This is a genomic window from Neiella marina (genome assembly GCF_002165625.1).
In the GTDB taxonomy this organism is placed as follows: domain Bacteria; phylum Pseudomonadota; class Gammaproteobacteria; order Enterobacterales; family Neiellaceae; genus Neiella; species Neiella marina.
In genome coordinates this window covers 1-57,671 of the sequence record NZ_NGNS01000019.1, presented here as the reverse complement: position 1 = coordinate 57,671, position 57,671 = coordinate 1, and the positions used below count along the sequence as shown (strand labels likewise).

Below are 57,671 nucleotides of genomic sequence, written 5' to 3'. Positions count from 1 at the left end.
TATAATCACCTCAACTACTTCACAGTGAGTTGGTCATTATGCGTCGAAGAGCAATTCTATCTGGTGATCGCACCCCTGCTACTTTATTTAGGCCGACTTCATCGCCACTATCAAACAGCAGTATTAGTGATCTTACTATTGCTACCCTCATTATTTCGGGCCTTGGGTTGGTACACCCACTATGAGCAAACCCATGTTCGATGGGATTGCTGCCTAATTGGCGTGCTATTGGCTCAGTGCTACTTTCAGTATCCGACGCTTTGGCAAAAAGCCAAAAAATACGCAACCCCGCTACTAATCATCTCTGTCATTGCTTACATCAGCTGTTTTGTCTTTCGCTGGTTTCCGCCATCACCAAGTTATAGCGACCCAAGCTTCTTGCTACTCGGGGTGATTTTTGCCGGTATGGTGTTCTTTGCCGTGACAACGCAAGTCCATCACAAACCCATAGGCTATGGCGTGGTAATGCTTATATCGACTCGGTCATACTCGATGTATTTGCTGCACCCAGAAGCGCTAGCATTGATGCGCCGAGTTGGCGATGACTTACCGTTCGTGGTGTATTACGGTATTGCATTGGCAATTACACTGGTGATCTCAGAATTTCTCTATCGCTGGGTCGAAATCCCGTTTATCAATATGCGGTCCAACTACAGCTTTTCTCAAAAAAGGGTATCGGTATAAATGGCAAAGCGAGTTGTGCATCTAACATTCGATATGCGCATCGGTGGCACCGAAATGGTCATCAAAAGCATCATTGAAGGCACAGATCCAGACCAGTTTGAGATGTCCATTTTTTGTATCGAAGAACCCATTGGCCCCTGGGGCAAAGCCCTGCAATCGAAAGGCATTGCACTGACAAGCGTTGCGCGCCAACCTGGTTTTGATCTGGCGCTGATTAGCGCAATCCGGAACCACCTGCGCACCAACAACATCGACATTATCCATTGCCATCAATATACCCCTTGGGTCTATGGCGTGCTCGCCGCAATCGGTCTAAAAACCAAAGTGATATTTACTGAGCACGGCCGATTTTACCCCGACTCAAGCAGTTGGAAACGGCGTGTTGTTAACCCACTGTTGAACATAGTGACTGATGCGGTCACTGCGATATCAAACGCAACGAAAAGTGCCTTAGGTGAATATGAGTTCTTGCCTGAGCAACGAATCACAACCATATACAATGGTATTGCTGGGCTAAAAGTAGACGATAAAGAAGTCAATTCACTGCGCCAGCAATTGGGCATAGCCGACTCGACGAAGATTCTCGGTACTGTTGCTCGAATGGACCCCATCAAGAACCATAAAATGATGCTAGAAGCGGTCGCCAAAGTCACAGCGAATCATCCAAATACCGTCTTTCTTCTTGTCGGGGATGGTGATGAGAGAGCGAATATTGAGGGCTGGATTGAGCAACTGGAGTTACAAGATCGGGTGATCTTGCCTGGTTATCAATCAGACCCTAGTCACTATATGGCTTTAATGGACATCTTTTTGCTTTCATCTTTAAGTGAAGGCACATCGATGACCTTGCTCGAGGCCATGTCGCTCGGCAAACCCTGTGTGGTGACTGACGCCGGAGGTAATCCAGAGATCATTGCCGATCAAGTCAACGGCTTTGTTACCACCAATGATAGCGGCGATGAATTTGCCGCAGCGATTGACAAAATACTCGCTGATGAGTCGATCTTTAAACAATTTCAACAAGCGTCAAAAACAAGGTTTACATCTCGTTATCAAGCAAGCAGCATGATCGAACAGTACAACAAGTTGTATCTCACCCTGAACAAAGATGACGGCCGCGCATGTTAAAGTTAATCGCCATTTATTCCATTCTTATTGGCTCAGCGGTCTCCATTTTTCGCTATAGTTGGTTTCCTGCCGCCGCTTACTCGCTCAATGCAGTGATGCAACCAAAATATATTTGGCGCTTTGAGTGGCCGGATCTGCCGATTTCAAAGCTGTTGGCGATTTGCTCCATTCTCGCTTGGGGCGTCGCATTTGCTCAGAAGCGGATGGATTTAAATGTCTACAAAAACAAGCAGGTGATTGCTTTAGTACTGATCTGGGGGCTAATGCACCTGTCCGATATTCTGAGCCCTTATCAAAACTACTCCGCTGGCACCAGTTCTCATATTGTCTTGGGCACTCTCAATACCATAGTCATTATGTTTGTCGTTCAGATAGGTATTTTGAGCGACAAAGATCAGTATCATAATGCGACCAAGGTTATGGCTGGGGTCTATATATTTTTAGCCCTTTACTACGTTTATTGGGCAAACGACCAGTACCTCTCCTATAACTGGGCGCAATTTTTCCAAGGCCGCTTGATGGGTCCTTACCAAGGGCCTTACGATGACGCCAATAGCGCTTCCACCCTGTTAGTAATGGCGATGCCATTCATTTTGTTTGCCTACTTTTATGTCGACAACAAAATCTTTAAGTACGGCATATTAGCTACCGTACCTTTGCTGTGGCATGCGCTGTTCTTGTTTGGCTCTCGCGGCGCATTCCTAGGCCTTGGCGTATCAACGGTGGCGGCCGTATTCATGCTGCAAGGCAGCATGAAATCTTTGCCAAAGATAAAGCCATGGCAAATACGAATGTTCAAGTTCATACTCATTTTCGGTCTGGCAGCGGCGGTGATTGATCAGGGCGGTGCCATGTTGAATCGCTCAGCAACAACGGTTTCTGCCGCCCAACAAGAGGAACGCGATGAACCACTTAATCCACGCTTAGTGTCTTGGCAAGCTGCATTGGGCATCATTGCTGAATACCCAGTTTTAGGCGCCGGACCACAACGTTTTCAATGGGCGGCTAGAGACTTGGACTTAGGGACGCCACATGTTGCTCACAACACCTTGTTGAACTTCACAGCTAACACCGGGATTTTCGTCGGAGGCCTGTTTCTATTCATTCTCTGGACATCCTTCAAAAGCTACTTCCAGTGCAATAACAAAAACGTCGCTGCCGATCCCTTACTCGATTATCTCAATAAAGCCTGCACTTGCTCGCTGGTAGCATACTGTGTTTGCGGAATGTTCCTCGATCTAATTATTTACGAACCGTTCTTCTTTGTGTTGCTGTTAATCGTGTTCAAAAATCATATGGTTAACAATCTCAATTTAACGACTTCAAGCGATGTCAAAGAGCAACCGCAAGAAGATAAAAACCTATTTCGTAATCAAATAGACCCGCGGCTTTATTAATCGCCTAGCGCATTAGCTAGTTAGAACAACACGAAGGAATACTGACTTAAGGGAGCAGTTTTTTGTCCAGAGCAAATACCGTACTAAAAGGATCCTTCACGCTTATCTTGGTCGCTTTTCTCAAGCGCTCAATTGGCCTGATTAGCACGCTAATCTTGGCTCGAATTTTGGTGCCGGAAGACTTTGGTATTGTTGCTATTGCCACCATTGTGCTGAACTTCTGTCAGGTCATGGCAGAGACAGGTGGTCGGCCATACTTAATCCAACACAGTAACTTGGATAAAAGCGTCATTAGCGGTGTTTGGACCATGAACATGCTGGTCCGCAACCTGTTTGCCATAGGCATCATCGTCAGCGCCCCTTGGGTTGCCGATTTCTACGATGACCCTCGATTGGTTGATGTGCTAAGGGTGTGTTCACTCTACATGGTGTTTACAGCTATTCAGTGCCCAGCTGTGACGCTACTTATGAAGGAACAAAATTATGGCCCAATTCTAAAACTAGAGGTTGCTGAGAAAGTCATTGCTGTCTCCGTCACCCTGATTTCTGCCTACTTACTACAGTCCTATTGGGCACTGATTATTGGCCAGGTCACCTCGTCATTTATTAAGTGCGTTGGCTCTTACATTATCAAGCCAATGTCGGTGTCTATCGATTTTTCCAAAGTTCGCGAGCAACTCAAATACACCGGCTGGGTGATCCCTAAAGAAATTTTTAGTTACCTCCGTGCACAAATGGATACCCTGCTGGTGAGTTCATTCTTCGGCAAGGCTCAACTGGGATCCTACCATGTCATGAAATACATCTCTTTCATGCCCGCATCGCAATTGATCACACCAGCATGTGAGCCACTGCTTGCAGAGTTTTCCAATTCGAAGCATGACAAAAACAAGCTTCATTACCAATTCAATATCAGTTTTATGGTGCTAATGTGCATTGGCTTGCCTATTACCGCGTTCTTATACTTCTTCAGCGAGTTGTGTGTTTTCGTGCTGCTGGGCGATCAGTGGCTAGAGTATGCCGACGTGTTTGGCGCGCTGTCGTTAATCATCGTCTCACATTTATTCATGACCATGAGTAACACCATTCTATATGCGCTGGCCAAAGTGAAATATGTGTTTTATTACGAGATTATCAGCTCTGCGGCAATGTTCCTTTGCTTGTATTTCTTAGCAACTCAATCGGTCATTCAATTTGCTTATACTCGAGCTTTGTTGGAGCTAGGCATTGTCATCGCGTTTTTCACATTGTCATCAACCATGCTCAAAATCAACGTCAAGCAACTACTGAAGGTAGTCATTAACCTCGCGTTAGTACTGGCCGCAACAATTAGTAGCGCACAGTTTATCAATGCCCAGATCGACAATCTCTACATCTCATTCTTTGTCGTTGGCTTTGCTTTTGTTGCCGTGTATCTGATCGGCATCTATATCGCATTTAGAGTGTCATTTAATTCAGATAAAGAAGCGCATCACCTTGAGTACATAGTCAAGAAAACCCTAACTCAAGTTACGAGTAAATTAAGTGTGATTAAAGGGCGATAGTCGCTGTTAAGCGAACTATTTAATTGATGACAATGCGAGAGTAGTAGTTGACGGCTAAACACTGACTCTTAGCTCTCGATAAATCGAGCCATCGTCTTGGCTACTTGATCTGCACCAAGTGCTTTTTCTAACTCGAGATCAAAGTCACTTATGTTAGATAGTTCTATCTCTCGAGTTAGTTTTGCCAATTCTGATTCAGAATCAAACATGAAAACTGGAAAACCCATTTCCGCGAGTTCTTCAGAAAATGGGGAGCGTCGCGCGATTACAGCACATCCTGACGATAGCGCGTGCACAATCACGCCTGAAGCAATCATACTCGAGCTCTCGTTGCCGCAAATAACACAACGAGTGCGAGATAATAGTTCCGCCAGCTGTTCGTCCGGTACGAACTGATCAATCACTTCAACCTGTAATGCGCGTTCGGAGATGATAGAGCGTATGCTTTTGGACAACTCAGAGTTTTCAAATCGTCCTGCCAGTAAAATGCTCTTATTAATTGGCCAATGCAGTAAGACGCGATCAATCTGCTTATATCGCATAATTTTTCCATATATCAAATATGGAATATCAATGTTTTCACATTTATCATTTTTTTTATAAGTGGGGTGTGGAACATACTCCATTCCATGTTGGCTAGCGTATTTTTTGGAGTGACAAAGAGTATGTTTAGCGGTTATTCCCATAATTAAAACAAGAAACTGATAATAAAACCTAGAAATAAAATGGGAATCAGCTAACTTGTGGGGCTTGACGTTGTGGCGAATCCAGATGAGCTTTCCCTTATAGAACCAGATCCTGATGAGAACCCACAAGATATATAGAAAATGGCGGCTTGCCGCATAAACATTTGGTTTAGCAACGCCATCTTCTTGCCAAGAAAAGACAAATACAGCGCCTTTCCTTTTTAACTTTGATCCATTAAAGAAATCACTTGCATTCGCCGTGTCATATCCCGCTTTGGCAATACAGTTTAAAAGCGTCTTATAGTACGAATTAGATGTGATCTTCTTGGGGTCTGGCAATATATAAATTTTCTTATCCATAAGATAAATCTACGAGTCGCTTCCCATTGCATCAATCATTGCATTTATATTGTTGTAGACCTTAGACTTTTGATCTTGCAGCAACCTCTCTGCAGCCTCGGCATCCCAACTATCAATGATTGTATGAACGGCCGACCAATCTTCCTCATAATCGTGGCAGTCATTAACACCTAAATGCTCAGTCCATGTCTTGGCATATCTTGCCATTTTATGAACTCTTTTATTTAGTGGAACAAACTTGCAACCAAAACTTTGGGCCGTAATAAACCCATGAAGGCTTGTACCCAAATAAATTTCAGAACATGCGATGGTATACATGATGTCAAAGAGGTTTTGAGGAGCAACGTACACAAAGTCACTAGCGATTTCACATATCTTCTTTAATATTTTATGATCATCATGACCAAGAGCTAAACCTATCGGGCAACATACGATCTTGCAATTCATTTTTTCAGCAATAGAACGTATATTCTCAATAAAAAAACCTAAGTTATTCGGTTCAAATTTGGCACCTAGCTGAAGTACTATATATTTATCGGGGAGATTCTTGAATCCTACTGAAATAAGCTTATCTAGCTTATCTAGTGGATAGACATCAGACATAATTAATGCCGAGTCTGGTACAGTTTGTACATCAGGTCTAATTTCACTCAAGCTTTCTGCAGTCGCATAATCTCGCACGGATACCAATTCAGCTTTTTGAAGGTTGTTTTTTACAGAGGCATATTCTGACTCATTCTTGGAAATTCTCTTGATTCCTATACCACCAACGGAGTTGTAGAATGTCTTAGAGTTAGGTAAATCAACACAAAAAGCAGAAGTTTGACGGGTTTTCGATACGAGCTTTTTGCTTAGCCCAATTTTCTCATCTATTTTCTTAAAAATTTTATAACTAGAGTAGAAGTAACTAAACACCGGACTAATGTAGCTATACAACAACCCCCACACTGGGAAAAAAACCTCGCCACCACCAACTACTATATAGCCCCCAGTATCACTAACTTTCTTTTCTAGTTGCCTATAACTTATCGTTGGCAACGCTCCAAAATCAGACAAGTCACTTTCAACCAAACCACAATTAACAAAGCTCGATTGCGAATTTCTCTTCAATAAAACTTCTTTAAAAACTAAAGGAAAGAGAAGGTCTCCATAATTTAATCGGTCACTTGCACTCAAGAAATAAACAATAGGCGCTGATGTGTTTTTCATGTTAAAACCGCTCAGTTAAATGCGATAGTAGAGGATGAATATACGTTTAAGAAAAAATCAAATATTGAACAAGCGTTTAGAGTCAGGGCAATACTCTACAAACCGTTTTAAATCTTTATTAGATAAGTCGGTTACTTTATGTGCTCCAAAACTATTTTGATTAAATTCAATTTGAGTTGAAAACTTTTCTGCATCGCCCATGGTAGCCACGTTTCCGCCAATTAAATCAATATGGAAAGCGAAATAACCATCTTCGCCGCCGGGCCATCGGCTCGGTTCAAACCGTTCGAGACTCTCTTTCGTCTTTGACCAACTTCGAAGGCTAAAGCCACCATTGCCTCCATCAGCAATGAGTTTGATTGGTCTATTTCGATCCCACTTTGAACCAATATAGTCAAACACCAGAAAATCATTGACAGAATACGGTGAGGCAGAGCAGAGCAGCGCATCGGTCTGGAAAACTAATAGCTTTTCTCGTCCAATTACCTTGTCCCAAAAGGTATTAGACAAGAATAATGCGTTGTAAGCTGGCGCTCGCAATGCTGCAGTTTGCAACGGCGCCAAATAAAGGCGACCTTCATCAATATGGCGTTTTAGCTTTGAATCAAGTATGAATTCAATGTTTTCTGAACCATGAAATAGTTGTACAGGTATATCGAGGCGTTCGATAACCTGCTCAACAACAAAGATCAGTGAGTCTAACGGTCTTGTCTCAACGATCACACCTACTAATCCATCCTCAACTGGCTTTGTTTCCAAAAGTTGAAGGCCAAAAGTATCAACGATACTGAAATCCGCTTTATCCCTAAATGGCTTTAGATCTTGATAAAAATCATATAGATGTTCGACTTTTATTTGTTCAGCACGAATACCCTTTTTCAATAATGACGATCGTAGTCTTTTTGCCGAACTTTGCTGAGTACCAAGAAATTTTGAGAGCAACATTATGATTATCCTGCTAAGACTTATGTTGGAGCCACGGCAACGCGCGCCCAAGAAGCTCCTCGAGCTCTTGATTGCTTTCTTTAAAAAAGCGACTCAATTGATTTTTATCGTCATTGGTTAATTTGGGTACTGGGCGATGGTTCCATTCGTTTAATAAATTAATCACGGGATGCGCCGCCCACCGCAGAGAGCGTCGGTTAAGAAACAATCTAACCGCAGAACGACCAGTTAACCACCGATCCAGAGTGTGGTTAGCGGGCCAATACGGAACCTTACCTCTCTTACTAGTATCCGCTACGAACGTATCATCCACATCCAAGAACTGGTAAATGTCTCGCATCACTGATGCTGGCTGTGCAACAAAGTCATCATATAAAACTATTTTTATCTGTTCAGCAGGAAACAATTTGAGATACACCTTTAGCTGCTGTGCATACTTGCCAATGTTGGTGTAATGCCAGTCCCAGCCCCACTGCTTATCGATTCTTTGTTGCTCAGCATCGATTGCATCGCGAAGTTCTAAAGGTTCTAGGTTAAATTGTTTGTTCATGCAGTAATGAGAGTAAAGCCGACTAACAGGCTCACGCAACACAGCTATAAGTTTGGCGTTCGGCACATCAGTGGCAATGTGTTTCGCTGCGCGGGGATAATACAAGTATCGAACCGATGCATCGCCCACGGCCAATTCGTTTGTTACATGTGAAAACTGCATCTCATAAGCGCTAGAACTGGTCACGCAATTGGAATATCTCAACTTGAATAGCTTTGAACTCGATACAGGACCATTTTCAGGAAGCTGCTGCCCAGCATAAGCATAATAATTTGGCTCCTTGTTCTTTGAGAAAGCGATTTGATGATGTTGCTTTAAGTATGACTGAAGCGAGGTCGTTCCAGATTTGGCCGCTCCAATGATGAAAAAATCAGCAGTTCTCATATCAATTTCCCAAATAATAATTATTGAAATAAATAAAAATATTTATGTCTAACCAAACCCAGACACCTCAACCTTTTATGCTTCTAATTTCATTAATCATGCGATAGAGAACAGCACGACAAAAAATAAACATCAAAGCAATGTAAGTCGCCCCCCCAACAAACACCCCTAGAAACAACTGTATTATCAAGTTTAGTTCTGAAACTACATTGGTATGATACATTAACTTAACCGCAGCAAACATTAGCAGAGACGACAATGAAAAAGGCAATGTTTTAATAAAAGTAGTTTTCAATGATACATTCGTATGTTTAGCAGCAAAATAAAATCTAATTGGCAAGCTGATATAGGTCGATACAACCGTAGCGGACATCATCGCCACAATACCATATGGTATTGTGAGTACAGGAGCTAAAAGCGCAAAAGACAATGTTGTTATTTTTAGCTTCAAAGCCACTTTAGGGACTCCTGAGGCGACCATTAGGTTAGGTAAGAAATACCCCATAACAGCTGCGGGGCCACCTAGACAACAAATAGTCATTAACAGAATACTCGATTGCCATTTCTCTCCCACAAAGAACATAATAAATGGTTCTGCTACAGCCCCCAACCCCAGATAAGCTGGGACAATAGCAAAAGCAGCTATCGATACAGTTCGATAAAATGCGTCAACCCTCTCACTATCTTCAACTCTAGCAAGGGTCGCAACTAGAATTTTGTTAATAGGTTTAAATGAGAGATCAATAAATATCTGAATCCCTTTTTTCGCCATAGATAATAGCGCAAAAGCACTTGCTCCGTAAAAAGCGCCAACTACGAGATTAATGGTTTTTCCTGAAAAAAATGTGAGCATAGCCATCATAAATAAAGGAGTACCAAAACTTCTTATTTCTTCGACATGTTCAGTTTTTATTTGGTAGTTAGCTTTAAAATCAGAAATTAAACTTGTGATTACAGCAGAAAAAACACTTTGCGATATCCTTCCTATTACCAAAGACCAAGCACCAAAACCCATAAAAGCCAACACAACAGATACAGACCCACCAAAAGTGGTAGAACTAAGGCTTATAATTGCTAGTTGTCGGTTATGAAACTCTCGTTGCATTTTCGCAAGATGCGATGTTCTCAAAGATTCTAAAATCGGAATTACCGCAAGTGACGCAATAAGGTAGGCGGATGTTTCGGAGTATAAATAGTAGAAAAGTGGCGAAACGACGATGACAAGAAATAAAGATATAGCTATAGCAATCAACAATAATATGCAATGTGAGCTAGAAGCAAAACTATCTTCCCACTCCGCTCGACGAATAAGGTTTTGATTTACCCCAATTGACAGAAAAATAGACACGAACTCGACGACGAGAAAAGCAAAGCCAACCAAGCCAAACTCTTCCACGGTCATTAGACGTGCAAGCAATATAAATACTAAAAACGAGAACAACTGACTGAAACCGTTAGTAATAACATTCCATATAACGGCTGCTGCTGACTTTCTTTTTAGCGACATAAAACTGCCATTGGCGCTTGCAAATAAATGTTAGCTCCATTTGTACAATGATCCCTGCGCCCCAATATTGCTACAGGATTCGGAATGTGAATGAAGATGCACTGGTGCTTAGTCATGTAACGCCGATATGGGAACAGATCTCCATACTCGAGCATCATTCGCCTAGCTTTCCATCTCAAGCGTCCTAGCATAGAAGTTATTCCCCATTGCTGTTTGTGTTTAAACGGACCAAGTATCTAATGACAAACCGGAGAATTCCCTCAGTTTTGACGCATCCTCTGCCAAGTCTTCCTTTAGCGCAGTTAAGGTTTCATGAGAGAGCTCGACGTCGGGCTTTTTAGTCAATAATTGCCCCATCTTTTTTATCCAAATCTTCGGAACAATCGCCCGAACGGTTTGCCTGAACTTTGCGCCAGTAGCCGATTTCGACTGCAAGAAAGATAAAGGCCCGGAAACCCGAACCTTGTCGGACGTTCTATGGAACTCCGCCGCTAAATTGGCTACCGATATTGTCGAATCAACTCCAAGAAACTCAAACACCCGTTGCATCGTGGCATCGCGGTCACTTTTCAATTGCTCAACCGTTAGAACAAGTAGCTGATTCGGTTTGTAATAAGACAAAAACTGTTCAATTTGTTGGTAGTATCGGCTGGTTGAAATGTAATGCTTTCGTTCCGGTGTTTGCAGCACTTGTTCAAGAGTTTGGCTTTTGCGGCCATCGTACCATTGGTGCTGATAGTGCGATTTAATTCGCTCAATCGGATCTCGCACGACATAAATCAGCTTCGCGTCTGGCACCATAGCTGCCATTCGCTGTGGAACCCCTTCAAACGTTGGAAACATCGTGTAGTTCGGCGAACTTTCTCCAACGATTTCGATCTTGCTATCTTGGCTGAGGAGTTCATCAAATTGAGCTTCGTACCATGCCTGTCCTTTAGTCCAGTTTTTTCTATCGATAAAAAAATCGATTTCCTTTTTCTTCGTCATTGCGATGTTCGGGTGTGCATCCAGATATCGATGCAAACTCGAAGTACCACACTTCATAGCACCGATCACGATCACGTTCGGTAACATAAGCTCCGCTCCAATGGCATGTTCAAAATTTGATTCTGACGTTGCGTCAGTTATGCCGTTCTTGTTTCGTTGTTTTTATATGCTGAAAGTCTTGAACGACTGGTTAAGATCGCCAACTCCGAACGTACTCATATATTCGAGCATTCAACGTGTTGGCATCCTCAGTGTTGTTAGCAAAAGAGTCTATCTTTTGGTTGTAGGTATATTCGAGCTGCTTGTTAATCGCTGTTGCTGCGGTAGCTTCTAGCGAAGGCAACAGGTTACCAAACACTTTGGCAATGTATGGCAGCTCAAACCCAGGCGCATTGTAGCCATAACCATAGATATTAATCTCATCATGGGTGACGCCCTTCATATTGTTATAATCCATTGCTCGGTTGGCTTCTTCTTGCCAACCTAACAACTCATCAGTGACACAATATGCCAGCGCCTGTTCAAAAGCCGGTAAACCCAAGAAATCATCATTGCCACCGTACTCTTTAATCAATGCGAACGCATAAACATTAAACAGATGATAACCGTTTTCTTTGTACTGTTTGGTCTTGCCAGCTTTCTTGAGCCGATATGCCTGCATCACCGCATCAACTTTGGACTTCAGCTTCTTAACTGCTGTTGGGGTATTGATGAGATCATGCTTGATTAAGCCATTGCGGTATACCCGCAATCTCAGCGGCAAATCGCCCATAAAAGCATCACACTGTCGTCGAATTGTCTCGTTTTCGCGAACAGATAACAAAACGTATCCTGCTGCGGCAAGCCATAGTTGGTGGTTAAAGGTCATATCGAAGTCACGTAAACTGCCATCGACATTTCGAATTTTCCAAATTTTCATGCGCTCATCAAACACGTGGAGCAAAAAGGTCTCTTCAGCCAACTGCAAACATGATTCGTCACCCAATACTTGGTAACCGGACACCAATCCTTCGATGGCCCAAGCTTGGCCAATTGTGCCATTCGAAAAGTCTTTTCTTACGCTAGTCCGACAATGGAAAGCAGAATTCATAGGGCGCGCGGCTTGCGATTTCAAGTAGTTGATACAAGCGGCCACCGCCTGACGATACTTTTCATCTCCAGTTCGTTTTAAAAGAATGGCAAATGTGGTTGCCCAATGAGCAGTATTCCGGACCGGTGTTTCTGGATCAAAATATGGGCCGTTGTGTCCGCCTTTGATGAAGCCTTGATGCTCCAATTGTTGAAGCGCTTTATCCGCTAATGATATTACTATCGAATCCAACACCAAATTTTCCTTATTATCGCTTAAGCCAGCCGATCAAGTTTCCTAGTAATGTTGCCATACCGCTTAAGTAAGCAACCCAGTAGAACCTAAAGTACAGGAACCCTTTGCAATCAACTTGCTTACTTTTTGCCGCCAACTTGCGTACGTTTTCCCTTCGCGCAGGAAATACCTTTTTTAGCGCTTGTTTCATCATCGGCTTCAAATTGTCCTGCTCTTGCCACAGGCGCACTTGACCTTTACCGACTCTCACTTGCTTGGTCAACAATTCGCTAGTTGAGCGGGCATACTTGAACACTGTACAGGTTTCGCAGTAATCCAGTTGCAAGCCCTGCTCTGAGCAGTAGCCTGTCCATCGCATGTCTTCACCTGAGCGGACCCTTTCTTCAAACATTCCGACTGTGCTAAACACTGAACGACGCACCCACAGGTTTGCAGTTTTGGCCGAACGCCTTTGTTTGATAGCACTTTCCATTTGCACGTTGGTTACGGAATCGTAAACCTTGCCCGCAGTCACTTTATCCTCGAAATTGAATAACACTTGACCACCAAACAAATCACAATTTGGATGCTCATCGAGATAATCTAAGCCTGATGAGACCCAATCTTCTGCAGGAATACAGGTGGAATCTAGCAGTGCAATATAATCGCCGGCACTTGCTTCAATACCCCGATTGCGGCACGAATAGGGACTCCCTTGGTTCTCATGCTCTTTAATGAGGGTGATTTCGGGTTGCTGTGCGAGCCACTCTAACGAACCATCTGTCGAACCATTATCAACAACAACTATTTCAAATAAGCTGCTATCAATTGATTGTTTTTTTAGCTGTCCCAGAGTTTCTTGAATAGCTGATAGGTCGTTAAAAACTGGGATGATGATTGAAATTTTTGGGTAACTCAAAGAGCGGCTCCTTGCCTAGAGGCGAGCTTCACTTTAGCTTTAAGCGCACCAACCACTTCGGGGTTCGAGCTTTGCCAGTGCTGATAATATGCAGCTTGCTTTTGAAGTTCACCATTGATATTCGTTTCATTTAATAGCACACCGAATACAAACTCAGAAGGGCTCGATGAAAACATCGTATTGAGCATTAAATCCCCAAGTAGCGGTTTATAGTGCGATGATTCCCACCAATACATACTCTCTGCCGAGAACGGTTCGATCGTGTGTTTATCGAATACTTGAAAGTCAAAGATACTAGGCGCGTCGGCAGCAAACTCATCAGCTACTTCTTGATTCAAAGAAACCAGCGTAGCTTTGCTTTGCTGACCATACAGCTTCCTCCCAAAATGGGAAGACAACCAGACATATCTAACCTGCTGAGGGTTAATGAAGAAGCTTAACTTCACATTGTTCTGATGAGCTAACACCATAATTCGACGGAGGGATTCTGTTCGGCACTGTCGCGTATCATCCATTCGTTTTTGTTGCCTGAGACCTCGATTGATTCTAATGCTTTCTCTCTTTTCAACTCGCTGCAATTGCGTTGCACCAAGATTCTCATATGGGAAAAATGCTCGGCTTCCATCTTCTTGCATCAACACACGGAATGGTTTGGAGCGAACTATAACTCGGAGAGATTTCTTTAGAGTATTTAGAGAAATCAAATATCCTAGCCGACGCACTCGACTCAATGCGTATTCAGTTGGAGTGGCGCTATAGTAGTTTAGGTTTCCGTCATTCTCTCGATCACATATATAGTCAGCTGCTACCAAAACATGTTTGATTGGAGCGTGATAAAGCGCATGTTCAAATGCCCTCAACAACTCATTGATCGTAGCGCCTGGCACCGAAAAATTGTAACTATCAGGCTGATGCTGACCAATCCACAATGAATGATAATTCCGAGAATTACCGAGCAAAATAGTACTAGGTTGGCTTTCAATTACATGCCATGGCTTCGTTTCCCTCTCGTATCCGGCCACTGTTTCTAGGACAGGCTTAGGTGGAAACATCGACAAAGGATCGACCCACCAGTTAACCACAGCAACTCCAGCAAAGCCTAGCATTACGCTGATAATCCATAAATTCAGATACGCTGCCCTAATGTACACACTGTTCCCTTAGTCGATACGCTTCCCAGAAATACTGGTAATTTAGACAAACTTTAACTTAATCAAGTTTGTTAACTCCCTCAATCGCTTTTGCTCTCTTTGAGAGTTCGTTGATTACGGTAGGAGAGTTGTCTCGCCACTGATTGAACAGACTTACCTGCTCTGAAATGTGCTGATCGATATTCGACGAAGATATAACTTTTGCAAATCCATCTACTCCCAAGGACTTCTCCGGTGACAACATGAATAAAACCATCATGTCTCCAATCGCTTTCCTGTAATGAGACGATTCGAACCAATAATTAGATGGAGGATAATCTGAAAACCTTATTTCTTCTGTAGTAACTTCATTAACAAGTAAAAAATCATAAATCGGGAAAGGAGCTTCTCCGCTTTCTTTTGCTACTTGCTCATTGACAGATACAAGTATTCTCTTTCTCGTGTCGAGAATTTTTTCCGAACGTCCAAACATATGATCAATTTCTATGTAGCGCATATGGATCGGGTTGGTGAAGATTGAAAGGCGAATCCCAGATTGATGAGCTAGCCGAAGAATTTCTTTAACCGCCGAAGTATTGCAGTGTGATGAACTACGAGCTTTCAATCCATTCCTGATTTTATTGTTTTCTCGAAAGAGAAATGACTCACGCGGAGTACGATTGGAGTCAAATCGAGTTCGGCGACCTTGCAAGTCATATAATTTGTCATCAAGCAAGGGCTTACCCATAAGAAAATCGGTTAGATTTTGTGTTTGCAATAGTCTTGACGCACGATGGAAGTGAGCTCGAACATTTGTGTAAAGATCCGAAGACAAGTGAAAGTTGGGTGGCACAGCAATGTTTGAACATACATTATCGAGGTTCATGTAAACCTGTTTAACGGAGCCGGCGTAAACCGCGTGCCTGAAATTTGCTAAAAGTTCTCTAGTTGTCGCTCCAGCAATTGCAAAATTATAAGCATTTGTATTGGGCAATAAATCAACATCAAAACTAAACAATGGTCTCGAGTTACCAATCACTACGACTTCTGGTTTTTTCGCCCGCAAATGCCAAGGTTTGAAATCTCGCTCAAACCCCTTGTTTTGGCTGGATACTTCGCTGTAATGGAATAGGAAATTGGGGTCAACAAAAAAGTTCCACCCTCCCAAACAAACCAAGCCAGTTATTGCCGAAATCAAAAAACAAAGCAGATAATGACGAGCCCTTGAAAACACCAGCTTATCCACCTCTAAAAATTGAAATACAAAAACTCAGACAACTGACCGATTTTTCCAACTGCAACAACAGCCGCAAGTCCAGATGCTATTGAAACCCACGGCAGAGACCTGCTCAACCTTCCTTTCTCATCAGATACTGCAAGCTCTTGTTCAACAAACTTCATGATTTGCAGAGAGTTTGGCGCGACTAAGGCAATAACAATTAATACGCTACACCATAGAACTGCGGCTTTTGCTTCAACCAAAGATTGTTGGTATGAAAACCAGCTCTGCACATGAGTCATTGCCGTTAATATATCCAAGGCGCCATCCAGCGTAACTGCACGGAAAAAGACCCATGAGATCATCACCGCTAATAGGGTAAGCCCCCAATAGAAAGCACGCTCAATTCGCCCCACCGGGCTTTGTATCAGGCTGTTACGAAAACTACTCCACGCATGATTGACGCAAAGATAACTGCCATGCAAAAAGCCCCAAATGACAAAATTCCAACCCGCACCATGCCATAAGCCCCCTAGTACCATGGTAGCCATCAAGTTGCCGTAACGCCGCACAGGACCTTTGCGGTTTCCCCCTAAAGCGATATACAGATAATCTCTCAAGAATCGGCTAAGGGTCATATGCCAACGACGCCAAAAGTCGACAATATTGGTGGCCTTATAAGGTGAATTAAAGTTTTCAGGTAACCGAATACCAAACAGTCGAGCCAACCCCAAAGCCATGTCGGAGTATCCCGAAAAATCAAAGTACAACTGTAGGGTGTAAGCCAATGTGCCCGTCCATGCCTCAAAGCCGCTGAGCGACTGGCCAGAGTCAGCTGCGGCAAAAATCGGCGTCGCGTAAACGGCTACTCCGTCAGCTAATACCACTTTTTTAAACAAGCCAACGCTAAATAGAGTGACCCCAACGGACACATGAAAACTGTTAAAACGGAAAGTTTCTGCTTTAGCGAACTGGGGCAGCATTTCTTTGTGATGAACAATCGGACCTGCAATCAATTGCGGGAAGAAGGTGACAAATAAGCAGTACTGCAAAAAACTGTGTTCTTCAATTTCCTTTCGATAGGTATCGACCAAGTAGGCGATCTGCTGAAAGGTGAAAAATGAAATCGCCAATGGCAAGACGATCTTGCCCACTTGGAAGTCATAGCCAGAAACGGCAGTAAGTTGGTCTAAAAAGAAGTTAAAGTACTTGTAATAGCCCAGTAGCGCTAGGTTTGCTGAAACTCCAAAAGCCAATACCCATTTCGCTCGACGCTGAGATTGCATTAGCGCATTTTCAATCAATCTACCGATGGTGAAGTTACCGATCATCGAACCGATAATCAGCACTAAATAGCTCGCCTTCCACCAGCCATAAAAACCAAGCGAAGCAATGACAAGCAAGCTAATGGCCCATTTAGCGTTGTGACGACCAACGATAAAAAACAGCGTCAAACACAAGGGCAAGAAAAAGAAAATGAACTCGTAGGAGTTAAACAACATCGATAATCATCCCTGAAACTTCTGGTTAACTCATGTTTTGATTGTGCTTCCAAGTCACCAATGGCCAATAACAACTGCCACTAATCCTTCGCCAAACTAACACCGTTTCGATGGCGATTACAATTTTTTAACGATTGAGCATACGTCTTCCGGATAAATCCTCGTTTTGGCGGTTGGTTTTGTTATTCTAGATACCATCTCTAGCCACAATCGGCAGTACTAATTGCTTTATCCAAAGGATTGGGCCATGCATTACGATGTACCATTAGCTGTACCACAGCCAGTTGAAATCGCAGTCATTATTCCTGTTTATAACGATGGTGATCGATTAGAGCTATGCCTTGAGGCACTAGCGAATCAAACTCTGGATAGCAGCCGATTTCACATCGTAGCAGTGGATAATGGTTCCTCAACACCACCAACCCATTTAGTTGGCCGCTACGCCAATTTCACTCTACTCCATGAGTCTAAACCAGGTAGTTACAGCGCTAGGAATAAGGCGCTCGCTAATATAAAAGCGGATTACTACGCTTTTACCGATGCCGACTGCATTCCAAGCCACCAATGGCTAGAACAGGCTCTACAAACACTTACCCAACCAGGCATCGATGCAGTGGGCGGAGCGGTAAGTATTTTTTGTGCAGACCCCAATCAACCCACGGCGATAGAGATCCTTGATGTCATCAAAGCATTCCCGCAACGAACTTATGTCCAAACTCAGCATTATGCCGTAACCGCCAACCTCTCGATGACCGCCGCAGCTTTTGAAAAAACCGGGCGATTCAATGATGAATTGAAATCGGGCGGCGATAAGGAGTGGTGTCGCCGGTTGCACGCGGCAGGCGGTGTACTGGTGTACTCAGAAGCAGCAGAAGTAGCTCACCCAGCCAGAGCAACACTTATTGAACACGAAACCAAAGCTCGTCGCGTTGCTCATGGCGCATATGCGCGTCGCCATACCGACCCGAACACTGCTAAGTTTGTCGGCTGGCAAGGGATCTTAATGGGTTTGATGCCACCGGTACGAAAAGGACGAGTGATTTGGCAGCAATTTAACAATCAGAGTAGTGTATTAAGACTCAAAGCAATAGGCGTTTACTATTACGTCAACGCCTATGCTGCATGGCAAAAAATTCGTTGCCACCTTGGTTTGGTCAAACAAGCTGAACGCAGTTAGCTATCGATTCTCTGCTTTCTTTAGCTTGAGCAACAAACTGACATACTCCGAGATTTGTGCTGCTTTAATCACAAAGGTACTGGCCATTCCTTTCAATCGAAGCCCCCAAGGAACGGTGTCAACCTGAGCAATTTTAACGATTCGATAAAGTGGCGGCATGAGAGTACCAATGCTTTTTATATAGCCTTGGCGTTGAATTCGCGCACCGATGACTCGGCGAGATTTTACCAATAGCGATTTAAATGTATGGCGCAAGGGGTGTTTGACAAAGCAAGATTGATCAAACTGAAACAGCGCACCCGCCTTGACGGCTCTGGAGCAAAACTCCACATCGCCACCGGAGAACAAACGACCATCATAGCCCCCGACGCTGTCGAACACTTCGCGATGCATCGATAAGTTTGCGGTGCAGGCAACTTGACGCGCGGCATAGTCCTTTTGTGAGATGCCAAAAAAGAAATCATACGATTCAGCAAAATTGTATTGGTAGTCAGGATGATGCTCGCTGAACATAACGACATCACCGGATAACAGCAATTGGCAACTATCGGATTCGGCAAAATGGCGGGCAATATTTGTTAGCCAATCAACACTCGGCACACAATCAGCGTCGGTAAAGCAGAGTATTTGACCACTGGCGATCGCTGCTCCGGCATTACGAGCAGCATATGAACCTTTTTGATGAGCCTCGATGACTTGAACTTGAATCGTTAAGTCATTGCACAAATCATCTGGAGCATGATCGGCGGGATCATTATTTGCCACAATGACTTCAAAGTCGTTCTTTGACCAACTTTGTTGCTCAAGTGCGTGCAAACACAACGACAATCGTTGCCAGTCTCTGAACGTTGGAATAATCACGGAAAGCTTCACGGTTCGATTCCTTGTAAACGTTGAACAACGCCAGCTAACAAACCTTGCCAACTGAAATCTTCATTACGCGCAGGCGACTGAGGGTTGGCCAACGCTCGCTCAATATCGGCAACGAAATGTTGCATGTCAAAACTCGATATATATTGCTCCGGCACCATGCCATTGAGTGAGTTAATCGGCGTGATTAGAAACGGTGTGCCACACCCCATGTATTCGAGTAGCTTGCTGGGAAAACAATACTGGGTAAAGTCATCTTGCCGGTTTGGAATCAACATCAAGTCACAGGCGTTGATCACCGTTGCTACTTCGCTAATCGATTTACCGCCCAGCCAATCAACATTCGGATACTGTGCTAACCATTCCGGTTGAGTACTATTGGAGGCAATCGCAAATCGAACCTCAAGCGTTTTGCTGAGTTGCAAAATTTGCTGCAAATTGTCATTAACTCTGACATCAAGGGAGCCGGCATAGCCGACATATGTCTGATGCTCTTCGAGCCCCAACAGCTGCCGGCAAGTGTTTTGCTCCATCGGTTTAAACACCGCTGGGTCAAAACCATTGGGAAAAACCATCTGCTCGCCACCGCTTAAGAGGTCATGCGACATCAGTTCTTTGGTCACATAGAGCGACAATATGCTTCGCCGATTGAGCGCACGATGCATCCATGAAAACGGCAACAGCCACTTCGGGAAATAAGTGTCGTAATTGTCCAGTTGTTCATAAATAATTGGCTTACTAAGCAATGCTGGGCAGATCAAATAGGCCACCAGTCCAACAATCGGGCCATTGGTAAACCAGACGTGGGTGGGATTAAAATCGCTCAATTGACGTCGTAATATGCGACGAGTTTTCAGCCAGTTCGGATTTCTTGCCGATGGTGAGAAGAATCGTCCGTTTGGATCGGTGTAATGCTCGCCATTCTTGTAGTTAACTAACCAAATCTGACAATCAATACCATGCTCGCCAAGAGCGCCAGCTATTTTAAACGTTCGGTATTCTGGGCTTTTGCCAACATCCATATTCGAGGAGTAGCGATTGCCAACTATCAAAACTCTCACTGAGCTACCTCTTCAACCGCTGCTTTTTATAGATGCGAAATAGATCCCACCAGTTCCCTGCTTGCCAACACATCTTGATGAAGCGATCGCCGATTCGATGACCACGAAGAATATTGGCATTAACTAGCAACGAAATACGTTGAGATGATGTCATGTGCGGTTTGAACTTGGCGCTAAAAAGACTGTAACCCTTGCGGATCCGCCTCGGGTCAGTGATCCGGTTTTGTTCGTGATCGGTATGCTGAATGTAAGAGCGATTGTAGACACGCTTTGCGGGTCCCAGTTTAAGCAGTAAGGTGGTAAAAAAGTCGTAGTCTTGCCACGCAGGATAGCGCTCATCAAACTGCAAACCGTTGTCCAACAAAGTTTGGCGATGGGTAAAAATCTGAGTGCCGACGTAATTTCGCCGAACTTGGTCGTCAAACCGAATGATTTTCTTGTAGTAGTGACTTGGCCTCAACTTAACGCCGTCATCAATGTAGTTTAGCGAGCACAGAAACGACACTTCCGGCTGCCAAGCTTTTACGAAACTAGCAATGCGGTTTGGGGCAAAGCGATCATCATCATCTAGGCCGGTAACGAATTCTCCTGAAGCCGCGCGAATCGCTTTATTTCGTGCATGACACGCTCCTTTGGACTGTTCTTCCCGCAGGTAAACGATGTTGCTATGTTGCTTTTGCAAGCTCCGAACAAAGTCGGGAGTATCATCCGTAGAACCATCATCACTAATGACAATTTCAACGGCAGGATAAGTCTGAGCCAATACCGAATCGATAGCTCGCTTGAGCAACTGAGGGCGGTTCTTTGTTGGAATATAGACGCTGACCAACGGCTGATTTGTGTGCTTACTGGTCATCGTTCGTTACTCCGCTGACTTGGCGAAAAAGATGCTCAAATCTTGCCGCCGATATCTCTCTGGAAAACATCGCTTCAACTCGGCTTCTAGCATTGGCTACCAGACGCTGACGACCATCATCATCTAACGCCAATGCTTGCTCTAAAGTATCAGCTAAACTGGTTGCGCTAGCTGGTTCGCACAGATAACCAGAACGTCCATGCTCAATCGAATCGACAATGCCACCCGAGCGGGAGCCAACGACAACGGCGCCTGCGGCCATGGCTTCAAGAAATGTCAGGCCCTGAGCTTCAACCCAACCATTGGCTGACTGTTTCGATGGTCCCAGAAAGGCATCAGCAGCTGCCATATAATGTTGCACCTGACTGTGTTCGACCCAACCAAGAGTTTGTGCTGCGGCTTCTAAATTGGCTCGTTCAATGCGCTGTTCCAGCTCAACCTTATCCTGCCCTTCGCCAATGACCACCAGCTTAACTTGGTGCCCTTTTGCCAATAACAAGCGTGTCGCTTCCAGCGCCTCAAACACTCCTTTTTCCTCAATGACCCGGCCAACGAAAACCAACAGCTTTCGCTCTGGATGATCTTGTAGCGATAAACGCAATTGCGAGACTTCTTCAGGATCAGGCAGTTCGGAAACCGTCACTCCCATTGGAATTCTATGAACAGAAATACCGCTAGAGCTCACTTGTAGCTCGTTAACAGCCGCCTCGGTAAACGACGAATTAACACTGACTGCAGCTGAACGCCCAAGTACCCAGCGCTTAAACTTCAACATCAGCTTGCCTTTTAACGAGAAAATATCACCACCATGAACGGTAGTCACAACAGGGACTCGAAACAGCCAAGATGACACTAAAGCGGCAAACCCTTGAGGTATGATCCAGTGCGCATTGATAACGTCGTATCGTTGAGTTAGCAATAACCGGAACACTGCAAAACACTCTGCCAACACCAACATCGGCAGCTTCAGTTTTTCAATAGGCTTTTTACGCAGATTGACCAAGGCGCCGCCTTGGTAGCAGACAGTTTGTGCTTTGATTGGCCAAAAATAACGAAAGCGCCGGACGTGCACACCATCGAAGTCTTCTTTTAGTGCCGCCCCCTCGAAATGTGGCGCCAATACCGTCACGTGATGCCCTTTGGAAACCAGATCTTTGGCCAAACTGTGAACAAATGGCGTAGTCGAATCACCCGCCCAACGCGGATAATTAGAAGTCACTAAAAGTAATTTCAAAACATCTTCCCTGCTTGCCATTTCATGTCGTGGTGTTTTAGTTGCCTGTCGCTTGCTTAGGTAAGCGCTGCTGTAATAGATAACGATATAAGGATGCAGGTTCTATCCCATCATGATTTAAACCTTCAGCGTAACCAATGAATGGTGATTTCGTCTTCAGCGGCTGAGAAAAGCTCAAACCAATCAAACGAATCCCTGGGGCTGCGACGTTAATAGGTAGATTAACATTACCCTGCGCTCGAACATTCCAATATGTTGTATAGCCTGCCGCAATAGGCCCAGAGTCGCGGCCACCCGCTTCGGTAAACAAGTCACGAGTGCTGGCGACATGAGCTTCAATATCATCAAATAGGTTTTGCTGATTCAATCCACGGTGCAAATTAAACTTTGCGTTTTTGACCATACCGCCACTATAAACATTAAGCTCAGCATTCCATCCAACCGCCGGCGAATGCAAGGCCGGAGCTAAAAACCTGAAGTTCGTTGTCAACACATAGTTGGATGTCGCGATACTCATGGTGTAATGGCCGCCGCGACCAATAACAGCTATATCGTTAAGGCTGAGATTAGCACTTTGTTCCACGACAAAACCATTATCGGCATCGACAGTTGTCACATCATCGACCCAACTGTGTTTAAGCTGATTCAAGAACAAGGCGTTAAAACCAGGCTCTTTGTGATGACCAGCGTACGGCCTTTTGGTGAATGACACTCTAAACTGTTCAAAGCCAACTTGCTCGAGCAGCTCAGCAGTGCGCAACTTAACATGCCATTCGGGCTTGACGTGATGTAGCAAAGGTTCTTTTACTCGAATACGATTGCCATCAATGGCTTCCACTGTCACAAACTGGTTAACCAAATTTGCTCGCCGATCATATGCCCTTCCCAATTTAGTTCGAGTACCGGCCATCAAGTGCTTGTCAAAACTAGCTCTTTGGCAACCTGAACTACACCAAGCGACGACTAGCGTTTGGCCTACGAAGAAAAGGCTGGAGTCATTGACTTCCAGCTCATGCTGACCTTGTTTGCCAGCGAGAGTCTCTACTGCCAACGCCGTCGAAAATGGCTTTAATCGGGGCTTCGTCCAGATAAAACCACCCTTCCACGAAACCGGAGAATGACCCTTCTGGGTGGCATTTTTGTTGTTCGCGACTAGTTGTCGAATTTTCCATTGCTGCTGGTCTTCTGCAGCGACAGACAACAGAGGCTTAGAAAAAAATAGCTCCGTTCCGGTTTCTGCAGATGAGCCAGCGCCACGCAACAAAATTTGACTGCGCTGAATCGCTAGAACTCGCGATAGGTCGACTCGCCCCTGAGGTAACTGAACAATCACCGGACCACTCACCTCATGAGCATGTTCCAGAGCCGCTAACATCGCCACACTGTCGTCTTGCTCATCGCTGGCAACAACGCCGAATTCAGTCACATCGACAATCGTAGCCCCAGTCAGCCGAGGTTGTTGTTCGCCCCAACGATATCCTGCGTAAGAAAAATCGGGTAAGTAATGCTGCTCAGAATCAAGAATTTGCGGCCGCCACGGCTGTAGCGGGCTTGGATGAGCAGCCTTGTGGTCGGCCTCAGTTATCGCTTGTTGAGCTGCCTCTGGGTGATGGCGCTGAAGTTGCGACTGCAATGAATTGAGCTTTCGAACAGCAGTAACAACTTCTGGATGTTGGTCGGTATAGCGCTGCAACAAGGTCGCCAAAAGCTCTTGCTGCTCAGTAATCTTTAACTTGAGTTGTTGACGACTGAGTTTTGGCGGCCGATAAAAGCGACTTTGTTCTGTTGGTTCTGGCGCGATGATAGCCTTGGGCGCTGATGGCGCAGCAGGCTCTTGGCTGTCTGGCACTGTCGGTGTCGAACTGCATCCAAGGCTCGTCAGAACAACGAGCCATAATGGTAAAGAGAATCGACTCACAACAGCAGCGCCCGTTATTCTTTTTTGTCTTGCTTATACTTCATTAGTTCAAGCTCGAGCGCTCGAGTCTTCTCGAGAATCGTTTCAATCATCTGTCGATTGTGAGATATCAGGTCTGATAGCAAACCAACCAGAATAGCCAAGAACCCCATTAGCAAGAATGAGCCCCCCAAGACCAGCGACTGGATGTGACCGTCGCCTTGGCCAATGAAGTACTTATACAAAAAGCGAATGATCGGAATGGCGCCAATCACTCCCATAACAATACCGATGTAAAAGAAGAAACGCATCGGCTGGTACATGGCATACATCCGCACCATGGCAGAAAGCTGACGCTGGACGAATTTAGGAATACTGGTGAACAATCGGCTCTCACGGGTTTTAGGATTCGTCCCTACCGGTACCGAAGTGATCGCCATGTGCTTTTTGCCAGCTTGAATGATGGTTTCGATGGTATAGCTGAATGGCGAAACGATGTTGGTTTTTATTGCCGCTTCGCGACTAATGGCCCTAAAACCGGAAACCGTATCTGGCACGCTAGTCCCAGATAGCCGCCGCACCACTGCACTGCCTAAGTATTGCAGTAGCTTTTTAAACGGTGAAAAATGCTCAATTTTGTGGGTTTCCCGATCGCCAACAACAATATCCGCTTCGCCTGCGAGTATCGGTTTCACCAACTTAGCGATATCGGCGCCGTTGTACTGGTTGTCACCATCGGTATTTACGATGATATCAGCCCCCGCCTTAATCGATTCTTCGAGAGCAATTCGGAAGGTCCTTGCCAACCCTTTGTTATTCTTGTTGCGAATCACGTGTGTAATTCCCAGCTCACGGGCCACCTCAGACGTGCCGTCTTGACTGCCATCGTCGACAATCAATGTCTCAATGACATCAATGCCGTCTATTTGCTTGGGCAAATCGGCATAAGTTTCGGGCAGCGTTTCCGCTTCGTTATAGCAAGGAATTTGGATAATCAGTTTCATGGAGAGACTTCCATTGTTTGATCGCAAGAACGCACCAAGCGGATGGTTTGCTCGGGACTAATAAATTTTCTTCTTATATGTTCAGGTACCAGAGCGTCAATGCCAAGTAGTTGCAAGAATCTGCCAATCATGGTGATGCGAGATTCTGACGCCCACTGTTCACAACTATCTGAGAATGGCTTCGCCAACGGGTAATTGCGTGCAACTAGCCATAATGAGCTGCTGGTCGCCTGCTCTGGCAACTGTAAATTGGTCGCATCCATACCATAGATTCGGTCGAACAATCGCCCTTGAAATCCTTCAGGAACAACAATCTGAGCCGTTGGATTATCTGCCATATAGGCAGCGAGGTGGCGATGTTCAGTATGGTTGGACTCACGCATATCAATCAATAGCACATTCATCACCAACGCCCCTACTCCTATGACAACAACAACATGTCTCAACCAAGGCGCCCCCTGCTGCCAAAGGCGAGCACCATACACAGCAAGAGCAATAGCGATACCATAAGCCACCGGCCCAAAATATCGCGGATGCGGTCGAATTGAGAAAATGTAATTGGCACAGATAAGCCAAACCACGGCCGTAGTCAGCAACGCCAGAAGAATGCGTTTTTGAGCAGCGGAAAATGGTCTCGTTTGGGCGCTGGCAGTTAACAGCAAGATGACGATAAACGCCAGACTGTAAATTGCTAAATCGTAGTGTAATAGAAACACAATGTAGGGATTGACTGTCCAATGAATATTGACTGGTACATGCTCCCAATAGCGTTCAGAGTCAGTAATGAATTTGAAGAAGCTCTTTGAACTGACCGGTTTTAGCTCAGAAACCACCTGCTGCGTTTTGGTAGTGAGTTTGTTTTCATTACCAAAGTTATGCTTGGTAATTGTGGCATGATTCGACGCTATCTTGATTCGATATAAAGGCTCTCCCTGAGTCACAGAAAAATAACTCATGTCAGCCAAGCCAATCGCAGCTGCGCCCAGTGCACAGAGCAGCCAAGCTCGCCAATTTTTATAGATCAACAGTGCGATGATGGTTGTTGAAATAACCACAGCCGCTGACGTCAAATGGGCCAGTATTGCCAGGCCGATAGGAATACCAGCAACAACATTGAGCCACAATCGATTGCTCTCATTGGCCCAAATCAGCAGCCAAAAACCCACCACAATAAGAGTTAACTGAGTAAACAACACGAATGGTACATTCGATAACACGGCAAATAATGAGGTCGAAGCGAACAATCCGGCTGCGAGCAATCCGTAGCCTCGCTGCCAAAAGTGACGAACGCCGAAATAAGTAGCCACAGCAGAGCAGACATAGCCGATAAATGGCGGCACAGTGAGTGCCCACTCAGATACCCCGAATGAGTTCAGGCTGGTGAATAACGCGAAAACATGAGGAAAACGAATCGACCAGTGATCGGTCACAACTGGCTGACCCGTTTCGAGTAAGGTCAGTGCTGCATAGACGTAGTGGAAATCATCGTAACCACGATAGCCCAAGTAGCTCAGCGAACCGAACCCAAAACACATCAAGATGACCAGAGCAACATCTGCTCCAACCAGAATCCTTCTCATCAATAATCCCTACCAAACTGCCTGTGGCGGTTTTGTTGTTTGGTTATGCTTTGCGCAGTGCCACCATTCTAAGCAGATAGCGTTCAGATGGCTACCAGCTTCATCAATCTGGCACTTATGGGTAAATATCTGCCATGATGCGATTGCGCTGTTCAACCGAGAATTTTGTTCTCGCTAGCTGCTGACCATTGGCTCCAATTTTCTCTCTGAGTGCCTTATCGCCTAGTAAGGTTCCCAAATACTCCGTCAACTTGCCAGTCACGTGATTGCGAAAATCTGCAGGAATTTCATTCACGGCGTAACCTCGAAAGTGCTTTCTGTAGTCGTGGTGTTGAATACCAATCAACATGCCGCTCTCTCGATGTTCAATCAATTCAGGAATCGCCATATGGTCGGTAGCAATCACAGGGATACCATATGCCATGGCTTCCAGCACTGCATAACCAAAAGCCTCACTATAGGTAGGTAACAAATAAATATGAGTTTGCGGCAAGATTTGATTCATCATCTCGTCGCGCGCAACCCGACCATGAACGATAGCTGGGTTAGTTTGGATTTTGTCGATGTAACGCTGACGCATTGCGACATTGTCGGTTTTGAAATCCATATTGAAGTCACAACACATTCGAAGCCGAGCATTTGGAAAGTCTTTCTGCACCGCTTCAAAGGCATCAACGACGTTCACTCCACCTTTACGAAAAAAGTCGCCACTGAATAAAATGTTGATGCTATCCGTTGGTTTGGCGGAAAAATCTTCCGTGCTCACATGACGAATACAGGGATACACCACTCGCGCTTTATCAACAATGACACCTCGATTGAGTTCGCCGTAACTCTTCACTGTGTCCAAGCCGCTCTGACTCCAAAACAACAAAGCCCGACAATTTGGCCGAGAGAATAAATAGGAGGCATAGGCAATACGAAGTTGCTTTGGCAAAGGCACCCCGAGCCAGTTGAAGGAAACCGACTCTTGCAAACAAGCCAGTGAATGGATCCAGGGCAATTTGGTATCTACCAAATTAATCACAGATTCAACAACATCAATGCCGCTGAAATCATACTTGCTCATAAACCCAGCAACTGGACTACGCAGCCAAGGGGAGCCTTTTCGGGTGATTGGAATTTTCTGGTAGCTCAGCCCTTGCAACGGATAAGTGGCAATTTCGTCGTATAAACCGTGCCAATCTGTCACTCCAACTGTTTTAGTTTGCTTCACGTTATTTAACTACCACTGTTCCATGTACTTGCAATGATCAACGACTAAACCGATGAAAATCAGTCAGCTTGTCGAGCGACAAGCATCGAAGTTGCTACATTGGCCAATTGATGTCAAGCCAGCTCTGGAACCTTTGTTGAAAGTAAACCACGACTACTATCCACTGCTTTGTCATGGTACAAATAACATCCTACCTGCCAAAAAGCGGTAAAACGGACTTTGCAGGAGAATAACCAATACGCCAGGAGAAGACGCGTGGCACAGTACAACGTTTGCATGTTCGCTCATAACGAACAAGACAATATTAAAACGTCAATTATGAGTGTGTTAGAGCAAACTTCTGAGGCTCTGAATACTTTCTATCTAATTGCCAACGGCTGTAACGATGATACCGTCGCCATCGCAAACCAAATCAAGCAACAGAGCTTTGCCAAGATGCAAGTTGTCGAGTTAGCAATCGGCGACAAATGCAATGCTTGGAACCACTACATGCATCAACTTAATCCCGCCGCTGACGTCCATTTTTTTGTTGATGCCGACGTCAATTTTTCTGATCAGTGCTTTGACCAAATGGCCAACCATTTGATGGCAACAGGAGCACAGACAGTAACGATTGCGGGCATGCCGTTGTCGGGTAGAAACAGAGCTTTCTACGAAAGTTTGGTGAAGGAGCGCTCGTGCTTTTTCGGCAATTTATATGGCTTGAAGCACAGCGCCATAGAACGCATTCAATCGTGTCCGTTCCGCCTGCCGATGGGACTCAACTGGATCGACTCATTTCTTACAAAAGCGATCAATACCGACTTATCCTTTGGCGTTGACAACCTGCCTAATCGAGTCACTTATTTGGACGGCGTCGGTTATCGTTTTGAGAAACTGTCGCCTTTTTCAGCGAACGAAATTTCAATTTATATCAACCGCATTGCCCGATATGAGCTTGGCAAAATTCAAGAAAAGTATCTTGACGCCCTACCCCTAGAACAATGGCCTGCCAACATGCACGTGATCAATCAACAAATTGATGAGAATTTCGCCACAGATGCGAGTGAAATCCAGTTCATCAAAAGGTGGTTGGTCCGCAAGCGACTCTCCAAATTACTCACTAAACATCGGCAAGCAGAATTGAAAGCACAGAGTTAGGAAGTAGCGCCACATGGAAAGTGTCAACACAACAAAGCTAACAACAGCAGTTACTCCCGCTCGGCTCAATCTGGTTGTTTCCTTCTTCATTGCCGCCGCAATCTATCTAACCTTCGCTTGGTTACTGAAAATGCAACCTGGAGCGGCGGGTATTGAGCAACCTGACTTAGTTTTCAACATCGATGTCTACCAGTACGTCCATAAGCTTGGCAATCTTGGCTACCAAGAATTAAATAGTAAGCACTTACTAAGAATGCATACGTGGGTTCCGCTGACTCGCGTGCTATTTCCTTTGTTCGATGGCAGCCCTCATGAGCAAGCGGTTAAAGCTGCCGTTATGTTCAACATCATCACCCTGTCGCTCGCTTTTACTGCGGTATCTTGGTTCGCACTACGAACACTACAAAACCTAAGCAAAGTCTGGTTGTTGAATGTGGTTCACCTGCTGTCCACTAGCAGTTTAATTATGTCTGCACCGGATCATTTTAGTCAGTCTTACCTGCTGATGATCACCGCAATACTATCGTTCATTTGTATCGACAAACTCATTGTACTGTTAGTTGTCGCTGTGATTTTGGGCATATTTATCGCCGGTACAACGACCTCAAACGCGGCATTTGCTGGGCTATTAGGCTACTTCATTGTGGCCCGACATTTTCAATTCAAAGCGGTATTCAATCGGCTGTTCATTGTTGCGTTTTTGCTGGCCCCAGTTGTGGGTGGTTATCTGTTTTATCTGTACACCCGAGAAGCCGACCCAAACCAGTTCCTGTTTTTGAAGTTCTTTAATTTTCGGCTGTTCAATGAGCTGCCATCGGCTTTGGTCTATTGCTTGGCTTCATGGGTATACCCAATCGTTGCACCACTGCCCGAACTCAGTCGTTCTGGCCACATCACACTAGAACCAATTGCTCTAGCGGATTTCTTTGACTGGTACCTTATACCGTCAGCCGTTGTGTTAACAGGTATCGGTTATGGCATCATCAGCCACTGGCGCAAAGAGCATATGCTGATTCAGATACTGGTGGCATGGATCGGATTCAATGCCATTTTTCACAATGTTTGGGGCGATGAATACATACTGTTCACTGGTCACTATTCATTTGCGCTGATTATTCTGATCATGCAGCTGTTTAAGCAGTTGAAAACTGGCTACTGCTTGGCATTCTCAGTGCCCGTGATCATCTGGCAGGGATTGTTTGCATACACCACCTTCAATTTGATTCCATAGAAAAATTAGCAATTTAATCAGAAGATTAGTTAAACCATTGGCTGTGATTTGAATGAGAGAAAGGGTGAAATCAATGAATGTGGCTTATGTGGCGGTTGCGCCTTTTGTTAGTGGTTCAGAAAGGTGCCTGCAACTGATCTTGTCACAATGTCAACGCTATGGCGTGTCGCCAGTTCTTATTACCCCAGCAAGCTCGCCATTAAAGCAATGGGCGAAAGCGCAAGGCATTACCCATTACTCAGTTGATTTATCGCCATCGTTTGGCAAAAACCTGCTTGCTTGGCTTGGTCAGCAAGTGAAGTTAGCCCAAATATTTCGCCGGCATCGCATCAGCGCAATCCATAGTAATCAAATATGGAGTTACCCCGCAGTCGCTAAGGTCGCCAAATTTCTCAAGATCAAAACCTTCTGTCATTTGCGGGATCCGGTCAACAATGGCAGCCGTTGGTGGCTTAAATCACAACCAGACCACATTATCTGCATCTCTCGCCATATCAATCGCGAATACCTAAGTGTTTTCAACGACTCGCTAAATGTTCAAGTCAGTACCCTCATCGATCCGGTGAATGCTCGACAAGCTCTGGATCCTGCGGCCTTATCAGCACAAGTGGCAGCATCGAAGAATCAGTTAGCCATTGATCCTGAACTCTTTACCTTTGGCTATATTGGCCAAGTAGCGCCGGTGAAAGGCGTACTTGAAACCATCTCTGCGCTGAGCAAACTACCGCATCAAAACTGGCGACTGCTAATTGCCGGCAAGGATCCATCGGAGTCACAAGACTATCTCCATCAATGCCAAGCCCTTGTGACGTCACTTGGCTTACAGCAACAAGTCACCTTTGTTGGTTTTCTCGAAGATGTCAGCAGTTTTTACTATGCCTGTGATGCCATCGTTATGTTGTCAAAAGAAGAGCCTTTAGGGCTGATTCCACTTGAGGCAGCGATGCATTACACCCCTGCTATTGTTAATGCTGTCGGTGGGTTACCTGAGACTGTGGATGATGGCCGCTCCGGCTGGGTCGTTGATGCCAACCAAGAGCCAGAGCTAATGGCCACCTTTCAGCAAGCCATGACAGCTGATCGGCTACAAGTTGGGCTGCGAGCAAGGGAATATGCCGAGCGGTTGTCAGACCCAGTTAGCTACTTTGAAAAGCTTGCTGAACTATACCGCCAGTGACAGCCGAGGATGATCCGAGTTAGATGAGTGAGTTAACCTAGATTTAGCTTACGTTTGATGCGATTGATAATCTTGATTTGATAGTACTCTGGCCACCACTGGCGGATAGCTTGCAATTGCTGAGCTAGTGGCAATTTGACCACCCCAAGAGTTTGTTTCGGCCACTCTTTAATATCGTACGTATCGCTGACCCTGTCCCATTCTTTCATTCGTTTGTGGTTACTTTGCAAGCTGGCGATTTCGCGAGTACCACCTTTGACGTCATCGCGCGGATTAAGGCACGATATGGCATCGACGATGGCAACTCGTTTGTCCAAGTTGTAGCCGAGCGTATGTAAAAACCACCAGTCGACCCCATAGCCGATCAGATTCGGGTCATAAACATCGAGGAACTCGGTCAATTTATCTGTACGAAACAATGGGCAAGTCACTTCAAGAAAGTTGGTGTAGCGAATGTAATTCGTTGGCTGGCGCTTGGTGATACTGTGACTAATTTTGCCGAACAAACTAAAGGCCGGTTGCAATACCCAAAGATCAAACTCTTGGCGAATACTAAACAGCTGATTAATCTCGGCTGTAGTGATGCCTATATCGTCATCGCTAACGTAAATGGCATCGTAGCGATCGAAGATCTCTCGATGATGATCGAATACGTGTTTTAAATTGGGAAACTTACCCCCTTTACGTTCGAGGTAATAATCTGCCTGCTCTTTAACTGCGCATTCATTATCACCGTAGTAGCAAACAAACAGGTCAAAATTCCGCTCACCTTCAAGCCACTGTTTGACATTCGACTTATCGCCGACAGAAGAAAACACCAAATTCTTTGTTGTGGTTTCGGTTTTGGCTTTTTCCATTTTAATTGAAGGCTCCATTACAACCCGTTTCTGCCAGAATATGTTTGGTGATGACGCAACTAGGAGCCGCTGCCAAATACCTTTCGATAAAGAAATCGTGCTGCAACATTGAGTTTTCTTGCACGCGCTTTATTGAACAGTTTGTGCGCCCCATATTCGACAAGGTTCCACTGCTTGTCGACGTTAAAATCTCTGTTCGGAATCATACTATCGAAATCATCCGCGTGATCGACGACAGCCGGAGCAATAAACCCTTGTTTGCTATAACCGAGCGTGTAAAGCGGCAGCAAATCAACAGGGTAATACATGTTAGTACTTGAACGCAGAAAGGTTTTTGCGCCTTGCAGCGAAATCAAATAGCCCGCAGTAAGAAATGGCACAGGATCACACTCATAGGCACAAAAAGACTGCTGTTGTTGGCGTCCTAAAAAACGCCGATTTTCTACCACAGCTGGCAGACGCACCGAATCCAATTGCTGAGCCGTTTGCTCCTTCAATGGGTAATCGAGCTTCAAATAATCGAATCCCAGTTCGTCAAAATCGAGTGTTAGAAACTCGCTAAAACTATCAGGCACGACAGCATCATCTTCAATGACAATGGCGTATGGAATATTTTCAGCAACCATTTTTTGCCAAATGTAGATATGCGACAACGCACAACCGGCTTCTCCTGGCACTAAATCATGCAGCGTTTCCATCTTAAAACGCTTGGTATCAAACGCTGCGGTGTAGTCAGGGAGATCTTTGCCATAAACGGCATCAAAGCGCTCAAACGGGACCTTGAGTCGATTAAGGTTTTCAGCGATTCGCTGCATCCTTTCGGTACTTTGTTTGAGGTTTACAACAAAAACTTTATGTCGCATCACCATTCATCTCCCTTGATTAGTCGCTTAAGCACTACATTCAATGCTCACGAGCAGCAAAAACTTAACCCGCTAAGTTGCCTGACTATGGCCACAGATACCAGCGAAACTTCAGCCTTTTGTTTGCCACCGTCGCAACAGCAGCCAACCAACGAGCAGCATGAGCAGCGGTAATGGCCATTTAAGCGCGTAAGTGAGTCGCTCAAAGTAATATTTTTTGGTCACAAAAGCCTTTACATCATCAAATGCGACGCCATGGCGACTAAAAATCTTATCCACCAGCGCTTCATCATCTGGCGTGTAGCCATGTTGCCGATAAAGTTCAGCAATCTGTGGTCGATTCAACTGAGCTTGATCGGCATCAAACGGTATCGAGACGCCGTAGTCAGCATCAAACAAGCGCTGCTGGCCATCGACATCTGCCTGCACAATGACGTGGAGCGGAAACACCAAGATATCACTCTCGATACCATTTTCAGTGAGTACCTGATTAAGAATCATCGAGGTATCGCCACACAACCCGATACCACGCTTCAGGCTCCGGCGATAATCGGTGTAATGATATTTCTGAAATTCCGGCATCCCCGACCACAGCCCCATAAAATAGAGAAAGTAGTTTTCCCAAATGGGAATGAGTTGATTGAACCGAGTGGCGTCGGGTTCTTCGCTCCAGTGAATATGGGTAATGCTTTGGGCAATGACATGAGTTGCGCGTTGGGCAAACTGCAGTTCAGATTCGTCAGACAAGCGCTGGAGCTGCGCTAATGCCTCCTCGTAGGAAATCGAATAATCATTAGCAAAGCGAGTCGGCTCATCCCAAAGCCCTGCCGGCCGGATTGATTGACTCAACCCGTACAGATTAATCACTGTCAGCACTAGACCTGCTGACACCAAGCCCCAGGCTATTATTCGTTTCAACATCTACAACTCACTTCCAATTCAACACCGTTCAAAGCTCTATCGGCTGGTACAGCGTCTCAATATTCAGCCGGGACAAATGCAATTGCAGCTGCTCGGCAAAATCAGCGTCGGTCAGATTCTCAGTATTATTGACCAGTCGGGCTTGACCGCCATTTCGCGATCGAATCATTTTGTTGGCGGCATTGTCAGCTACTAGGACATTCTGAGTTTCAACAAAGCGATACTCGATGGCTCTCGGGTATGAATGCTCTAGCACTATAGTATTGTTGCTGATTACCGTGTCAGGGCTGGCCTCAAGAACAATCCCAGTATCGCCATATGGGTCACCGTTATCAGCATGATAAATCAGATTGCCTTCAATTCGCCCGCCCTGATTAAAATACTTTAATGTATCGGTCCGGCGTTGCGATTGCACCATGCCAAAGCCAATGCCTCTATCATTGTCGATCAACAAATTATTGCGTATCAGGTTGTCGGCGCTATTGACCCAAAAATGAATCGCATGCTGGGCAATGTGCTTATCGGGGCTAGCGATATCTCGAAACACATTGTCTTCAACTCGCCACTGGAGCGCGCCTAGGGCATCAATGCCACCAGTATAAAAATTGGGTGCAATACCTTGGGTATACTGAAAAATCGAATGTTCGACCACGCCGCCGTAAGACAGTTTATCTGGACGCTTGTGCTGATCGTAACTGACCTTGATCATTTGCTCGTAACTGTCCTGAAAAATGCAGTTTCTCATCACAGCAAAGCTAGCACCGCGCTCAGCGGCAATTTGTATCAGATGATTTGGGCTATCTGTCAGAGTAACGCCGTCAAGCGCAAAATGATCAGCACTCACGGTGATGAGGTTATGCACCCCTTCGGTCGCTTTCATCCCGAGACCGCGAAGCACCACCTGATAAGGATTAGTTGACCGTGACAGGAGCCACACATTGTCTGCGGTGATGTGCAACGTTTTAGCCAATACATACTCACCCGAGGCCAAGTATATTGCGACTTGACCACCTTTGGCATTGGCTTGCGCTATCGCTGCAATTAGCTGTGGTGCGGTGCTGACGTTTATCGTGTCAAATTGCTCTGGAGGTATCAGTTGCGGCTGCGAGAATTGCTTTTTAACTTGTGAGCGAGAGGCATCGGCGCCATAACGCCAATCATTGCGGTTAACCGGGGTATGGTCATCAAATTTCAATGAGTGGGCGGCGATCGCAGAGGCCGCCAGCAAAAGCAGCCCGCCAATTACAGCCAAGCCAGTTGCTCTAGGATTCGTTGTCAACCAATGCCAGAAACGACTAACTGGCGCGTTCATCATCGAATATCGCCCGAGCCTTGCTGACATGAGGCTGCCAATCAAACATTTGCTCAGCCCATTGTCTGCCCTGTTGCCCCATCTGTTGAAGCTTATCGGTATCTATCAACAAAGCCGCAAGTGGGGTCACCATGAGCTCCGGATCGGTGCAATCCAGAACATGCCCAGTAATCCCCTCTTGCAAGGTTTCTTTGGTACCACCTGAGTCGCCAGCGATGACTGCTTTACCGCAAGACTGAGCTTCGACCAATACCATGCCGAACCCTTCTATATCATTGGCGATGGTACGGTTAGGCAAAATGAACAGGTCGCATTGTTGGTAACACTGAATCATTTGTTCATCGGAAATTTCATCTAATAGTTGCACATGCTCTTCGAGCTGTAGCTCTGCAACGAGGTTTGTCAGCATCGATTTGCACTCTCCACGACCGATGATGGCATAGAGAATATTGGGAAATTGATCTTTAAGCTTGGCAACCGCTCGAATCATCATGTCTTGGCCTTTGCGCTGCTGCAGGCGGCCAACGGTGATTATCACTTGCTTGTGAGTCCAGCCCATGGCTTGTTTAAACTCAGGATCCTCGGCTGCGGGCACAAAGCGCTGACAATCAACACCAGGATGAAGCACTTGAATTTTGTCATCACCAGCGTAATTGAGCCGGTTGACGATACTAGCGCTGTTGTGGCTGTTACAAATGATTTGTTCAGCCTTACCGCACACCTGCTTAACCAGCAAATCATGTTCCCTGCTCGTCGCTGCGGTTTCAACATCTTCACCATGAACAAAACACAAATATTTGATGTTGCAGATAAGGCTTAACAGCCAAGCAGAAACACCTTCGTGAATGACCCGGCCACAATGAACGTGAGTAATTCCATGGCGCTTCACTAAGCGCCTTAGGGTCCAAACGGTACGCCAATAGAACTTGAGGCCCTGTAAACTTTTTATCCCCCATTCAGGGCTGCTTAATGGCATTCGTTCAATAACAAAATCCTGAGCTTGGTCAAAATCTTGCGAGCCTTCCACTTGATTGGTCACAACAACGTACTGTTCGCTTGGTAAACGCGAATACAACTCGTAAAACCAGCGACCGCTCCCCCCAGCTAAGGGTGGAAAATTTTCAGTGACGACCAGTGTTTTTTGTTTCATTTTGGTAGCTTCTAACAGTTGTTTTCAGTCGTTCTAGACGCCTGAAGAGCCATAATATGATTGCTTGATCTCAGCTTCAGACAGCGGTTTTGGCAATGCCACAAAAATCCACACGTCGTTTTCATCAAACTGCGTTAAATCTGCAACATTCGCTTGCAACGCACGCTTGTCCAGTATGGCGTGAGAGTACTTGGGCTGATAACCGATACCTGGCACCGTCATACTAGCGGGGCACCCACTAATGAGACGGAAGGCATGAACATTTTTGGTATATACCGACGCAATTTGCGGTTCAGAATCATCATTACAGAGGCCTCGGTTGGCTTCATAGATCTGTGCCAGCTGCGGCCATGCATCGGTCGAGTTGTACGGCATTGCTTCATGCTTATTAATGTATAGCGCCAAGGACAAACAACTAACGACTACAGCCACGCTGTTAACCGCCATTTGCCTCCTTAGCTGAAATCGCTTGAGTAACAGCCCCACCCGATTAAGTTGGCAAAACACCATCACCAAAGCCAGCATACTGATAGCAAACCAATAGCGCTCCGAGCCACCAATTTCGATCAGTGCCACCATAAAAACCATCGAGCTGATGAGTAAAAACAGCGGCACAAGTCGTTGCCGTCGAGGAATTAACAAAAACAAGATGATCGCCGATAGCGCTAGGCCGATAGCCGCACTCATCGGCCGCTGTTCTATATCCAGCAACCAAAGCCCGGGTATCATTTGGTTCGGCAGGTGATAAATGCCGTACCAAAACAGGTTTTCTTTCACTGTGTTGATAATTGCTGCAGGCGACTTGTAGGGACTTTGCGGATCTTCAACCACCTCTTTAATCATCATTTGGACTTGGTTCACCCCATCCAAACCCAAACCATGGCGATCATACTGGCTGTTGCGCACGCCCCAAGAGGCAAACACCACAATGAACCCCAGTGCGAACACGCTGCATTTCAGCAACTGGCTGAAATCAATCCGCCAACGGGACAGCACTGGTAAACGACTGAGTGGCAAAAACACTAACCCCAGAACCATGCCTTTGAGCAACACGCCAGCACCGGTAACCAATCCCAGTAGGAATAAACCAAGATTGCGAATCGGTTTATCCATTAACCGGTCAGCCAAATAAAGTGCCATGACACACCAGACAAAAACCGGGATCTCAGCCATCGCAACGTGGCTGAAATGCCAGTAATAGGGATTGAGTGCAATCACTAGGGTGCCAATATCAGCCAGCCGAGTGCTGCCAGATAGTCGCCGAATGTAGAGCCACGAAAAGACGATTCCCACCAGCCCTACCAACATCATGGTGAACTTCACTAAGAACCAGTTGATGTTATCACCACTCAGCACCACTGACGGCATTAACAACATTGCCATACCCGGCGGCCACAGGGTATGAGTGACATAAGCGCCATCAAGGTTACGAGTGTAACCATTGCCATGGGCAAGGTTATAACTTAGCGCCAGATAGCTTTCACTATCGTGGGCGTTAAAGCGAGTAAAGTCAGGCCTGTCATTGGGGATCGCAACATAGACAATAAGTAACAACAGCAGAAAAAGACCGCGAATAGGGATTAACTTATCTCGACTCATGCTGTGCTCATTCACTTCTAATCCATGAAAAAGGTCTGCCACTCGAACGTCTTTGTCTATCGTTCGGTAGCGGCAGCGCTACCGCCATTACTTTGCGATAAAGTAAACACCGGTGCAAATACACAAGGTGCCAATCACTTTATTGAGGGTCAATGGCTCATTGAGGAACCAAAAACCAAACAACATGGTGCCAATAAAGCCAAGACCAACAAACGGATAAGCTCGGCTGACTTCAACCTTGGATAGCACCATCAGCCAAACACCGGCACTGGCGACGTATGCCATCATGCCAAATACCACCCAAAGGTTCATTGAAACAGCAACGATGCCACTAATAAAGCCATTGCCAAATGCGTCTAGCGTTGCTTTGTTCGACATGCCACTTTTCAAAAAGATCTGAGCAACAACCGATAGAAAAACGCTAAACAAAATCAAGCCAAAAGTGAGGTAAGTCATATAATTTGAGCCGCTAAAACAACAACACAGGTAGCCATTACCGAAATCACACTACCTCTATCTTTAATGGAAAAAACAATCGGATCATCATGCATTTCGCCGCGATGAGTTTTCACCCACATTCGCAACAGCCAATAACCGAGCATCGGAATAGCCAGCCACAGTAGCTCAGGCTCCTGATATTGGTTGGTAAGGACATTGTTGTTGGCATAAAAGCTAAACATCAAAATCGACAGCGTCGCTGATGAGGTACCAAAACCTAGAAATACAGGGTAATCCGAGTAATTGTAATCGCGGCCAGATACAGCATCTTTGTTTTCGAGTTCCAGCGCTTTTAATTCGGCGCAACGCTTGACTAAGGCCAGACTTAAAAACACGAACATTGAGAACGACAACAGCCAAAACGACACCACCGCGCCAATGGCCACCGCGCCAGCAAATATTCGAATGCTGTAAAGCGAAGCCAGCATAATCACATCAATACCGAAAAAGCGCTTGAGCTTGAATGAGTATGCCAATGTCATGATTAAGTAGAGCAGCAAGACGCCAGTGAATCCCGGTGAAACTAACCAAGACAATACCAGAGAAACCACCAGCAAAACGGCTGCAACCATGATCCCCTGCGTGATACTGATGGCACATGAGGCCAATGGGCGATTGCGTTTGCGTTGGTGTTGCCGATCGGCCGGCAAATCCACTAAATCATTGAAGATATAGGTCGATGAAGCCAATAGGCTAAATGACAAGAAAGCGCCAACGGTGGCCCACAAAGCGTCAATGGTGGTGAGGTGCCAAGAAACAAACAACGGCACAAAAATCAGCATGTTTTTCAACCACTGATGAACTCGCAGTTGCTTCAGCCACACCAACAGGGATGCGCGTTGCTCATCAAACCGACCATCGAATGTGGTGCCACTGGCAAGTTTTCGCGCCGACGATGTCGGGTTCACTAAATAGCTTTCTTGTGCTTCAGCAAACAGATCAAAATCTTCTGACGAGTTACCTGCGTAGGCAAAATTTGGTTGTTCTTGCTTGATGGCAGCGAGCTTATTTTTGCCTTTGAGATTACGATTAGCTGAACTACTTAAATGGCGCGAAAACAGTGGGTAGCGTTGAACAAACAACTCGGCAATGGACTCATTACTAGCAGTTGCCAATACCAGCTCTCGCGAGCCCGACTCCGCTTGCAAAAAGGCATGGAATTCAGGGTTTAATGGAATCAACCCAACATCAGGTTGACTATATTGCGATAACTGATGCTTGAGGTGGGACTTGCCTTTTAGTAACCACAAAAATGCCAGGAACAGAACCAAAGGGTTGACCTTTAATGCTTCCCAAAAACTCTCTAGAAGCATATCGCTCTTGATAAACGTGCCATCAAGATCGACATACAAAGGTACCTTGTCCATAAACTTCCGTCCCTGCTAAGTTTTATCTGTGACATCCTAAATGAGCACAAAACGAATGCGCAAGCTGAAATTTCATACAACCTTGGCCAAACAAAAAACCTCATGACCAAGGGAGTGATGGCCAAGGGCAGCTAATCATCCTGTCAAACTCGCATTGCGAGCGCATGACAAAGCAGCATTTAATGGTATGACTGGCGCCAACACGCTGCTCAGTTTGAGTGGTCACCCGTAGCGGTTATCGGTGTTCATTTCGCCAGCCTTGGTGTAGAGTTTTAACGGTTGATCAATTTGTTAGCTGGTACGGAAACCTCCACATGAAGCAGAATCTTAAGCACCTGTTGGGTTGGTTAGCCGCCTTAGTCGTCTCGCCGCTGACAATCAGCTTTCTCGCTCTCAAGCTACTGCTAAAAGGCCGCACCCCACATTTTGCTGGGTACTCGCAATTTCTCAGCTTGTTCCCAGGGTTGATTGGTAGTTACATTCGTTATGGCTTTTATCGTTTCACCTTAACGCAATGCGTTGCTGATGGCGTTATCGGCTTTGGCGCATTATTTTCCCAAGTCGATACCGATTTAGGGCGAGGTGTCTATATTGGCCCTCAATGCAACATCGGTAGCTGCGCTATCGGAGCCAATACCCTGCTCGGCAGTGGTGTGCACGTGATGAGTGGCAAGGGCCAACATAACTTTGCCGATTTAACCACACCAATCAAAGATCAAGGCGGCGCCTTAACCAAAGTCAACATCGGTGAGGACTGCTGGATTGGCAACGGCGCCCTTATTCTGGCTAATGTTGGCAATCATTGTGTGGTTGGTGCTGGCTCAGTTGTCACACAGGACTTGCCTGATTACTCCATTGCTGCCGGCAATCCCGCAAAAGTCATCAAACAGCGCAACAGCTAATGCCTGAATCAAGCCAAGTCGCGATACCTCCCGCCACCGATATTGAACTGACGCCCGAATGGCAAGATTGCCTGTATCGCCATTGCTTCAGTGCAGCTGATGTTCTGCACTCAGCCGAAGCAAGCGGCGCGATTTATCGTTTCGTCCAGCGAGCCAACAACTATGGCTTTACCACCATTGCGCCATTGCGGAATTTTTTTGTCACCTTAGCCAAGCCAAGCCAGCAACTCGCAGCGCCACAACACCACCGCATTTGTCAGCAAGTGTTGTCACCGCGTTGGCATATGGCCGAAATAGGAGTGGCGGACGGCAACGACGATTTCATCAAAAATGCTTGCGATTTTTTGGCGACCAACGGTTATCCCCATGAAGTCGTCGACCAATTCGACAACTGGCGCTTGTTAGTAGGCGGTAGTTTTGCCGAATACATGGCCCAGCGCCCAAGCCAGCTTAAGAACACCATAAAGCGCAAACGGCGCAAACTAGAAAATGATCAGGTCGCGGTTGAATTCATCATCGCCGAGAACACTGAACAGACCAAAGCTCATTGGCAGGACTATTGCCATGTCTACCAGCAAAGTTGGAAGCCAGCAGAGGAAAAACTCTCATTCATCGCCGAGTTTGTAGAACTGGCAGCGTCCAGAGGTTGGCTTCGTATGGGGTTGTTGTACTTCAATGGTATTCCAGCTGCGGCTCAGATTTGGTTTGTGTATCAGGGTAAAGCGAATATTTTTAAGCTTGCTTACTGCCCAAAACACAAGACTTACTCTCCCGGCACCTTGCTGACAGCGCATCTGATGGCCCATGTTTTTGACCACGATCGCGTTGCGGTTGTCGATTTCGGTATGGGCGATGAACCCTACAAAGCAGACTGGATGAGCGAGCGCATCGTCAGACAAAGCATCAGAGCCTTTAATCACCGCAGTTTTTTTGGCAAACTGGCGCAGTTGCGCTACCAGATATTACCCCGGATAAAGCGAAGAATATTAGCCAAATGACCCTTAGTTCCAGTCAACTCAACCAACTCACCAACATTTTACAGCAGTTACTGCCGGGCCATGCGATCGAGCAATGGACTGACGACACCGGCTTAATTGGCGACATTCCAGAATTTGACTCGATGATGCTGACCAATCTGCTAACGGCCATCGAAGATGTGTATCAGATAGAAATTGATGAAGCAGAGCTGTCAATGGATGATTTTGAGGACTGGGGCTCGCTGCAGCAACTCACCGCGAGGCTGATTCACCACTAAAGGTGAGGCGCGTCATGGATAGACGGCTGTTTTACCTCAACGGGGCGAATCATCAGCAAGCGCTTTTAGTTTGCCAGACAAAGCCGGTTCAAGCTCAGTACACCTTGGTAGTGATCCCACCATTGCTAGAGGAAATGAATGCTTGTCGACGCCATTTGGCAGAATTTGCAGCTCAAGCGGTTCATCGCTCAATCAGCACCATCTATTTTGACTTACTTGGCACTGGCGATAGCCAGCAATCGCTGACTGACGTTCATTCACTGGCTGTTTGGCAGGACAACATTACCGCCATTCTGGGTTCTATTGAAACGCCCATCATATTGCTTGCCGTCCGCTCCGGAGCTTTGCTATTAACCGATGAGCAACTAGCAAGTCAGCAAGTATTGTTTTGGCAGCCTGAACTCAGTGGTAAACGTTGGCTAAAATCAATCCGCCGAGCTGCGCGGCTACAAGGCAACAGCGAACCTGAGGAACAGCAAGCGTCCCGCTACTTGGGCTACAGTGTCAGCAATCAGCTTCAGAACGAGATCGAAGCGGTCGAATTGACCTCAAGCGTCAATGCTCATCATTGCTGCCTATATTTGAATAACTTAGCGCCAGCTAATCTGCCATTTCCGATTCTAACAGCGCAAGGCTTAATGTTCTGGCAACACAGTGAAGCAAGCAAAGAGGCGATGCAACCTTGGTTTGATACATCGTTTAGTGCGTTGAATGATCTACAAGCAAGTATCTCGAATTCAACAACAAAATACAGCCACACAAATCTATCTCAGCCGGCACCGCTTCGCTCTATTAACACAAATAGCGGCATGGAATCTTGCGTTTCCCTGCAATCTCCAGAGGGGACCGTCTTTGCCGTTCATCACCAAGCTCACGACGACCACACGACGGTCATTTTTTTGCCTGGACGCCCGCAAACCCGAGTCGGCCCTCATCGACTATTTGTCAGTCTTGCGAGACAATTATCAAGTGCTGGAATTAGCTCTGTACGCTTTGATTATTGCGGCTGGGGAGATAGTGTTGGCACCGCACAGGACTATCAGTCAGCAGCTCACGAATTAACCGTCGTAGTTGCTTGGCTTCGAGCGAAGCCTAACGCCACTAAGATTGTGCTGCTGGGACTTTGCGATGGCGCAACGATGGCGTTGCTGGCATCACAGCCCTGTTGCCACGGCCAAATCCTCCTCAACCCCTTTTTTGACAGTGATGCGGCTTGGTCAGGTGCGCTGATTGAAGATCATTATTTGGCACAGGCAACCGATTCAGCGGCTGTTTTACGCCATCTTAAACAGCCGTTAAAACTACCAGCGAAAATATCGGGTTTTGTGAAACATTGGTGGAACAGCAAATCTTCATCAAGCAGCACACCATCGGCGCTAGCCATCAATCAACTTAAGTCGTCTTGCGTGCCCACTCTCGTTTGTTGGTCCGCCGAAGACCTAACCGCCAAACAATCGCAATTACAACTGCAAGAATGGCTTAACAAGCCGCAACAAACTGTTAAGCTAGAAACGATTAAACAAGCGGATCACACCTTTTCGAATTCCAGTAGTCAGCACCAGTTGTTTACGCGAATACTGAAGTTCTTAAACACGATTTAACTAAAAAGAACCCAAGTTAAGGCAAGCCAATGAAAGGAATACTCAGGCCCATCACCGCAGCAATGATCGTCGCTCTTGCCGCATGCCAGCCAGCCGAAGTTTCAAGCGATGAGCATCTAGCTAACGCCAAACGTTACATCAATAACAACAATCAAGATGCTGCGATTATTGAGTTGAAGAATGCTGTTCGGCAAATGCCAGAACTGACCGAAGCCAGAGTTCTGTTAGGGACCATTTACTACGAGCAGGGTTTGTACTTGGCGGCAGAGAAGGAGTTCCGGGCCGCGTTGTCCAGCGGTGCTGATCGCAACTTAGTGTTACCACAGCTCGCTCTTTGCTATTACAAAACACTCGAATTTAAAAAGCTTAGTGAGTTAGCCACAGAAATTCCGCAACTGTCGCAAGATGCGGCGGCGAGCCTTTATTCCATTCAAGCACTAGCTTTACTGGCGCAAGATAAGCCGGAAGAAGCTAGTGATATGTTATTAGCCGCCGAACAGAAGCATTCCGAAAACGTCTATGCGCAACTCGGCCGTTTAGCCGCTGATGTCAATAGCGAACAAGGTTTGGCATCCATTGAAGCGTCATTAGCACTAGTAGACGAGCTGCAAAAAGCGGCCCCAACCAACGTCGACGTGTTATTGATGAAAGGGCATTTACAGCAGGCACAGAAACAATACGCCGAGGCTGTCGATGCCTATCGGCAGGCCCTGGAAATGGCTCCCCATGCACCGCAGCACAAGTTGTATCTTGCTCTCGCTCTGATGCAAAACAATCAGCCCGAGGAAGCGGACCCATTGGTCAACCAACTACTTAAGGTTGCCAAGCACCATCCGCAGATCAACGAGCTAAAAGCACGAATTGAATTCGACCGCAAAGACTACAGCAACGCTCAGCTCTATGCCGAGCGTGCTATTCAGAATGGCTCAGACAACACCACAGTATTGGCCCTAGCGGGGATCTCGTCACTTCGAGAAGGCGAGTATGAGCAAGCATACAAGCACTTGGGACGCGTCGAGTCTAGATTGCCCTCTGGACATATGATCAAGCGACTTTATGCCTACGTGCAGTTACAGTTGGGCTATACCCAAGAAGCATCTGCAACGCTCGATGCGCTGACTGATCTGACACCGGAAGATGCTCCTTTGTTCTCAACCGCAACCGGACAACTTGCCCAAGCGGGAGACACTGCCAAAGCGCTTGAGTTTGCCGAGCAAGCCAATAGCCTTAGCTTTTCCAGCGAGAGCTCGATGCGAGTGGGAATCCTCAAGCTAGCTAATGAAGATCAAGATGGTGTTGCCGATCTGGAACGCGCTTTAGCATCCAACCCTGAAATGATTGAAGCGCGCTTATCTTTGGTTTACAGCCTGATCGCACAAGAAAAATATCAGCAGGCAATGTCTGTCAGCGACGAGCTGATTGAGATGGAACCACAAGACCCTCGCGGCTATAACCTAAAAGCTTTGGTAACCGCTCGTTTGGGAGATACTGAGAAGGCTCTCGAACTGGTTGAGACTGCTTTAAAGCATGATCCTGATGATCCGATCACATTACTCAGTAAAACCAACCTCTTGCTTGCTGCAGAACGGCCAGACGACGCCTTTGAAGTAGCCAAGCAGAATTTGGCTAGCAATCCCGAGCAGTTTTATGTTGCTCGCAGCTTCGCTGCTGTAACAGCCGAATCTGAAAACCAAAAACAAGCAATCGCATGGAGCAACGAGTTAATCAGCAACAACTCAAAACACGCCAATGTCTACTGGGTTAATGGCATCACACTCGCAGCAACAGGCGACACAGCAAGTGCTACCGAACAATTAGCGAAGCTTGATGATCAATCCCATACCGAGGCAACTCGAATGCTGTTGGGTGATCTGTACATTCAATCAGGTCAAATTGAGCAAGCGCAAGACAACTGTGACAAGTGGCTGGCCGAGTTTCCAAATAGCTTGCAAGCACAGCTAAGAATGATTGCAATATTTGAACTTCAGCGCGATTATTCCAACGCCCTTCGTCAGACACAAATGGCTCGTTCGAAGTTCCCACAATCTCAACGTTTGGGCCTGATCGAAGCCAGCTTATTGGTTGATAATCAACGCCCACGAGATGCTAAATTAGCATTGCAAAAACTGGATGCCGAGTTGATGACCCACCCAGTTGCGACTCGACTTCAAGCTCGCATCGCGGTGCAAGAAAAAGATTTCGATAACGCCATCACTTTGTGGCAGAAATACTATGAGCAAAGCCAAAGTATGCCTGCCCTTATTGCGCTAACCGATACCCATTTGCTCATTGGTCAATACGATGAAGCGGAAGCTTTGCTCAAGGCAGAGCAAGCTAACTTCGAAAATACCGCACCGATATACAACAAATTAGCCTATGTCGACTTGCAGCAAGACAAAACAGTCAGCGCTATCGATAATTACCTCAAAGTCCTTGAGTTGGACTCTCAAAATCTCACTGCGCTCAATAACGTGGCTTGGTTATATCTTCAGCGTGGCGACTACAAAAAAGCCGTTTCTTTCTCGGAACAATCTTTCGAGCAGGCCGGTCAGTTCCCGATGATTGCCGACACATATGGTTATGCATTGCTAAAAGACGGTAACGTCACCAAGGCAGAAACGGTGTTAGCTGCAGCGTATGCAAAAGCTGCTGGTAACGCTGAAATTGAACTGCACTACGCCGAAGCGCTGCTGGCGGCAGGAAAAAACCGACAAGCTAGAAAGATTATTGCAGACACCAATCCAGAGTCGGAGGAGTTAAGAGCTTTGAAAGCATCTCTAGAGAGTCAACTTTAATAAGGCTTAGAGCGGTCGCTATTGGTAACGAAAAAGCCAGCATTTCAATGCTGGCTTTTTACTGTGTTTGTATAGCAACGCCAAACAAAGGTTCGCCCCCGTTACTGGTACATTCTCTTTTGGGTCTCACAAAATTGTTCAGATGGCGACATTGCTTCTAACCGAGCCTGCTCTCGTTGCTCCTCGATCTCTTTGTCGATAACGGCAAAAAGTCGCTTGAAACCTCGCGGTAGGCTAGCGTGTAGCATTTCAGCATTAATGTAATAAGGAGCTCTGAGACCATGATAATCAACTGCAGGGCCAAGCTGTTTAAACTTGACGCCGATAAACGCCATACTCCGGGCTAGGCGAGGCTCCATCATTACAAAGCAGTGCTTGTTGCCGCTACGAATGGCTAATGCTGCTCCTGCCAAGTACAAGCCAATAGCAAGAAATGGGAAGCAACGAAGTTCCTCTTTAGAGTAACTAGACTCATTAATAACACCGGTCGCGGCACCTTTGTACTTATCCATTTGCCGGCGACGATAATCAGCCGGCACTGCTAACCGCGACATTTCACAGACTTCGTTGCGCTTGAAGTCCGTCGGTTTTAAATCCGCGCCTTCCAATGCGTGTTGACAATATTTTTCGATGGGAAGAAGCTCATCATCATTTTGTGGTGACACAACCCGGATGGTGCCAGCGTGGTCCAACGTTTGTTTGCGTTGGATTAAGCAATAGCGACTGAATTTATCAAAGTCATCCTTTTCCATCTTTTCGGGCTTGGGGTCTTCGAATTCAAGTTCTTCACAATAAACTTGGTGACGGATTCGAAACGTTTCATTAACCGAATCTACATGATATGCCACAACGGGTTTCAAGAACTTTGAAAAGTGCTTAGCGATCTTACGCCCCTCCCGACTAACTAAAAGCTGGCCTCCCCAGCTTACAATTTTTCCAATCACAGGCAATTGAGCTAAACGCCTCAACTTTCTATTCATTCAGGATCCCTCGCTCATTTGACCAACCGTAGTCATTGCCCAAGTCTTATGCAAATATGACAACTTTACTCCCATATTTAAGCATATACTAAGCTACTGTACGAACGGATCGAAATTCTAGTGTTTTCTTGTTGTCGAGTTTTTTTACACTTGCGCAACACGATTAATCAACCCTCCGCCAAAAACCAATTAATCACAATAAATATCAACAACTTAAAAAGTTGGCACCTAATCTGCTTAGTAATCTTCGAACACGAACCATGGCGAAGCGGGATACGCTTCCCGCATTCAGTCAATATTTAGCTCTTTAGGAGAAACTTATGTTACGGAAACTTACAGCAGCCGCCTTCGCCATGGCGTTGAGCGCAACAGCTTCAGCAACAATGATCGATGGCATCTCTTTCGACGAAGGTGACTTGTTCGAAAGCACCGGTACTGTCGTTCAAGAACTGGATACTATTACAGGTTCTTTCACTGCATACGGTAAATTCGATACTGAACTAGCTACTTCTGAGTTCCAGTGTGCGTCATGTGACCTAACTTTCGTAATTAGCGGCTTCGTTTTTGAAGAATCGCTGAGCGTAACAGGCACATTGCCTTTGCAAATCCCAAGTGTTAACGCCTACTCAGGCGGTACCATCGAGATTTACAACCAGGCAGCTGGTACATTTGATATTACCGATGGTACAACCGCGATCGGTGATGCAAGTGAGTTATGGCTGAGCTTAGCGGGCTTTGAAGTTGCAGCAAACCTGCTTGCACCTCTACCATTTTTTGACCCAACGCTGATGGCCTCTTTCGTTGGTCAGGTTAATGCACTAGGCTTGCCTTCTGGCGCAGGTTACTTGGAAGTAGTCGGTGGTGCAGCAGGTGAAGTATTCGACACCAACACCTTGTTTGGTGGTGCCGATATGGCATTCAACAGCAGCTTCATCTTGAGCCAGCAAAACGGCGCCTCTATCGTTTCTTTGGGTAGCGCAGACATTGCAGCTAACTCAATCCCAGAGCCAGCATCTGTTGCGCTGATGGGTCTTGGTCTGCTGGGCTTCGTTGGCGTAGCACGCCGTCGCAAAGTTAAGTAAAAGATTTGCTGCCAAGTGCAGCGAAGACCAAAAGCCAGAGCACCTGCTCTGGCTTTTTTTATGACTAAAACTGCGAGATTAAGCCGCTCAACCACCTAGTTGAGGGTTCGAAAAGCACAAAAAAAGAGCAACCACTGAATAAGTAATTGCTCTTTGGCTGCTGGCGCTAACTTAGCAACTTGCCAGCAATTGACTAAGGCTGATAACGCCCTGGCGCAATGACATTATTTGGGTCCATCACCTGTTTAATGGCTTTCGATAACTGCCAGCAGGTCAGCTCCGGATCGAGCATCTTGTTTTGCTGGTCGACATTAAGACGATAAGGCACACACCCTTGCGACAACCCTTTTTCAACCAGCTCATCCAAACATGCTTTCGCTTGTTTGGTGGCATCACTATCTGCTGCATTGAACAAAATAGGGATCGTACTATCGGTCAAATCAAAGCGTAGATTGGTTAACGTAATTAGTGGTTCAATACCGTATTGCGGGCATACATCACGCACCATGTTCACAAAAGCTCTCATATGGTCAGCCTTGGTCGGCACCAAAGGCGCGTACCACATTAAGCCACAACCATCTTTTGCCGGATTCATCTCTTTGCTTTTGTCAGCTTGGACATTGGGGTTGCGCCAATAAGCTAACGGTAATGCGACTTGATTCGGCTGCCCAAGCATAATTTGAATGCCCTCTGCCATCGCCTGAAGCTGTTCACGCTCATCTTTCATGAGCGACGTAGGCAGTATTTTTAATACTAAGCGAGCCGTTCGCAGTAACCATCCCTCGGAAAAAATCGTCCGATAGGCGTGCTTTCGCACGCGACGATGAATATCCTTTCGCGCCGCTTTTACAATTTCTTTAGAACCATAGATGGAGCCAACCAACATCCAACCAGGCACTTGATATTTTTTAGCAAGCTTCTGACATTGCTCCTCGGACATTACTTTATGTTGCTCCGGTCCATTTGGGTTGGGTGCTACCATGGATAGAATCCGGCGTCGATCCATCAAGTTAATAGAGCCAACGACCCCCTCATAGTCGCGGAGTATGTTTTGCATTAAATTGACAGCAACTTCCAAATCTTCATCTTGACTGAACTGAACGTAAAAACTCTCGAAGTCTTGTGGACATTTCGCCAGACGTATTGTCATTTCAGTAACGACTCCCATATTCGATTGGGTAAACAACCCATCGAGATAAGGGCCAACCTTCCATTTGAATGAACGGTCCGCTAAATGATGTTGAGAATTGTCCATACCATAGAGGCTGGAGCGATATTGTCGACCATCAGCCAAATAGGCAGTCACAGCAGTGACAGCAGCAAAGTGATCGGCATAAGGGGTGATACCATAACCCCGTTCAAGGGCGTTACCGACAATACTGCAATTTGGCCCTGCACCCGTCACCGGCACCATAAAGTCCAAGTTTCGCTCTTGTAACCAAGCGACTAAATCGCCTTGAGTAACGCCTGGCTCTAGGGTGATCAAACCAAGCTGCTCATCAAAATCAATGACCTTTTTTAAACCCGATAAATCGAGTATGTATATCGGCTGTTTATCGCTAACAGGCAGAGCACTGCCATAGCCCCAGTTGCGCCCAGAGCTAATGGGTTGCAGGCAAGCCCCTTGGGAGTTAGCCCAAGCAAGTACATCGGCAACTTGGCTTTGCTCGTTGAGGATAAAAGCACCAAAGAGTGTTCGTGATGCACCAATCGCATTTCCACCATAAGTACTTTGAGCTCGCTGTTGATCGAGCCAAGTAACTCCTTGAAATGATTCGGGACAAGTTGTTATCGGATGATTAGCCATAGGTTATCTGTCTCTATTATTCTGTCTTAGACAACCCATTCGAGTGCTGGGTTGTGACTCAAGAATCCGTTGGGGCTGGCAGTTAAACCATAGGCTCCGCTTTGAAAAACCGCAATGACATCGCCAAGCTCTAAGTGCGGAACCTCGAGTTGTCTTGCGACAACATCCAGCGGTGTGCAAAGAGGTCCACAAACGGTCGCAGTCGCGACTGATGGCTGATCAACTTTATTGGCAACCACGATCGGATAGTTTTTTTTCAATAGCTGCCCAAGGTTGCCCGAATTGGCTAAGTGGTGATGCATGCCACCATTGACCATTGCAAACATCTGTCCCCGCGACAGCTTCAAATCTGTGATCTGACTGAGGTAAATACCCGCCTCCGCCATAATGTAGCGCCCCAACTCTAGAACTAACGTCTTGCCAGCGGTAAATGAACGTTGCTCGTCCACTAATTGGCCAATTGCTTGCCCATATCGGATTAAATCAACTGGCTGATTTTTAGGAAAATAAGGAACGCCAATACCACCACCAAAATTCAGTTTTTCAACGCTTAAATCGTAGTTTTCACACAATCGTTGAAAACAAAGTAGACTCTGATGGAATTGTTCTATCAGCGCATCCACATGCAGGCATTGAGAGCCGGCATAAATGTGCAGCCCAGAAATTGAAACTAATGGGTGCTCAGCGACAAGCAGTGCAATATCGGCAAATTGTTCCTCATCAATACCAAATGGTTGAGCGCCTCCGCCCATGTGCATACCTGACGCTTTGAGCTGGAATTGAGGATTGATTCGCACACTAATGCTAACTGGCTGTTGATAGTTCTCTGCCCAGCCGATGATCCGTTCAACTTCGGTGACCGATTCAACTGACAAATAGCCTCCCAAAGAAAGTGTTTCGGCAATTTCATCGCTTGACTTAGCAGGGCCAGCAAAGCTGGTTTGGTTGGCTTGGAAGCCTGCCTTAACAGCATTTTTAAGCTCTGCAATCGACGCCACATCGACCCCATCACAGCATGCTCTAAGTGACGACAGCACCTGTATATTGGGATTGGCTTTAGCGGCATAAAACAGTTGAAACTGCTGGGGTAGTGCGTCTCGCAATGCTGCAACTTGGCGATGGGCAATGGCCATGTCATAAATGTAGCAAGGCGCCCCACTTGCTTGTTGTAACCAATCTATAGCAGGTTTACCTGCCCAGAACAGTTGTCCGTCCTGTATTGAAATGGGCTGCTGGAACTGATGGCCGCTAGCTAGCGTTGTTGTTTGTAAGGTCATCGAGCCATGTCTCTTTAATTTTTTGCCGATCCAGTTTGCCATTAGCAGACAATGGCAAGCGATCAGTTTCGAAATAGTACTTCGGCCATAAGTGCGAAGCCGAACTTGCTTTATATTGCTTGAGGATGTCACTTGATTGCATCGCAGTGCGCTCGACAATAAGCACAATGGCTTGGCCAATCTCGGTGTCATCGACAGCCATACATATTGCCGCACCGACACCTTCGATCGCTTCGGCGATTGATTCAACCTCTTGCGGGCTGACTCGAAATCCAGATGTTTTTATTTGTTGGTCTCGTCGCCCGACGATAAACAGATCGCCGTCCTCATCGGTGTACGCCAAATCACCCGACCACACTGCCCGTTCACCGTCATGGTCTTGCAGATATGCAGGTAAGTTTCGAAAACGCTCAGCTGTTAGCCGGTCTTGACGCCAATAGCCTTGTGCAACCAGCGGGCCGCTATGCACCAGTTCGCCCACTTCGCCAACGGCACAGGGTTGTTGGTTGTCGTTCAGCACCATCAATCGTGCATGCGGAATGGCTTTCCCCACACTCAGAGGCTTTTGAGCAAGCAATTGCGGTGCGAGAAAACTAGAACGAAATGCTTCGGTAAGTCCATACATGGAGTAAATCGCCACGTTAGGAAACTGAGCACATAACAACTGCTGAAGCCCTGAGGTCAATGCGCCACCTGAATTGGTGACAAATCGCAGCGAATCCGCTGTTGCAGTTTGGGTATGAAGTATTTGATGCCACAAGGGCGGCACACCTGCCAACCCCGTAATACCAAAGCGATCAATATCTTTGCAAACCGCACTTGCCATCAGGTAGTTATGTAAAACGACCGCGGCGTCGGCCCGCCAAGCCGATAACAACTGATTAAGGCCATAATCAAAACTAAAAGGTAGTAGCGCAAGAATGCGATCCCGAGGTGTTAGCTGCAAATAGCTAGCAACACTATCAGCTCCAAGCCACAAATTGGCATGAGTCAACATCACCCCTTTCGGTAACCCTGTGCTGCCAGAGGTGTACATCAGTGCTGCAAGGTCAGCTGGCTGGCAGAAACTTATCGGCGTTGCGCTTTCAAGTGTTTCGAGCCAGTTTTGCAAAACATAAGCGGAGGCTTGGACCGGATGTGTTGGTTGCTCAATCACCAACTGTTTCACTTGGTCGCCGTCGAAAGCCGGATCAGTTGCCAACTGTGTCCATCGAGCAGCACTGGTCAATAGAATATCGGCCGCCGAGTCCTGCATAATATGGCCAAGTTGAGCAGCCTTAAGACCTTGATGAGCAATGACCACAATGCCGCCACATTGCCAAACCGCGAACATTGCTATGACCTGTAACACCGACTTAGGGCCATACAATACCACTCGTTGGCCAGGTTCTAGCTTGGTGTCTTTGCGCAGGCCGCTAGCAATCTTCGCTACTGCTTGTTTTAATTGACCAAATGAGTAGGACTGAGGCCCCATCAATAACGCCAATGCATTATCATCAGATTGCCACAACAGGTCATGCATTGTGTGAGTCATATCGGCCACAGAATCATCCTTGGGCGGTGCGTTACTCAGTTATGATAGAGAGAATATAGCGACAGTAAATTATTGGGCATAATTTTATCGGGTAATCCTATGATTTATAGAGGTAAAAAGACAGCATTCGTCATAGCCTGTTGGTTCAGCTTGATGGTTCACAGTGCGTTTGCTCACAATCCATTGCCCGCCACCATTGAAAAAGTGAAACCCAGCGTCGTTGGTATTGGCTTGTTTGATCCGCTTGCCGCGCCCAAAGCGACCTTGATGGCGACCGGTTTTGCCATTGGCAATGGCACCTTGATCGCCACTAATGCTCACGCAATTCCGAGACTCAATGAAGAGCGTAATCAATCAATTGCAGTGATGATACCCGGCGGGCGAACATCGCAAGTGTATAAAGCGACTTTGATGGCAAGAGATGACGAGCACGATCTTGCGATCGTTAAGGTGACGGGCAAGCGACTGCCAGCCTTAACATTTTCCAACCAAACTGTCGTTGAAGGACAGGCTATCGCGTTTACCGGATTCCCAATTGGTTCAGTGCTCGGCCTCTACCCAACTACCCACCGAGGCATTATAGCGACCAAGACGCCTGTTATGCTTCCCGTACCAGCAGTGGGTAAGTTAACCGCCAAACAACTGAAACGTTTACGTGAACCGTATGAGGTCTATCAACTAGATGCAACAGCTTACCCCGGCAATAGTGGCAGCCCAGTTTACGATCAAACGACTGGTGAAGTGATTGCAATCATCAACAAAGTACTACTGACGGGTAGCAAAGAATCCGCACTAACCAACCCCAGTGCCATCTCCTATGCCATTCCCGTCAAGCACTTACAGCAGCTGCTAAACGGATTGTGATTCCGCCGCCACCTCTACTGCCTCGCCATGCCAGCGATCTAACCACAATGCAATGACGCCATCGCCGGTCACGTTGCAGGCAGTACCAAAGCTGTCTTGAGCGAGGTACAAGGCAATCATCAATGCAATAGCACTTTCCCCAAACCCCAGCATCGATGCAAGAATACCGAGTGCAGCCATGATCGCTCCCCCCGGAGCTCCCGGTGCTGCAACTAATGTCACGCCAAGCATTAATACAAATGGCACGATATTTCCGAGCGTAGGTTCCGCTAACTCTGGCCGCATTAACATCACTGCAGTGGTGCAAGTGACGATGGTGATGACCGAACCAGAAAGGTGAATCGTGGCACACAGAGGCACTGCGAAATTCGCGATCGGCTCTTTGACCTCGTTACGCTTGCTACTTTGAAGTGACACCGCAATGGTCGCTGCGCTCGACATGGTACCAAGCGCCGTAAAATATGCCGGCAACATATTTTTGAGTAGCATCAGTGGCGGCTTTTTGTGAATCAAGCCCGTCACGAGATACAACCCAGTTAGCCATAGCCAGTGCATAGCCACAGCCATCATCAACACCACAGCAAACGTTTGTAACGTTTCGGTCGCAGATCCTTCTAGCATCATTTGGGTAAATACCCCAGCAATGTAGAACGGCAGCGCAGGAATAATGACTTTAGACAGCAACAAGTCAACGACTTGCCGCCCCTCATCAATCACTTTACGTAGGCTGGTTGATTCAATGGCGCTCATACCGATACCAAGCACAAACGCGAGAGCTAAAGCTGTCATGATTTCCATTGGCGGAGCGATGGCGATAGAGATAAAAGGAGTCAGCAAGTTATCGGCATTTGATGTGGGGATTTCTGCCTGTGCTACCAATGCAGGCAATAATTGGCTTGCAACCAAAAAAGCAAGAACACCGGCGATCACCGTCGATGAATAAGCCAAGCCCACAGTGTGTCCAAGTAGTCGCCCCGATTGCTTGGGCAATGCGCCAATGCCACTGGCAATGTAGAGCAGGATAATCAATGGGATGGTGAAGCCAATCAATTGGCCAACAAAAACCTGGATAGTCAGCATAACGCGTGCTAACCACTCGGGCGCAATGGAGCCAATCAATAAGCCAGCAATGATACCGACAATGAGTTTCAATAGCAGATTCATACAGCGTGTCTCTTATGACAATTTAGACAGCCGCTTTTTACCATAACCGAGCGTTAAATATCTGTTATTGCTCGCACAAGTAGAACTTGATCCTGAGCTTCTTTGATGGAACTCATGTTTTAACTTGATCACTATATTTTGCTCAAATGGGCGAGATTTTTTGAACTCGGTGGCAGTTTGATTTTGTTGCGTTATCAAAATAAAAAAACGATGGAAATGCCCTGTTATGCTGTTGCCTCTTGTGAGAGCCACACAAGAAAAAAGTTGTCGCGGTTGAATAAAAACAGAAATAAACCGTCCGCTGACAAAGTACCAGCACGTTTATTCCTATAATAATTTGAGGCTTATTCATGACACGTCATACTCAAAACGCACACCGTTTAGCCACCGAAGAGTTCGACCAACTATCTCCTTACGATTTCAGTCTTGATGAACATTTATTGTCTAAAAGTCAGATCAACCTGATTCACTGGATGTGGCCAACAACCAGTTACCAATATGATCATCTATGCCAAGCCTACAGAAACTACCTACGGTTAGAGCGCTGTGGGTTAACCGAAGCTCAGTGTATCAATCTCGGCTTTGATATTGATTTAGAGGGCGCTGTTAGCCTTGACCAAACACTGTCATCGCTGGCTTCAAGCGGTTGGCTTGTAATTAATACAAAATCTAACGAAATCGTGATGACCAGCAAATGTCAAAACTGGCTTCACTCGAAATTCACTCGGCGTTTCGGAAGTCAATGGCAAGACTGGCGCGAAGAACTGCAACGCATTCACGACATGGTGCCGTCGAGTCAACCGGAGATTTCGGAAAACCTCGCGATCATGCACTACGCCAATGGCTTATCACCACAGCAAGCATCTCGTTGGTTTCGCTGGAGCGATGTCCAACTGGCGGCAAACAATATGATTTGCCGAGCCATTAAAAGACAACTAAAGATAGATGAGAGTGATTTAGCAAAACACAAAGTGTTGCACCTGAATCCAACTTTACGGCTGGCAAAGAACACAGCTGCACAAGACCTCACAGGTATTACCCTAGCTATTGATATAAAAGTGGATGATAAAACTAGGCATGTTAAACCCAAGTCTTTGATAGCAGTGGATGAGGACCGTATTGCAATTTCGCAACTTGATTTGGTCACCGGACTGTTTTTGGATGTGCCGTTACATTTGTCTGAAGTAGAGATCTGTTGCCATTGGACAGTCAAAAACGGTACAAAGTCGGCATCGGTTCTGCACAACATTACCTACAAACTTGAGCAAGTGAGGGGTGGTTGGTTCTATTGTGTTGATGCGGAGCACACCGGCCGTTGCGAATCTGACTACTTCCGCCCCGATGGATTTTTCGATATCAGTGTACTTACCGGCAAAGCGAACTCCACTGGGGAAGATCTCGACGCTACGCCTCGAGCCCAACATCAAATCGACAAACTCGAAATGAAGTCTGGCAACGTAAAAATCACCGAATCAATAAACCTTAAATCATCGTCTGCTCACGCCGCCACGTTGATTTGCCGCTAGACCAACCTCGCTTTACGTAAAGCCGCCGAATAAGGCGGCTTTTCTTTAACTTCAGCTAGCCTAAGAAGCTAGTCGCCTTCGTGACCTACTTTACTCCTAGCTCCTCGGCTTTGTCTCCTGAGTCGCCCTTTTTTTGCGCCAAAGTTGTCACATGGGGGCCGAGCAGGTGCGTTCACAAAGCAACGCTTTGTGCACCTGTGGAGCGCTAGCAGCTTAGCTGCGACGCTGGGAGCCTGCGGCGCGCTGTCGTTAAGCAGAGTGATAGGTTAGATACCGCAGCGCTTCACCGCGATTGTTGGTTTGCGCGAGGCGCTAAACGACAAAAGGCCACCCTATTGGGTGGCCTTCTGACGTTTTATTAGGTGCCTGGCGGTGACCTACTCTCACATGGGGCTGAACGCGGATACAGACAAAGCGCAG

Annotated in this window: 48 protein-coding genes (1 of these 48 running past the window's edge); 16 read left to right on the top strand and 32 right to left on the bottom strand. The window is 46.2% G+C overall.

The window, feature by feature from the left end:
- The 4 genes from CBE68_RS13910 to CBE68_RS13895 form a co-directional block, all read left to right on the top strand.
- A protein-coding gene (locus tag CBE68_RS13910) for an acyltransferase family protein (RefSeq protein ID WP_087506714.1) crosses the window boundary here: on the top strand, positions 1-684 show its 3' portion. 348 nt of this gene lie to the left of the window's left edge; only the last 684 of its 1,032 coding nucleotides appear in the window; its start codon lies beyond the left edge, outside the window; it ends in the stop codon at positions 682-684.
- The gene (locus tag CBE68_RS13905) at positions 685-1,812 is read left to right on the top strand and encodes a glycosyltransferase (RefSeq protein WP_087506713.1); all 1,128 of its coding nucleotides are present in this window, start codon (positions 685-687) and stop codon (positions 1,810-1,812) included.
- A complete protein-coding gene (locus CBE68_RS13900) occupies positions 1,806-3,209 on the top strand; it encodes an O-antigen ligase family protein (protein WP_087506712.1) in 1,404 nt (467 codons plus the stop codon). The genes CBE68_RS13905 and CBE68_RS13900 overlap by 7 nt, the downstream gene beginning before the upstream one ends.
- A 62-nt stretch (positions 3,210-3,271) precedes the next feature.
- Entirely contained in the window at positions 3,272-4,753 is a 1,482-nt protein-coding gene (locus CBE68_RS13895) for an oligosaccharide flippase family protein (RefSeq protein WP_087506711.1), read from the top strand.
- Between the two features lie 68 nt (positions 4,754-4,821).
- Here the strand turns inward: CBE68_RS13895 and CBE68_RS13890 are convergent, their stop codons facing one another.
- The 11 genes from CBE68_RS13890 to CBE68_RS13840 all read right to left on the bottom strand — a co-directional run bounded on the left by CBE68_RS13890 (position 4,822) and on the right by CBE68_RS13840 (position 17,454).
- Positions 4,822-5,799 carry a glycosyltransferase family protein gene (locus CBE68_RS13890; protein ID WP_087506710.1) on the bottom strand — a complete coding sequence of 326 codons (978 nt, stop codon included), beginning with the start codon at positions 5,797-5,799 and terminating at the stop codon, positions 4,822-4,824.
- Positions 5,800-5,808: 9 nt separating this feature from the next.
- Positions 5,809-7,008 carry a polysaccharide pyruvyl transferase family protein gene (locus tag CBE68_RS13885; protein WP_087506709.1) on the bottom strand — a complete coding sequence of 400 codons (1,200 nt, stop codon included), beginning with the start codon at positions 7,006-7,008 and terminating at the stop codon, positions 5,809-5,811.
- A gap of 57 nt (positions 7,009-7,065) precedes the next feature.
- Entirely contained in the window at positions 7,066-7,953 is an 888-nt protein-coding gene (locus CBE68_RS13880) for a DUF5672 family protein (RefSeq protein WP_087506708.1), read from the bottom strand.
- A gap of 13 nt (positions 7,954-7,966) precedes the next feature.
- Complete coding sequence (locus tag CBE68_RS13875) at positions 7,967-8,887, bottom strand: sulfotransferase family protein (protein WP_087506707.1); 921 nt, start codon at positions 8,885-8,887, stop codon at positions 7,967-7,969.
- A 67-nt stretch (positions 8,888-8,954) separates the two neighbouring features.
- Positions 8,955-10,394, bottom strand: coding sequence for an oligosaccharide flippase family protein (locus CBE68_RS13870; RefSeq protein ID WP_087506706.1), 1,440 nt, complete (start codon positions 10,392-10,394; stop codon positions 8,955-8,957).
- Positions 10,395-10,613: 219 nt separating this feature from the next.
- The gene (locus CBE68_RS13865) at positions 10,614-11,468 is read right to left on the bottom strand and encodes a sulfotransferase family protein (RefSeq protein WP_087506705.1); all 855 of its coding nucleotides are present in this window, start codon (positions 11,466-11,468) and stop codon (positions 10,614-10,616) included.
- A gap of 103 nt (positions 11,469-11,571) precedes the next feature.
- A complete protein-coding gene (locus CBE68_RS13860) occupies positions 11,572-12,705 on the bottom strand; it encodes an AGE family epimerase/isomerase (RefSeq protein ID WP_087506704.1) in 1,134 nt (377 codons plus the stop codon).
- Positions 12,706-12,718: 13 nt separating this feature from the next.
- Entirely contained in the window at positions 12,719-13,603 is an 885-nt protein-coding gene (locus CBE68_RS13855; RefSeq protein WP_087506703.1) for a glycosyltransferase, read from the bottom strand.
- A complete protein-coding gene (locus CBE68_RS13850; RefSeq protein WP_087506702.1) occupies positions 13,600-14,709 on the bottom strand; it encodes a hypothetical protein in 1,110 nt (369 codons plus the stop codon). Before CBE68_RS13850 ends, CBE68_RS13855 begins: the two co-directional genes overlap by 4 nt.
- A 103-nt stretch (positions 14,710-14,812) precedes the next feature.
- Positions 14,813-15,979 (bottom strand): hypothetical protein, encoded by a 1,167-nt coding sequence (locus CBE68_RS13845; RefSeq protein ID WP_087506701.1) that lies wholly within the window; start codon positions 15,977-15,979, stop codon positions 14,813-14,815.
- Positions 15,980-15,981: 2 nt separating this feature from the next.
- A complete protein-coding gene (locus CBE68_RS13840) occupies positions 15,982-17,454 on the bottom strand; it encodes an MBOAT family O-acyltransferase (RefSeq protein ID WP_087506700.1) in 1,473 nt (490 codons plus the stop codon).
- Positions 17,455-17,701: 247 nt separating this feature from the next.
- On the opposite strand from CBE68_RS13840, the gene CBE68_RS13835 reads away from it, so the two are divergent.
- Entirely contained in the window at positions 17,702-18,631 is a 930-nt protein-coding gene (locus tag CBE68_RS13835; RefSeq protein ID WP_087506699.1) for a glycosyltransferase, read from the top strand.
- Here the strand turns inward: CBE68_RS13835 and CBE68_RS13830 are convergent, their stop codons facing one another.
- From CBE68_RS13830 to CBE68_RS13795, 8 genes are all read right to left on the bottom strand, one after another.
- A complete protein-coding gene (locus CBE68_RS13830) occupies positions 18,632-19,504 on the bottom strand; it encodes a glycosyltransferase family 2 protein (protein ID WP_158100611.1) in 873 nt (290 codons plus the stop codon).
- Positions 19,501-20,562: a glycosyltransferase family 4 protein gene (locus tag CBE68_RS13825; protein WP_143824573.1), complete on the bottom strand. Its 1,062-nt coding sequence runs from the start codon at positions 20,560-20,562 to the stop codon at positions 19,501-19,503. Before CBE68_RS13825 ends, CBE68_RS13830 begins: the two co-directional genes overlap by 4 nt.
- Positions 20,563-20,566: 4 nt before the next feature.
- Positions 20,567-21,418, bottom strand: coding sequence for a glycosyltransferase family 2 protein (locus tag CBE68_RS13820; RefSeq protein ID WP_087506697.1), 852 nt, complete (start codon positions 21,416-21,418; stop codon positions 20,567-20,569).
- A complete protein-coding gene (locus tag CBE68_RS13815; RefSeq protein ID WP_229744758.1) occupies positions 21,408-22,652 on the bottom strand; it encodes a glycosyltransferase family 4 protein in 1,245 nt (414 codons plus the stop codon). Before CBE68_RS13815 ends, CBE68_RS13820 begins: the two co-directional genes overlap by 11 nt.
- A 37-nt stretch (positions 22,653-22,689) precedes the next feature.
- Entirely contained in the window at positions 22,690-24,570 is a 1,881-nt protein-coding gene (locus tag CBE68_RS13810; protein ID WP_143824572.1) for a hypothetical protein, read from the bottom strand.
- Between the two features lie 14 nt (positions 24,571-24,584).
- Positions 24,585-25,553, bottom strand: a complete 969-nt coding sequence (locus tag CBE68_RS13805) for a glycosyltransferase family 2 protein (RefSeq protein WP_087506694.1) — start codon at positions 25,551-25,553, stop codon at positions 24,585-24,587.
- Positions 25,550-27,133: a glycosyltransferase family 39 protein gene (locus tag CBE68_RS13800; protein WP_087506693.1), complete on the bottom strand. Its 1,584-nt coding sequence runs from the start codon at positions 27,131-27,133 to the stop codon at positions 25,550-25,552. Before CBE68_RS13800 ends, CBE68_RS13805 begins: the two co-directional genes overlap by 4 nt.
- Positions 27,134-27,248: 115 nt before the next feature.
- Positions 27,249-28,349 carry a glycosyltransferase family 4 protein gene (locus tag CBE68_RS13795; RefSeq protein WP_087506692.1) on the bottom strand — a complete coding sequence of 367 codons (1,101 nt, stop codon included), beginning with the start codon at positions 28,347-28,349 and terminating at the stop codon, positions 27,249-27,251.
- 255 nt (positions 28,350-28,604) lie between these two features.
- Here CBE68_RS13795 and CBE68_RS13790 point away from each other — a divergent pair, with 255 nt between their 5' ends.
- The 3 genes from CBE68_RS13790 to CBE68_RS13780 all read left to right on the top strand — a co-directional run bounded on the left by CBE68_RS13790 (position 28,605) and on the right by CBE68_RS13780 (position 31,897).
- Complete coding sequence (locus CBE68_RS13790; RefSeq protein WP_143824570.1) at positions 28,605-29,489, top strand: glycosyltransferase family A protein; 885 nt, start codon at positions 28,605-28,607, stop codon at positions 29,487-29,489.
- Between the two features lie 13 nt (positions 29,490-29,502).
- Complete coding sequence (locus CBE68_RS13785) at positions 29,503-30,720, top strand: hypothetical protein (protein ID WP_087506690.1); 1,218 nt, start codon at positions 29,503-29,505, stop codon at positions 30,718-30,720.
- A 73-nt stretch (positions 30,721-30,793) separates the two neighbouring features.
- Positions 30,794-31,897 (top strand): glycosyltransferase, encoded by a 1,104-nt coding sequence (locus CBE68_RS13780; RefSeq protein ID WP_229744761.1) that lies wholly within the window; start codon positions 30,794-30,796, stop codon positions 31,895-31,897.
- 32 nt (positions 31,898-31,929) lie between these two features.
- On the opposite strand, the gene CBE68_RS13775 is transcribed toward CBE68_RS13780, so the two are convergent.
- The 8 genes from CBE68_RS13775 to CBE68_RS13740 all read right to left on the bottom strand — a co-directional run bounded on the left by CBE68_RS13775 (position 31,930) and on the right by CBE68_RS13740 (position 40,464).
- Complete coding sequence (locus CBE68_RS13775) at positions 31,930-32,754, bottom strand: hypothetical protein (protein WP_143824569.1); 825 nt, start codon at positions 32,752-32,754, stop codon at positions 31,930-31,932.
- A gap of 59 nt (positions 32,755-32,813) precedes the next feature.
- Entirely contained in the window at positions 32,814-33,617 is an 804-nt protein-coding gene (locus CBE68_RS13770) for a glycosyltransferase family 25 protein (protein ID WP_158100609.1), read from the bottom strand.
- A gap of 111 nt (positions 33,618-33,728) precedes the next feature.
- Positions 33,729-34,538 carry a hypothetical protein gene (locus CBE68_RS13765; RefSeq protein WP_087506686.1) on the bottom strand — a complete coding sequence of 270 codons (810 nt, stop codon included), beginning with the start codon at positions 34,536-34,538 and terminating at the stop codon, positions 33,729-33,731.
- A gap of 28 nt (positions 34,539-34,566) precedes the next feature.
- Entirely contained in the window at positions 34,567-35,853 is a 1,287-nt protein-coding gene (locus tag CBE68_RS13760; RefSeq protein ID WP_158100608.1) for a right-handed parallel beta-helix repeat-containing protein, read from the bottom strand.
- Positions 35,834-37,000: a glycosyltransferase family 4 protein gene (locus tag CBE68_RS13755; RefSeq protein WP_087506684.1), complete on the bottom strand. Its 1,167-nt coding sequence runs from the start codon at positions 36,998-37,000 to the stop codon at positions 35,834-35,836. The genes CBE68_RS13760 and CBE68_RS13755 overlap by 20 nt, the downstream gene beginning before the upstream one ends.
- Before the next feature lie 33 nt (positions 37,001-37,033).
- Positions 37,034-38,599, bottom strand: a complete 1,566-nt coding sequence (locus CBE68_RS13750) for an ArnT family glycosyltransferase (RefSeq protein WP_087506683.1) — start codon at positions 38,597-38,599, stop codon at positions 37,034-37,036.
- An 87-nt stretch (positions 38,600-38,686) separates the two neighbouring features.
- Positions 38,687-39,055 carry an EamA family transporter gene (locus tag CBE68_RS13745; protein ID WP_087506682.1) on the bottom strand — a complete coding sequence of 123 codons (369 nt, stop codon included), beginning with the start codon at positions 39,053-39,055 and terminating at the stop codon, positions 38,687-38,689.
- The gene (locus CBE68_RS13740; protein WP_087506681.1) at positions 39,052-40,464 is read right to left on the bottom strand and encodes a UbiA family prenyltransferase; all 1,413 of its coding nucleotides are present in this window, start codon (positions 40,462-40,464) and stop codon (positions 39,052-39,054) included. The genes CBE68_RS13745 and CBE68_RS13740 overlap by 4 nt, the downstream gene beginning before the upstream one ends.
- Positions 40,465-40,778: 314 nt before the next feature.
- Here CBE68_RS13740 and CBE68_RS13735 point away from each other — a divergent pair, with 314 nt between their 5' ends.
- Genes CBE68_RS13735 through prsT form a run of 5 tightly spaced genes read left to right on the top strand, consistent with a single transcriptional unit; the run spans position 40,779 to position 47,017 of the window.
- Positions 40,779-41,366, top strand: coding sequence for an acyltransferase (locus CBE68_RS13735; RefSeq protein WP_087506680.1), 588 nt, complete (start codon positions 40,779-40,781; stop codon positions 41,364-41,366).
- Positions 41,366-42,364 carry a GNAT family N-acetyltransferase gene (locus CBE68_RS13730; RefSeq protein ID WP_087506679.1) on the top strand — a complete coding sequence of 333 codons (999 nt, stop codon included), beginning with the start codon at positions 41,366-41,368 and terminating at the stop codon, positions 42,362-42,364. Before CBE68_RS13735 ends, CBE68_RS13730 begins: the two co-directional genes overlap by 1 nt.
- A complete protein-coding gene (locus CBE68_RS13725) occupies positions 42,361-42,621 on the top strand; it encodes an acyl carrier protein (protein WP_087506678.1) in 261 nt (86 codons plus the stop codon). The genes CBE68_RS13730 and CBE68_RS13725 overlap by 4 nt, the downstream gene beginning before the upstream one ends.
- 14 nt (positions 42,622-42,635) lie before the next feature.
- Positions 42,636-44,222: an alpha/beta fold hydrolase gene (locus CBE68_RS13720; protein ID WP_087506677.1), complete on the top strand. Its 1,587-nt coding sequence runs from the start codon at positions 42,636-42,638 to the stop codon at positions 44,220-44,222.
- A gap of 29 nt (positions 44,223-44,251) precedes the next feature.
- Entirely contained in the window at positions 44,252-47,017 is a 2,766-nt protein-coding gene (gene prsT, locus CBE68_RS13715; RefSeq protein ID WP_087506676.1) for an XrtA/PEP-CTERM system TPR-repeat protein PrsT, read from the top strand.
- Between the two features lie 101 nt (positions 47,018-47,118).
- Here prsT and CBE68_RS13710 read toward each other — a convergent pair whose 3' ends face one another.
- Entirely contained in the window at positions 47,119-47,997 is an 879-nt protein-coding gene (locus tag CBE68_RS13710; protein WP_087506675.1) for a PEP-CTERM/exosortase system-associated acyltransferase, read from the bottom strand.
- A 320-nt stretch (positions 47,998-48,317) separates the two neighbouring features.
- Between CBE68_RS13710 and CBE68_RS13705 the strand changes: the two genes are divergently transcribed.
- The gene (locus CBE68_RS13705; protein WP_087506674.1) at positions 48,318-49,079 is read left to right on the top strand and encodes a PEP-CTERM sorting domain-containing protein; all 762 of its coding nucleotides are present in this window, start codon (positions 48,318-48,320) and stop codon (positions 49,077-49,079) included.
- A gap of 193 nt (positions 49,080-49,272) precedes the next feature.
- On the opposite strand, the gene CBE68_RS13700 is transcribed toward CBE68_RS13705, so the two are convergent.
- The 3 genes from CBE68_RS13700 to CBE68_RS13690 are packed head-to-tail and all read right to left on the bottom strand — an operon-like array spanning position 49,273 to position 53,697.
- Positions 49,273-50,886: an FAD-binding oxidoreductase gene (locus tag CBE68_RS13700; protein WP_087506673.1), complete on the bottom strand. Its 1,614-nt coding sequence runs from the start codon at positions 50,884-50,886 to the stop codon at positions 49,273-49,275.
- A gap of 26 nt (positions 50,887-50,912) precedes the next feature.
- Entirely contained in the window at positions 50,913-52,163 is a 1,251-nt protein-coding gene (locus tag CBE68_RS13695; protein ID WP_158100607.1) for a type III PLP-dependent enzyme domain-containing protein, read from the bottom strand.
- Positions 52,135-53,697, bottom strand: a complete 1,563-nt coding sequence (locus tag CBE68_RS13690; protein WP_087506671.1) for an AMP-binding protein — start codon at positions 53,695-53,697, stop codon at positions 52,135-52,137. Before CBE68_RS13690 ends, CBE68_RS13695 begins: the two co-directional genes overlap by 29 nt.
- 153 nt (positions 53,698-53,850) lie before the next feature.
- Between CBE68_RS13690 and CBE68_RS13685 the strand changes: the two genes are divergently transcribed.
- A complete protein-coding gene (locus CBE68_RS13685; RefSeq protein ID WP_229744756.1) occupies positions 53,851-54,561 on the top strand; it encodes a S1 family peptidase in 711 nt (236 codons plus the stop codon).
- On the opposite strand, the gene CBE68_RS13680 is transcribed toward CBE68_RS13685, so the two are convergent.
- Complete coding sequence (locus tag CBE68_RS13680) at positions 54,547-55,725, bottom strand: dicarboxylate/amino acid:cation symporter (RefSeq protein WP_087506669.1); 1,179 nt, start codon at positions 55,723-55,725, stop codon at positions 54,547-54,549. The genes CBE68_RS13685 and CBE68_RS13680 overlap by 15 nt on opposite strands.
- 350 nt (positions 55,726-56,075) lie before the next feature.
- Between CBE68_RS13680 and CBE68_RS13675 the strand changes: the two genes are divergently transcribed.
- The gene (locus tag CBE68_RS13675) at positions 56,076-57,251 is read left to right on the top strand and encodes a hypothetical protein (RefSeq protein ID WP_087506668.1); all 1,176 of its coding nucleotides are present in this window, start codon (positions 56,076-56,078) and stop codon (positions 57,249-57,251) included.
- The last annotated feature ends 420 nt before the right edge of the window (positions 57,252-57,671 follow it).

Coding starts and splice junctions, on each gene's coding strand:
- CBE68_RS13905 (WP_087506713.1), top strand. CDS start 685: ATGGCAAAGCGAGTTGTGCATCTAACATTCGATATGCGCATCGGTGGC.
- CBE68_RS13900 (WP_087506712.1), top strand. CDS start 1,806: ATGTTAAAGTTAATCGCCATTTATTCCATTCTTATTGGCTCAGCGGTC.
- CBE68_RS13890 (WP_087506710.1), bottom strand. CDS start 5,799: ATGGATAAGAAAATTTATATATTGCCAGACCCCAAGAAGATCACATCT.
- CBE68_RS13885 (WP_087506709.1), bottom strand. CDS start 7,008: ATGAAAAACACATCAGCGCCTATTGTTTATTTCTTGAGTGCAAGTGAC.
- CBE68_RS13880 (WP_087506708.1), bottom strand. CDS start 7,953: ATGTTGCTCTCAAAATTTCTTGGTACTCAGCAAAGTTCGGCAAAAAGA.
- CBE68_RS13875 (WP_087506707.1), bottom strand. CDS start 8,887: ATGAGAACTGCTGATTTTTTCATCATTGGAGCGGCCAAATCTGGAACG.
- CBE68_RS13870 (WP_087506706.1), bottom strand. CDS start 10,394: ATGTCGCTAAAAAGAAAGTCAGCAGCAGCCGTTATATGGAATGTTATT.
- CBE68_RS13865 (WP_087506705.1), bottom strand. CDS start 11,468: ATGTTACCGAACGTGATCGTGATCGGTGCTATGAAGTGTGGTACTTCG.
- CBE68_RS13850 (WP_087506702.1), bottom strand. CDS start 14,709: ATGCTAGGCTTTGCTGGAGTTGCTGTGGTTAACTGGTGGGTCGATCCT.
- CBE68_RS13840 (WP_087506700.1), bottom strand. CDS start 17,454: ATGTTGTTTAACTCCTACGAGTTCATTTTCTTTTTCTTGCCCTTGTGT.
- CBE68_RS13835 (WP_087506699.1), top strand. CDS start 17,702: ATGCATTACGATGTACCATTAGCTGTACCACAGCCAGTTGAAATCGCA.
- CBE68_RS13820 (WP_087506697.1), bottom strand. CDS start 21,418: ATGACCAGTAAGCACACAAATCAGCCGTTGGTCAGCGTCTATATTCCA.
- CBE68_RS13805 (WP_087506694.1), bottom strand. CDS start 25,553: ATGAAACTGATTATCCAAATTCCTTGCTATAACGAAGCGGAAACGCTG.
- CBE68_RS13800 (WP_087506693.1), bottom strand. CDS start 27,133: ATGAGAAGGATTCTGGTTGGAGCAGATGTTGCTCTGGTCATCTTGATG.
- CBE68_RS13785 (WP_087506690.1), top strand. CDS start 29,503: ATGGAAAGTGTCAACACAACAAAGCTAACAACAGCAGTTACTCCCGCT.
- CBE68_RS13780 (WP_229744761.1), top strand. CDS start 30,794: ATGAATGTGGCTTATGTGGCGGTTGCGCCTTTTGTTAGTGGTTCAGAA.
- CBE68_RS13775 (WP_143824569.1), bottom strand. CDS start 32,754: ATGGAAAAAGCCAAAACCGAAACCACAACAAAGAATTTGGTGTTTTCT.
- CBE68_RS13770 (WP_158100609.1), bottom strand. CDS start 33,617: ATGCGACATAAAGTTTTTGTTGTAAACCTCAAACAAAGTACCGAAAGG.
- CBE68_RS13765 (WP_087506686.1), bottom strand. CDS start 34,538: ATGTTGAAACGAATAATAGCCTGGGGCTTGGTGTCAGCAGGTCTAGTG.
- CBE68_RS13760 (WP_158100608.1), bottom strand. CDS start 35,853: ATGATGAACGCGCCAGTTAGTCGTTTCTGGCATTGGTTGACAACGAAT.
- CBE68_RS13755 (WP_087506684.1), bottom strand. CDS start 37,000: ATGAAACAAAAAACACTGGTCGTCACTGAAAATTTTCCACCCTTAGCT.
- CBE68_RS13750 (WP_087506683.1), bottom strand. CDS start 38,599: ATGAGTCGAGATAAGTTAATCCCTATTCGCGGTCTTTTTCTGCTGTTG.
- CBE68_RS13745 (WP_087506682.1), bottom strand. CDS start 39,055: ATGACTTACCTCACTTTTGGCTTGATTTTGTTTAGCGTTTTTCTATCG.
- CBE68_RS13740 (WP_087506681.1), bottom strand. CDS start 40,464: ATGGACAAGGTACCTTTGTATGTCGATCTTGATGGCACGTTTATCAAG.
- CBE68_RS13735 (WP_087506680.1), top strand. CDS start 40,779: ATGAAGCAGAATCTTAAGCACCTGTTGGGTTGGTTAGCCGCCTTAGTC.
- CBE68_RS13730 (WP_087506679.1), top strand. CDS start 41,366: ATGCCTGAATCAAGCCAAGTCGCGATACCTCCCGCCACCGATATTGAA.
- CBE68_RS13725 (WP_087506678.1), top strand. CDS start 42,361: ATGACCCTTAGTTCCAGTCAACTCAACCAACTCACCAACATTTTACAG.
- CBE68_RS13720 (WP_087506677.1), top strand. CDS start 42,636: ATGGATAGACGGCTGTTTTACCTCAACGGGGCGAATCATCAGCAAGCG.
- prsT (WP_087506676.1), top strand. CDS start 44,252: ATGAAAGGAATACTCAGGCCCATCACCGCAGCAATGATCGTCGCTCTT.
- CBE68_RS13710 (WP_087506675.1), bottom strand. CDS start 47,997: ATGAATAGAAAGTTGAGGCGTTTAGCTCAATTGCCTGTGATTGGAAAA.
- CBE68_RS13705 (WP_087506674.1), top strand. CDS start 48,318: ATGTTACGGAAACTTACAGCAGCCGCCTTCGCCATGGCGTTGAGCGCA.
- CBE68_RS13700 (WP_087506673.1), bottom strand. CDS start 50,886: ATGGCTAATCATCCGATAACAACTTGTCCCGAATCATTTCAAGGAGTT.
- CBE68_RS13695 (WP_158100607.1), bottom strand. CDS start 52,163: ATGACCTTACAAACAACAACGCTAGCTAGCGGCCATCAGTTCCAGCAG.
- CBE68_RS13690 (WP_087506671.1), bottom strand. CDS start 53,697: ATGACTCACACAATGCATGACCTGTTGTGGCAATCTGATGATAATGCA.
- CBE68_RS13685 (WP_229744756.1), top strand. CDS start 53,851: ATGGTTCACAGTGCGTTTGCTCACAATCCATTGCCCGCCACCATTGAA.
- CBE68_RS13680 (WP_087506669.1), bottom strand. CDS start 55,725: ATGAATCTGCTATTGAAACTCATTGTCGGTATCATTGCTGGCTTATTG.
- CBE68_RS13675 (WP_087506668.1), top strand. CDS start 56,076: ATGACACGTCATACTCAAAACGCACACCGTTTAGCCACCGAAGAGTTC.